The sequence below is a fragment of the Cellulophaga sp. L1A9 genome, from assembly GCF_009797025.1.
Lineage (GTDB): Bacteria > Bacteroidota > Bacteroidia > Flavobacteriales > Flavobacteriaceae > Cellulophaga.
This window is the reverse complement of record NZ_CP047027.1, coordinates 2076173-2133843: the sequence shown is the minus strand read 5'-3', so window position 1 is coordinate 2133843 and position 57671 is coordinate 2076173. Positions and strand designations below refer to the sequence as shown.

Sequence of the window (57671 nt, the reverse complement as noted above, 5' to 3'; positions counted from 1 at the left end):
CTTAAAATTCTAATGGTCTCCAATCGTTTTTTTATGGTTGCTGTTCTGGGTTCTAAAAGTCTTCGCGTTTCTTCAGACAAAGACGTTATAGAAATATTTACGCGAATTAAATTATCTTCCGCTAATGCTTTTAACACCTCCAAATCACGAAGGATCAGCGCATTTTTAGTAATAATTGCAACAGGATGTTTGTATTTCAAAAACAGTGCTAAACATGCTTTTGTTAGTTTAAACCGCTTTTCGGCAGGTTGGTAACAATCTGTATTTCCAGAAAGAACAATAGTTTGAGCTTTCCAACTTTTACTTTTGAGTTTTGCTTCCAAAAGTTTTGGCGCATCTTTTTTGATTAAAATAGTACGTTCAAAATCAAGACCTGGACTATAGCCCCAAAATTCATGCGTATTACGCGCATAGCAATAGATACAGCCATGCTCACACCCTTGATAGGGATTCATACTATATTCCATCCCAATATCAGGACTGGTCACCTTATTTACAATAGTTTTTGGAAAGATAGGAAGGTACTGCGTTTTATTCGAGTCGGCATCCTCCCCTTCAATGCGACAAAATTCCAAAAAATCATCACGTGTTTCGTAGCTGAATTCTGAAAATTTGTTCGTGTTGTTCTTTTGCGCACCTCGCCCTTTAATGTAGTTTTCGGAATTCAATGTATTGGATTTAATCCAAAAATATGGAATAAATCCAATACACAATCCCGTTTCATGTTAAAGTTAGTTTCTAATCAATTCTTAGAAATTAACCTTTACTAATTGTTTCTTTGTGCCTCGTTTTGCGTAGAAAATTAAATTTTCTTGGGCCGCATTAATCAATGGCATAGACACCATTAAAGGCAAACGGACTTCTTGGTTATCAATTACTTTTTCATAACTCATTTTACCTTGTGTATCTAATTTGATCAGAAAAATGTTTCTGTTTCTCCCCAGACCTTGCTTAAACATAATTCGTTCATCACTCAATAATTGAGGATTTTCACTGGCGGTACTGATAAAGAAAAAAGTATCACCCTCTTTGGTATAGGAGCAATATGAAGTATACGCTGGATCTCCTTGTGTAACTTCTGTTTTATTAATATTTCTAGCCCATAACATCTCGCCATCTGCTGCAAGTTTTACGCTTACGATATCATTATAATGGTACCGACTTATTTTTACACTAGACCCTGTAGGATCTCTCTGTATGCTAGAGGTTACAAAATACTCTTCTGCATTAAATAAAATATCATTCTCTTTGGTTACCTCTACCCCTTTAAAAACTAAGTTCTTAATATCTTTATCTTCATCTCTACCAAATTTATCTAGCATAAACTGTTCAGAAAATGCATGGTATTTATTCGTATTAATTTCCATGGTTTCCGGATCAATATCAAAATATACAATCCCATTATAGCGGTTGTCTCTCCTATTGGAATAAAAACCTACACAAACCACCTTATCTGCAACAAGTAATGGCGTTAATGCTTCAGGAAATTTTCCAGGATCTGCAAAATTCTGAATCTTACCCCCTTCATTGGTCACCTGTAATAATTCATATTGGAACTTACGTTCATTTGCTGCAAAACGTTTCTTTTTAAAATACGCCTTGGCAGTTAAGTACACTTCTTGCTTGTCTTTTGAAATCACCAAATTTTCAAAAGCATAATTTTTCTCTTCTATCTCACTAGAAAAATCATAATGCATAAGCTCTTTTAGGTTCGTATCAAACACATAGATATTATGCTTGTTATCTTTTCCTTTTTTGTGATGTGCACTGATTGCAAAAGCCGATTTATCTTTATCAAAAAGTACTGTTGTCGTAAAACCAGAACCAAAATTTCTATTATAATAATTACGATCTAAAGGTTCTTCTACAGGGTCAGATTCAATCTCTAATATTTTTTGCGTCTTAAAGTCAAAATTTTCATAGGAACTTTGATGCACTACATACTCGTAAGATTTCTTTCCGTAGTTATAATCTAAAAATAAGAGATAAACCTGTCCATTTTTTACAAATGCATCTACATAACTTGCATCTTTAAGCTTATAATTATACTCAGAAACCAGTTCTAGATTGGCATTGTAATGCGCTATAAAATACCCTCTTGGTTTTAAGATAATTCCTGTATAATAAGAACGCACCAAAATACTACCACCATTACCATCGGGGGCAATAGTCAGTAAGTTAGAATACTTGTAGCGATCATGATACTTTTCCCCGAAGGTGTATTTCACAGGCATTTCCTGAGCATTCATAACACTAAAGAAAGCGAAAAAAAGCAATAAAAATATATTTCTAGTAGGCATACTATATATAATTAAGTTATTTGATACACAGCTATTTACTCGAAATTTGCTTTTCGTTTTTCTAAGAATGCAGTCGTTCCCTCTTTAAAATCATCGGTTCCAAAACATTCTCCAAAAGCTTTTATTTCTTTATCAAAGCCATCGGTATCACTACTAAAACCAGCATTTACTGCTTTTATTGCATAAGCAATCGCAACAGACGAGTTATTCGTTATCTTACCTGCTAACTTCTCACAAAGTGGTATTAATTCTTCCTGTGTTACCACATAATTTACCAAACCATAAGAGAGCGCCTTTTGAGCATCTATCATTCCTGCTGTCATGATCATTTCATTCGCACGGCCTTTACCCACTAATTGCGGCAAACGTTGTGTGCCACCATATCCCGGAATAACCCCAAGAGACACTTCTGGAAGCCCCATTTTAGCATTATCACTAGCCACTCTAAAATGACAAGCCATTGCTAATTCCAATCCACCACCCAAAGCAAAACCATTCACCGCAGCAATTACAGGTGTTGCCAAATTCTCGATATAATCAAATAGTGATTTTTGCCCTTTTGCTGAAAGCTTAGCACCTTCCTTTTCTGAAAAATCTGAAAACTCTGCAATATCTGCACCCGCCACAAATGCTTTTTCTCCGCTTCCAGTTAGTATAATAACTTTAACCTTCTTGTCTTTATTTAAGGCTTTAAATGCATCATGCAATTCCTGAATGGTATCTCGATTTAAGGCGTTTAATTTATTCGGGCGGTTAATAGTCACCGTCGCTATATTTTCTTGATGATTTACCAGTATAGTATCAAATTTCATAGGTCATTATTTTAAAAACTATTTAAAGATAGTTGCTATAGCGCATATGATGCAAATTTAAAGCAACAATTCTGTAATAGATGTGAGTCATGGTTGAAAGCCTACTAACAACACTAATTTATATGGCATACCTACGTATTGAAGCCCCACTAAAGCGGCTAAGAAACTCCGCTTCACCGCTACAAATACACTAACAAAATCTTAACGTTCTATTTTAGGAATTCGTTTGCTTTATGTTATACTAGAAGCCTAATCATTATAATTTTATGAAGTTAATACACATTAAAAGAGAAACAAAAACGGAACAACGACACACTATAAAAATGGGAAGCTTACAAACTAAAGTCACCTATATAAAGAAATACTTTTTAGGTGTTCCCATCAAGACATTACATAAATATAGAGAAACCTATTATGGTGAGGTAAAAAGTTGTGAAGACTGCATGCTTTTTATTTAATAGCCTAAAGGATCAATCAATTTACATAAAAAAATAAAAAATGAAAGTACTCGTAATAGGAGCCGGAAACATGGGCCTTACCTACGCAAAAGGCATGTCAAAATCTAAGCTCTTAAAAAAAGAGAATATCATGGTTCTTGATACTTCTGAAGAAAAACTAGATGAGGTAGATCAAATGACTGATTTTGATGCCTATCGAAATTTAGAAGATTGTGTGCCAGAAGCAGATATTATTTTTATAGCTGTAAAACCCTATCATGCAGAAGATTTATTTAGAAAAATAAATAAGTTAGTTACAGCAGATCAATTACTTATTTCTATTATGGCTGGTGTTACCATTGATACAATCAAGGAAACAACAGGCTTAAATAAGATTATACGTGCAATGCCTAATTTACCTGCACAAGTTGGCAAAGGACTTACTTCGTATGTTGCTTCTCCCGAAGTTTCTAGAATAGAATTACTAGCCATAGAAAGTCTACTAGACACCACCGGCAAGTCTATTTTAGTGAAAGACGAGAATTTTATAGATGCTTCTACCGGAATTTCAGGTAGTGGTCCTGCATATGTATTTTATTTTATGCAGAGTATGATGGAAGCCGCATTGCAAATGGGGTTTTCGCCAAATGTTTCAAAGGTATTGGTTGCTCAAACATTCACAGGAGCTATAGAACTGTTCAATCAAAATACTTTATCTCCAAATTCATGGATGGAAAAAGTAGCAAGTAAAGGAGGTACAACACGCGCCGCATTAAATTCTATGGAAGACAACAATGTGGGAGAATTAATTAAAGAGGCCGCTTTTGCTGCTTTTGATCGCGCCGTTGAACTAGGAAAAGAAAAACAACATGTATAAACAAAAGATTGTCATAAAAGTCGGAACTAATGTGATGACGAATAAAGATAACCGAATTGTAAGGCCTGTACTCAAGAAATTGGTGAAACAAATTGCGCAATTATATGAAAGGGGCATCATTACTATTTTGGTTTCTTCTGGTTCTGTAATTGCAGGAATGGAGGTTTTAGGAAAATCTAACATTAAAGATAAAACACAAAAAAGACAAGTATACTCCGCTATTGGACAGCCTAGAATGATGCGTTTGTATTATAATATATTTCGTGATTACGGTATGAAATGCGCACAAGTACTCCCTACGAAAAGAGATTTTAGTCCCGGTGTACACCGTCAAAACATGATAAATTGTTATGAAGGTTTACTAGCGGAAGGTGTTATCCCTATTGCTAATGAAGATGATGCAGTATCGCTAACCATGTCTATGTTTTCTGATAATGATGAACTTGCTAGTCTTATCGCACAATTGGTTAAGGCAGACAAACTCATCATACTAACAGATATTGATGGTCTTTATAGTGGTCATCCAGACGAAGAAAATAGTTCGCTTGTTGATCATGTTAGCCCAGACGAAAATTTAAATAAATATATTCAAGATAATATTAAAGGAGAAGCAGAGGGGCGTGGTGGCATGGGCTCTAAATTAGAATACGCACAACAATCTGCCGCAAATAATATCCCAACATTTATTGCCAACGGAAAAAAAGACCATACCATAATAGATATTATCGACGGAAAAAAAGTGGGTACTAGAGTTGCCCTTGAAAAAGAAATAGAAGTTTAGTATGAAATTGATACCAACAGAAATTAAAAATAACGTGTTAAGCTCCATGATTCAAATTTTAAATGAGAATCGAAAGGAGTTACTTAATGCTAACGAAAAAGATCTTGAATTATTTACTAAAGAAGATCAAGCCATGTATGATCGATTGGTGTTGAATGATAAAAAGATTGATGAAATGATTCTGGCGGTCACCAAGGTTAAATCTCAAAATGATCCCGTTCACAAAGAAATATCAAAAAAGGAATTGGATAATGGTTTAACAATTATCAATAAAACAGCTCCTTTCGGTACCATCATGATTATTTATGAATCACGACCTGATGTTACTATAGAAGCTGCAGTTCTTGCCTTTAAGGCGAATAATAAAATTTTATTAAAAGGAGGAAAAGAAGCCATCTATAGCAATAAGATTCTTGTTGATTTTTGGCATCAAGCTTTAATAGAAAATGATTTACCAACACACTATATCCAGTTATTGGTAATGAATAGAGAAGAAACTCAAGCATTCCTGAAAAACCCTACTGAGAAACTTGATTTAATTGTTCCAAGAGGCGGAGAAAAGTTAATTGCCTTTGTAAAAGAGCATGCAAAATGTGCGGTATTGGTAAGCGGAAGAGGAAATAACTTTTTATTTGTTGATGAAAATGCAAATTGGGAACAAAGTATACAAGTTATTTTAAATGCTAAAACCGATAAAATATCTGCTTGTAATGCCCTTGATAAAATTCTGATCAGCACCTCGATTGATAATTATCAAGAAAAGCTAAATAATTTAGAAACTATTTTAGAAAATAATGGTGTTTCTATTCTTGCAGATACCGATATAAGAAAGGTTTTAAAGGATGCCACACCAATACCCAATGAAGAAGTCTGGAAAGAAGAATTTTTAGCTTTGAAGTGTTGCATTGGCGCTGTCGATTCTGTGGACCAGGCGATTATTAAAATAAATAAGAATTCTGGTGGTCATTCTGCTACCATTATGACAACGGACCCTAGCAAAGCTCAAGTTTTTATGGAGCAAGTAGATTGTGCTGCTGTATATCAAAATGCTTCTACACGGTTTACGGACGGCGGACAAATGGGTGTTGGTGCAGAGTTAGCAATAAGTACCGATAAATTACATCATAGAGGCCCCTTAGGGCTAAATGAACTGGTTACCAACAAGTATTATTTCTTTGGGGACGGTCAAATTCGAAATTAACAGCATCATTAAAACTATATAAACCAAAATGTTCGATACCATTGAAAAAATAGAAGGAGCCGTATTACGTCATGGAAAAACGCATAGTCGTTTGTACTTAACGCAGTCCACCGAAAATAATTGGGACGCACTCATCCCAAAAATGAAAGACCTAGCGCATAAAAAAAAGTATGATAAAATTATTGGCAAAGTTCCAGAACAAGCCATTGGGGTGTTTGAATCTAATGGCTTTCATATTGAAGCAAAAATACCAGGTTTATATAATGGCAATACAACGGGGTACTTTTTATCGGAATACCTAAACGATAAACGCCGCCAGAATGATGAACAAGCTTTAAAAACAATTGCTTCTGTAAAAGCTATAGCGCAGGCTGCTAAAAGTTCTTCTGAAGAGGGTTACATGAGTTTGCCTACTAATTTTACGGTCCGGAAGCTTACTGTAAATGACTATGCTACCTTAGCTAATTTACATAAAGAAGTGTTTAAAGCACACTCACTTCCTATCCATGAGGAAGCCTATCTTCTAGAATTAGCAGAACAAAGTCATGAATTTTATGGCCTTTTTAAGGAAGAGGAACTCATTGTTTCTACTATCCTTCATATTCATGAAAAAGAATTGAATATTGAGATTGTAGATTTTGCTACGCATCCTGATTATAACGGACAAAACTTATCGTATTATCTTCTCCAAGAAATTAAAAAGAAGAGTGATAAAGGAGCCTATAAAACTATTTATGCTTTGGTTAGAGCAACTTCCTACGGGCTAAACATTACTTTTAGTAAGCACGGCTTTCATTTTGGAGGTACGCTGTACAACAATACGGTAATAAGAAATAGTTTAGAGAGTATGAATGTATGGTACTCCAATTAAATTGGGTTACTGTACTGTTTTCTAAACACTTCCTAGTCTGGACCCCTTCCACTAAGTTTTATTACAAGTGTGCGTTTAATCGACGTTCTATTTTGTTTACTTTCGGCAAAAATGCCACCAGTTCATATCGCGAGTTAACTGATATCCTATTTTTCATACAAGGGTATCGCCGCATTTCCTTTTGTAGTGTGTAGGATGGAAAGCTTACAAACGAAAATTATCCTTATACAACCAAGAACATTTTAGGCGTTCCCGTTAAGACTTTACACCAATAAAGAGAGACCTATTATGGGAAATAAAAAACTGTGAAGCCTGTTTTTTATTCGTCTAAAGGTTTCGCAATAAAACCAAAAAAAGCCAAGACACTTTAGTTTAAAGTATCTTGGCTCTTTTATATAAATTAATGATCAATTATTTACGGATATAGATGCTTCTTTCTGTTTCCGTCTCTCCATTCGACTCATACTCATTGATAATTGTAAGTGTATTCCCATCAATGCTGTACATTCCCTGTTCTACATCTCCTTCGCTATATGTAATAGCTAACAAACCTTCAGAGAGAATAGCCCAAGTTCCAGTATCGCTATCACTATCCTTTTCACATTCATCGGGATCTCCTGTAATACTTCCGTAAGCTTCAAACTCAAAAGACATATCTTCTCTAAAAATCAATGTGAATTTTTTAGAACAATCATCCACTTCTTCTAATTCTCCATTATCATTTTCATCTTGAAAAAAGCCCCAGGAGCCTATTAATGGGTTTCCAGAATCATCATCATCGCTACTACAAGATGTAAAGAAAATACCAAGTAATGCGGCTGATAGTACTAATAATTTTTTCATGTGTAAGTTGTTTAGGTTTGTTATAAATGCCTACTTCTCTTTAAGGTCTTTTTCAGCTTATTCAGACCTTAAAATTCTTTATTTCGCAACAATAATTCGTCTAAAATCATAAGAACTTTAAGTCTATCTAACGCAAGTACCCTGAAAATATTCTATTATAAAGTAGCCTAAAGTTTCAAAAAATGGTTCCGAAAATTACATCCGAAACATTTTGCCACAACAAGGTTCTCAGAATCACATTATTACGCAGTATCTGAGATAAATTGAAATATGTATTTGCTATTTTTTTTATTTACGGGAAAAATGCCACCAATTCATATCCCGAGTTAACTGATAACCTAATCTTTCATATAAGGGTATTGCCGCATTTCCTTTTGTAGTGTGTAGGATGGGTTTCTTATTATTTTTTAAAATTTGCTGAGTTACATGGTATACCAATTGCTTAGCCAACCCTCTTCGTCCGTAGTCTGGATGCGTTACTACTGCGCTTACCTCTACGAAATCATCAGTTTGCATGCGCTGCCCTGTGACCGATACTAATTTACCTTCTTTAAATATCCCGTAGTATTCCCCCATTTCAAAGGTTCTTTTGCGGTAATACCCAGGCATTACAAGCCATACTAGATTGTAAATATCCTCCATATCATCGTCTGTAAGGCGCACTATCGTCTCAGTTATTGGCGTTTCAATCAAAGAATTGAGTACCATCTGGCAGCCTTCTATTTTTCGATTTAAGATAATACGATTGCTATCATAGGAAGGAACACCAAACTCAGAAACCAGAAAAAAACTATCACACGATTTCGCATAGGCATTTAAGGCTTCGGCTGTGTTGGCAGCACCTGTAAAAGCCCCAAACGGACAAACTTCTGGATTATAAAACTTAACTCCGTTATACGTAACCAAAAACTTTTCATGTGTTTCGCTAAGCGCAAACCATACCGGATTCTTCAACGTTTCTTTAAAATGACTCATGATAATAACAAATAAGAAACAAATATAGGTATAGCAGAAAACACTTTAGTCTCACTATACCTATACTTCGCTTAAAAAACGCCAACATCTTACCAAAATTTCACTGCCGCAACTACACCACTAGATTCACTCAAGAGGTGGAATTACTTCTTCGTATTCCAATCCCTAATTTCGGTATGGATTTCTTTGGGCGTACGCTGTCTTCTTTTTGCTAGGTTTTCTATAATCGTATTAAAACTGCCTTTTTCATATTCGGTATCTTCATCTAGTACATTTGGATAATGTGCTAAATACTCATCACGAACGGCTAACCACTGTTCTTCTAGATCAAAATCAAGAGCAGAAGCTTCTACTCCGCCATTATTAACAGGGTGCTCTATCTCTTCATTCGCATTTTTTGTAGCTTCTAGATCTCGAGGCTCTTGATCTAAACTGTGATTTTGCTGGACCGTATTGTCCAAACCTCCGTACTTTCTATCCTTATGTTGATTTTTATTATCTGTAATCATATCTTTTTATTTTAGTTCTGAAAGAATAAAATTACAAAACGACAACCCCGCTACTTGCTCTATCGGGTTTATAACTACCCTAAAAGAGTACGGATTGAGAACTAGCAGCTCTCCTTGTGCTAAAACATAAGGATTTACTCATGCATGTGCTACGCTACCACCCACCAATTTTCTTGCGTACTGCTTGTTGTTCTTTTGTAGCTTCAGGAGTAGAAATATAACTTGGATATAAGGGTTTAGGAAAACCTTCTGCTTTTCTGCGTTCAAAATCTTGCTCGCGGTATTCATCAAAAGCTTTTGCAGGTGGTAAGGGTCTATTTTTATCCATATACCACACATAAAAACTCCACCATTCTTCTGGGTCACCATCTGCTAAATCGTAATTACCTCTGCCAACTCCTGAATCATATGGGTTACGAGCTGTTAGTTTTGCTCCTGCTAATGTAGCGTCAGCACCACTCATAATAACCCTGTAAACCGTAGCTCTGGTAAAGGTAGTTGTAAAATGCGGATAAAAACCATAACTAGGGTAGGTCATTATACCCGTAAAACGGTTTAACGTAAGTATCTTATTAGGTATTGCAAAGCTATACAACCAAAATAAAGCGCTAATAATAAAAAAAGTAGCACATCCCCAAAAAAAATTTATATCAAATACTGCCACATCTGAAAATAAAGTAGTTACAGTAAAAATTATAGTAACAAAAACACCTAAAACAAAAAAACAAAGTGCACCTATACTTACTCCTTTTGAAGCTAATAAAAGTTGAAATTGTTCCTGATTAAATGTTTCCTTTTTATTATCGCTTTCTTGCTCAAACCATTTCGTCACCTTATCCTCTGTTGGATAGGTAAGTATTTTAAAGGGTAATGGAGCTTCCCTCCACCAACTCTTTTTTGTCATTTTATTGTAGTATTTACGCTATATATTTAAAAGTAATACAATATTACCAACCACCAATCTCTTTACGTTGTCTATGCTGTGATGGAGTGCGTTCTGGTGTGTGAAATGTACCTGGAATTAAAGGTTTAGGAAAACCCTCAGTTTTTCTGCGTTCAAAATCTTGCAACCTGTATTCATCAAAAGCAGTACCTGGAGGTAAAGGTCTGTTTTTATCCATATACCAATTCATAAAACACCAATCTTCCAAAATATCTGCACCCATGACATCTGTACTTGTAAAACCATTAGGGTGCATTAATGACAATCTTGGCGGAGTAGGAGATACACCTGAATTTTTAACGGACCATGCTACTAAGCAATCTTCAAAAGGCATGGTGAATGGTTTGAAATAAAAATAATTTGGGAACGTGATCATCCCATTCATTCTATCTAAAATTAATTCTTTTTTTGGGTGATTATGATAATAAAAAATTGATAAACTGCCGGCTAAAACAAGTAAGAATGAAAATCCAAAACTTATCTCTTTATTAATGCTGAATCTTCCTATAATGTAAAGTAATGAAATACCATATATGAAAAAGCCGATATATTTATAGCTATCAGTTATGAGTGCCTCATTTAATATGAAAAACTTATCATCTACTCGAATATAATATTCAGGATTATTTGCCTCTTCTTTTTTAATACGTCTAATAATATCTCTGTCCACACAATGGGGTAAATACCCACCATATTTACCATATCTTTTTTTTATTTTCATTTAATGACGATTTAAAATGCCCTTAGCCCGCTTAGCGCTGCTGATCTCAATTACTAATTTTAAGCTTACTGTTGTTGTTCCACTTTAACATCCCCCACCCTGCGGGCACCCCCTTCAAAGAGGGAATTGTAGGTGTTGAAAATGTATTCTTTTTTGTTCTCAGTTGTGTATGGTTCCTTATGTTATTTGTTATAATTAATAATTACCACCCACCAATCTTTTTGCGTTCTGCTTGTTGTTCTTTTGTAGCTTCTGGCGTAGGTATATTACTTGGGTATAAGGGTTTAGGAAAACCTTCTGCTTTTCTTCGTTCAAAATCTTGCAACCTGTATTCATCAAAAGCTTTTGCGGGTGGTAAGGGTCTATTTTTATCCATATACCATACATAAAAACTCCACCATTCTTCTGGGTCACTATCTGCTAAATCGTAATTACCTTTGCCAACTCCTGAATCATATGGGTTACGAGCTGTTAGTTTTGCTCCTGCTAATGTAGCATCAGCACCGCTCATAATAACCCTGTAAACTGTAGCCCTGGTAAAGGTGGTTGTAAAATGAGGATAAAAACCATAACTAGGGTAGGTCATTATACCCGTAAAACGGTTTAACGTAAGTATCTTATTAGGTATTGCAAAGCTATACAACCAAAATAAAGCACTTAAAATAAAAAAAGTAGCACAGCTCCAAAAATAATTTATATCAAATTTTACATTTTCGGAAAATAAGGCTAGAAGTGTGAAAATTATAGTTACAAAAATACCTAAAACAAAAAAGCAAAATGCACCAATACTTATTCCTTTTGTTGCTAATGCAGTTTTAAATTGTTTATCATTTAAAGCTTCATCTTTACGTTCACTTTGTATTGCAAACCATTTCGTTACATTTTCATCTGTAGGGTAAGTAAGTATTTTAAAGGGTAATGGAGCTTCTTTCCACCAACTTTTCTTTGTCATTCTAATATTGTTTTTAGTCTTTAACCAATATAACTTGGTAAATAATTACTTATTTCAGAGATGTTATTTAATTTCTATATCAACTCATCGCATTGACATTTTTATTCTTTATTTGTCTATCCCGCTAGAGGTAAAATGCCTCATTAAAACGCCATCTTTCTCTATAAATTCTTCTTTCCAGAATCTTTCTCTTTCTTTTTGTTGTTCCGGAGTAGCTTCGGGTGTTGGTACATTGCTCATATAGAGTGGTCTCGGAAAACCTTCTGCTTTTCTACGTTCAAAGTCTTTTTCTCTAAAAGGATCAAAAGCACTGCCAGGTGGTAAGGGTCTATTTTTGTCCATATACCACGTAAAAAAAGAAACATCATGATAACAATCTTTATCTCCTGCATTAAGCATAGCAAAAGTATAATTATTGGGGCGTATGACTTCTAATCGAAAAGCTCCTAAACCATTTTCACCACCAGTACTGTAACAACAAATAACATCCTTAAACCGCATAGTAATATTGGGTTGGTATAATGCTCCTTCTATGGTAATTAAACCATCTCTGCGGTTTAGAATGCTTTCTTTTGGAGGCTTTGTAAAATAGTAAATAATAGAGAAAATTAATGCTGTAACAGCAATACAAACATATACCGTTCCAGGAGTACCCAATTCTTCTTTTAGTAAAAAAAACAATGCTAATAAACTGGAAAGAGAACCTCCCCCTACAATAAAAGGTAGGCCATTAGAAGTATCAGGTGAAGTAATAAATTCATCCGATGAAAAAGTAAAGATTCCACCTTTTTCCACTTCTTCTTTCGTTAGTTTCATTGGTGTATGGTAAATTATCTTTTCTACCTTATGATAATATTTTTGCAAGCCACTTTCTGCCTTTCCATAATTTTCATGTGTAATAGCTCTTGTTAAATCTTTTGCCAATGTATTTAGATAATTGTTTGTTTGTCTATTTTAGTACTATAGTAATTGAAGATACTATTATTTTCTATTTTTAAACTAACTAATTACCAACCACCAATTTTCCTGCGTACTGCTTGTTGTTCTTTTGTAGCTTCAGGAGTAGGAATATTGCTTGGATATAAAGGTTTAGGAAAACCCTCAGCTTTACGTCTTTCAAAATCTTGGTCGCGGTATTCATCAAAAGCTTTTGCAGGTGGTAAGGGTCTATTTTTATCCATATACCACACATAAAAACTCCACCATTCTTCTGGGTCACCATCTGCTAAATCGTAATTTCCTCTGCCAATTCCTGAATCATATGGGTTACGGGCTGTTAGTTTTGCTCCTGCTAATGTAGCATCAGCACCACTCATAATAACCCTGTAAACTGTAGCTCTAGTAAATGTAGTTGTAAAATGAGGATAAAAACCATAGCTAGGGTAGGTCATTATACCCGTAAAACGGTTTAACGTAAGTATCTTATTAGGTATTGCAAAGCTATACAACCAAAATAAAGCACTTAAAATAAAAAAACCTGAACATCCCCAGAAATAACTTTCATCAAAGTTGAGAACTTCATTTGTAAGTTCCAGAAGAGTTAAAATTATAGTCATAAAAATACCTAACACAAAAAAATAGAGGGCACCAATACTTATGCCCCTTGTTGCTAATGCAGTTTTAAATTGTTTATCATTTAAAGCCTCATCTTTACGGTCACTTTGTGTTGCAAACCATTTCGTTACATTTATATCTGTAGGGTAAGTAAGTATTGTAAATGGTAATGGAGCTTCCCTCCACCAACTCTTTTTTGTCATTCTATTATTGTTTTAGGTTCACACACTTTTAGAACGTTTAGCGATAAACTACATTATATTTTTATAATTTTTATTTATAATGATGTTTTATAAGTGTTTAAAAATAACCTAATCTTACCATCCACCAATTTTCTTACGTTCTGCTTGTTGCTCTTTTGTAGCTTCAGGTGTAGGTATATTGCTTGGATATAAAGGTTTAGGAAAACCTTCTGCTTTTCTGCGTTCAAAATCTTGCTCGCGGTATTCATCAAAAGCTTTTGCGGGTGGTAAGGGTCTATTTTTATCCATATACCACACATAAAAACTCCACCACTCTTCTGGGTCACCATCTGCTAAATCGTAATTACCTCTGCCAACTCCGGAATCATATGGGTTACGGGCTGTTAGTTTTGCTCCTGCTAATGTAGCATCCGCACCACTCATAATAACCCTGTAAACTGTAGCTCTAGTAAATGTAGTTGTAAAATGCGGATAAAAACCATAGCTAGGGTACGTCATTATACCCGTAAAACGGTTTAACGTAAGTATCTTATTAGGTATTGCAAAGCTATACAACCAAAATAAAGCACTTAAAATAAAAAAACCTGAACATCCCCAGAAATAACTTTCATCAAAGTTGAGAACTTCATTTGTAAGTTCCAGAAGAGTTAAAATTATAGTCATAAAAATACCTAAAACAAAAAAACAAAGTGCTCCAATACTTACTCCTTTTGAAGCTAATAAAAGTTGAAATTGTTCCTGATTAAATGTTTCCTTTTTATTATCGCTTTCTTGCTCAAACCATTTCGTTACCTTATCCTCTGTTGGATAGGTAAGTATTTTAAAGGGTAATGGAGCTTCCCTCCACCAACTCTGTTTTGTCATTTTATTGTAGTATTTACGCTATATATTTAAAAGTAATACAATTTTACCAACCACCAATTTCTTTACGTTGTCTATGCTGAGATGGAGTGCGTTCTGGTGTGTGAAATGTACCTGGAATTAAAGGTTTAGGAAAACCCTCAGCTTTTCTGCGTTCAAAATCTTGCAACCTGTATTCATCAAAAGCAGTACCTGGAGGTAAGGGCCTATTTTTATCCATATACCAATTCATAAAACACCAATCTTCCAAAATATCTGCTCCCATAACGTCTGTACTTGTAAAACCATTAGGATGTAATAATGATAATCTTGGTGCTGTAGGAGATACCCCTGAATTTTTAACGGACCATGCTACTAAGCAATCTTCAAAAGGCATGGTGAAAGGTTTGAAATAAAAATAATTTGGGAACGTGATCATCCCATTCATTCTATCTAAAATTAATTCTTTTTTTGGGTGATTATGATAATAAAAAATTGATAAACTGCCTATTAAAAAGAAAATAAAAGATAAAAAGAAATTTATTTCTTTACCAGCACCTAGCCTTAAAATAGTAATAAATAACAATAATCCATATATAAAAAATCCTATATGTTTATAGCTATCAGTTATGAGTGCCTCATTTAATATGAAAAACTTATCATCTACTCGAATATAATATTCAGGATTATTTGCCTCTTCTTTTTTAATACGTCTAATAATATCTCTGTCCACACAATGGGGTAAATACCCACCATATTTACCATATCTTTTTTTTATTTTCATTTAATGACGATTTAAAATGCCCTTAGCCCGCTTAGCGCTGCTGATCTCAATTACTAATTTTAAGCTTACTGTTGTTGTTCCACTTTAACATCCCCCACCCTGCGGGCACCCCCTTCAAAGGGGGAATTGTAGGTGTTGAAAATGTATTCTTTTTTGTTCTCAGTTGTGTATGGTTCCTTATGTTATTTGTTATAATTAATAATTACCACCCACCAATTTTCTTACGTTCTTTTTGCCAAGCAGGTTTAGCTTCAGGAGTGTTAACACCACTAGGGTATAAGGGCTTAGGAAAACCTTCTTCTTTACGCCTTAAGTAATCATTTTCACGGTATGGATCAAAAGCGCTACCTGGTGGTAATGGTCTGTTTTTATCCATATACCACACCATAAAACTCCAATATTCTAAACATTCATTAGATTCTAAAGTCCAAGTATAGTTGTATTTACGGTCTTTAATAAATATTTTTTCACCTGTTATAGCAAAATCACCAGAGGTAGTTAAGGTTCTATATACATGTAAAGAATCAAACTCAATAGTTCTATGTTCTTTATCAATAAAAGTTTTTGGATAGGTGATTTTACCATTTAAACGATCTAACACTATTTCTTTAACTGGTGCCATTATATGAATCATTAGAAAAATAAGTGCAATCAAAAAGGGGAAAATTGGTAAAATAAATACCTCTAATTCTACATTATCTTGCGTAAAAAGAATAATTAAAAAAAAAACTAATAATAATGACGCCAAAAATATGCTTGTCCAAAAATAGGTTAAGCTTATGGATTCATTTGTAACAAAAAATAAGTCATTAGCTTCTTGTATATTTAATCTTTTTCCTGGTCTTACCTTTTCTGCCTTTACTTGATGATACTCTATCTTATGCCTTATAACTTTTTCTAAAGGGGCTGCTTTCCAAAAACTGCTCATAAATCTATATTTTGTAGCGGATAAAAGAAGTTATATATAAATTACACTATCCTAGGAAACTTCACTGTAAAAACAGTTCCTTTTCCCGGTTGCGAGGTAAGATCAATAGACCCATTATAGGTTTCAACAATTGTTTTAACCATCCCTAAACCAAGACCCATTCCGCTAGATTTAGTCGTGAATTTTGGTTCAAATATTTTTTCTTTAAACTCATCTTTTATCCCAATTCCATTATCTGCAACTGAAATTTTTACAAAATTATCTTCCGATGAAACGGTTACCAATATTCTTGGAGATTCCACTTCCGGTACGGCCTGAATGGCATTTTTTACCAAGTTGGTAAGCACTCTAATTAGCTGTGTACGATCTAATTTGGCAATAATTTCTTCTTCATCGGCAATAAAATGAATGTAGCTTTCATTGAAAATATCTAATCCTAATTTTACAATTTTAACCACATTAAGGGTTTCATTTTGCTGTGCAGGCATTTCGGCAAAATTAGAAAATGCACCCGCAATATTACTCATGGTATCTATTTGCTGAATTAATGTTTTTGAATATTCTTTTAATTTATTTTTAACCTCAGGATCTGCAGGATCAAACTTTCGTTCAAAACTCTGTACGGTTAATCGCATGGGCGTAAGCGGATTTTTAATTTCATGCGCTACCTGTTTTGCCATTTCTCGCCATGCTTGTTCCCGTTCACTCTTTGCCAATTTTACAGCGCTTATTTCCAGTTCATCAATCATGGCATTATAGGCATTAATCAACTTTCCTACTTCTTCAGAAGGATTACCCACACTAATTTTTTCATTCCGTTTGGTTAAAAAAGTGGTATTCATTTTATCAGAAACTGTTTGCAATGACCTCGTAATATATTTTGAAATAATATAGGATAAGAGAATAGCAATGAGCAACATAAAAAGATAAACACCACCTAAGCGCAGTAAAAACTCTTTTAGCTCATGATCGTTAAATGAATTGTCTTCAAAATAAGGTAAATTTAGAATTCCGATAGGTTTAAACCTACCATCGGTAATGTAGGTGTATGAGGCTTGGTATTTATCTCCAGCGGCAGATTTCTCTTCTAAATACCTAGAATTGGCACTATTTTTTAGGTTATTTAAAACCTCTGGTGTCAAACACATCGAAATAGAATCGTTCTGAAATTTCGATTTTGGTCTAGAACTTTTTACTAACCCGCCTTCTAAATCATAAATATTAAAATTTACATTAAGCACATCGGCTATTTGATAAATTTCATCTTTAAAAATAAGGTCTAAATTTTCTGTTGTCGCTACGTAAGTAGTCCGTTGCAACGTATACCGTATATTTTCCTTTATCTGCTCCTCTTTACGCTCTAAACGGTCCTCATGATAATCTTTAGATTGTTCTCCATATTGATAGATGGTAACCCCAGCAATTAATACCGATGCTAAAAGCACCAAGACAATCATTGAAATAAATATGCGGGACCTGAGGGAAACTTTATTGAACACGCTTTATTGTTTGAATTTTCTGAATTCTAAAGGTAGCAATAATCACACCAAAAGATACTGAAACACACTTACTACTAAGCATTGGGGTTTTTATCGCGGATACGTTTGTAAAGTTTAATGCCTAACATAAGTAATACCCCTAAAGCTATGATCCCTACAACGCCATAAACCCAGCTAATAGTACTTTTTAATACCACTAAAAAAACTATGGCAAATAAAATAATAGTAGCACCTTCATTCCAAATACGCATAAATTTAGACGTATACTTTATTTCATCGCGCTGCAATTGCTTAAATATCTGGTGGTTTTTAAGGTGATAAAAAATTAGCAGCACAACAAATCCTAATTTTACATGCATCCATGGTTGTTGCAACCAAGCAGGAAATAGTATTAGCAACCAAACCGCGAATAATATGGCTAAAATGGCCGAAGGCCAGGTAATGATATACCATAGCCTTTTGGTCATTAATTTAAATTCTTTTGTTAAGATCTCTTTTTCTGGAGACGGTCTTAATGCCGCTTCTATATGGTTTATAAATAGTCGTGGAACATAGAAAAGGCCCGCAAACCAAGTGATTACAAAAATTAAATGCAATGCTTTTATATACCCGTATAGTTCTGTCATTATTCCTCTACAAATAAGTAATTAAGTTTTAGCTGATTGAATTCTTCATTAAAACCTTTAATCTCCTTACTAATCAGCGCATCAAAAGTACTTAATTGTGCATTTATTTCAGCTGTCAATTCATTTTTAACTACAATATCTTGTGCGGTAGGCGGAAAATCATCAATAGCCACCAAACTATTTAAATGCCCGAGCTTATTTGTTAATTTAATCGGGAAATTTAAAGGATCTTGTCCGCTTCTATTTTGTGTTTGATACAAAGCCTTCTCTACGGCGCCAAACTTCTCTTTCATTGCTTTTGCTTTCTCCAATAAAACCTTCGTTTGTTCATTGCCTTTATATTGCTTTGAAAAAGCATCTAGTTGCTTGGTAATATTTCTGATTTTCTCAATAGAGGTATGCGCTTTATCAATGGTCGTATTAATATCGGTGATATAATCAAATTGCTTTTGCATAGCTACCACGGAAGCCTCTGCTCTAGGATCTGGTAAAATTTTAAATGCTTCAGTGCTACTTTTTCCATTCACCGACAAACTCACTTGGTACGCTCCAGGAACTGCTTTTGCTCCTTCTAAATTTGCCCACCATAAAATCATCCCATCTAACTTTTTAGCACCTTTACCACGGGTATCCCAAACATGGGTATTGCCCCCTTTTTTAAGTTCTAATTTCTTGTCTTTATCCTTCGCTGTATTTGAAAAAGAAGCTAGTGTATCTCCTTTCATACTTAAATACGTTAAGGCGATACTGTCTTTTTCATTTACTGTATTCAAATAGAAATGGGTAACCACTCCGTTAGGATGGTTTTGACCAGCTGTTTTAGACGGTTTTTTACTTGCCCGTCCTTTAGTTCTGTAACTGTCTTTAGGCTGAAATAAAATAGTCGCTTTATCTTTATCAGAAGTATTGAGTTGATGCAACACTGTTAGATCATCAATCATCCATAAACTTCTACCCTGTGTGGCCACAATTAAATTATCATCCTTGATCGCTAAATCTGTAATAGGTACAATAGGCAAGTTCATTTGAAACGGATTCCAGTTTGCTCCGTCATCAAAAGAAATATACATTCCTGTTTCAGTACCAGCATAGAGTAACCCTTTTCTTTTAGGATCTTCACGCACTACTCTAGTAAAGTGTTCCTTAGAAATACCATTGGTAATTTTACTCCACGTTTTACCATAATCTGTCGTTTTATATAAGTAAGGCTCAAAATCTCCTAATTTATAACGTGTTGCAGCAACATAGCATGTTCCTGCATCAAAAGCCGAAGGCTCAATACTATTGATCATAGCCCATTCTGGCATATTCGTAGGCGTTACATTGCTCCAAGAGGCACCACCATCTTTGGTGACATGAACCAAGCCATCATCACTACCTACCCAAAGCAAGCCTTCTTTTAGCGGACTCTCATTCGCTGCAAAAATGGTACAGTAATATTCTACACTTGTATTATCTTGTGTTATGGGTCCACCACTAGAACCTAGTTTTGTAGGATCATTTCTAGTTAAATCTTCACTTAAAAGTGTCCAGCTTTGCCCTTCATTTTCTGATACATGCACATGGTTAGAAAATGTATATAATTTCTTCGGATTATGTTTACTGAAAATAATTGGAAAATTCCATTGAAAACGATATTTCATGGCTTCTGCACCAGCTCCCATAGGATTATCTGGCCATACGTTAATTCCGCGAACCGTTTTTGTTTTATGGTTTACGCGTGTTAGAAAACCATCATAACTACCGCCATATACGATATCATCATTTTTAGGATCTACAGCAATCCATGCAGATTCTCCCCCAGCTGTTTCTTCCCAATCATTTTCATCAATACTGCGTCCGTCACTTCTGTGATTGATGCGAATGGTAGAATTATCTTGCTGCGCTGCATAAATACGATACGGAAATGAATTATCTGTAGTCACCCTGTAAAATTGTGCGGTGGGTTGGTTGTAATACGTACTCCATGTTTCGCCACCATCATATGATATTTGTGCACCACCATCATCGCCAATAATCATTCGGTTAGCATTTTCTGGAGCAATCCAAAGATCATGATGATCTCCGTGAGGAGCATTAAAGGTTGAAAATGTTTTACCACCATCACTAGACTTATGATAGTTTACATTCAGTACATACACCACATCTTCATCTTCGGTATCGGCATAAATACGCGTATAGTACCAAGCACGCTGACGCAATTTACGCTCATCGTTTACTTGCGTCCATTTTTTACCTCCGTCATCACTGCGGTACAAGCCTCCTTTTTCTTTGTTTTCTACAATTACCCAAACGCGATCAGAATTTTTTGGAGAAACAGTTACCCCAATAATCCCTACAGTATCTTTTGGGAAACCTTCGTTTTTAGAAATTTCCGACCATGTATCACCACTATCTGTACTTTTCCACAAGGCAGAACCATCACCTCCACTACTTAAACTATAGGGCGTACGTTCTGCGCGCCACGTAGATGCATATAAAATTCTAGGATTATTAGGATCAAAAACCAAATCTACAGCACCAGCCTGATCATTTACGAAAAGTGTCTTTTTCCAATTTTTACCCCCATCTGTACTTTTATAAATACCACGTTCTTGTGTAGGTTTATAAATATTTCCTAATACGGCAGCATAAACAATATCAGAATTTGTTGGATGCACCCGAAGTCTAGGCACGTGTCTACTTTTATCAAGTCCTACGGACGTCCATGTTTTACCTGCATTTTCAGTTTTCCAAACGCCATAACCAGAAGATACATTCCCACGCAGCGTTTTTTCGCCACCACCCACATAAATTACATTTGGGTCGCTTTTAGAAACTTCAATAGCGCCAATGCTACCGCCAAAAAAGCCATCAGAAATATTTTCCCATGCTCTACCACCATTTGTAGTTTTCCAAACACCACCACCCGTTGCGCCAAAATAAAATAAGTTTGGCTGATTGGGCACTCCCGTTACGGCCGCAGAACGACCCCCGCGAAAAGGACCTATTAGCCTATAATCCAAACTAGAATATAAAGCTTCAGGAATTTGAGTCGTTGTTTGTTTAGATTTTTTTCTTTTTTGCGCAATTGCTGTTAGCGGCAACACACAAAGCAATAGCATAATCATGCCATTTTTGAGGTAGTTGGTGGTCATAGTAAGTTATTAAAATTAGTCGTTTGTAAATTAAGGAGTTTTGAACGTTTATGAAAATATAATTTCCTTTATAGCATGAACTTTCTAAAAAAGATGTAACAATTGAGTACTTTTCACTACTCATACTATAGATTAAACAAATTCCTGAATTCATGTCTAAACTCACCTCAAGTACTAAATTAGCCGAAAGCGATTTAAAAATTCTAACCCATGCGAAACAGCAAATGGAAGAAATTGGCTGGGCGATGAAAGGTTTAAACAGTGTTGGGAATATCATTCAGAATAAAGTAGAGCTACTCCCACAAAAGCAACAAAAATGGTTGCAAGAAGCTAGCTACAGTGCATTACAAAAAGTGGTGAAAACCAATTTGCTTTCCATGAAAACAAACAAGGTAATTTCTTCTCCATTAAACAATACCTATAAGGCCGTTGTAACTTCTTCTGGTATTTTAGGCGGAACTTTTGGGGTCATTGCTTTTTCTGCAGATTTAGCCGTTGCCACAAAATTTATGATGCGTTCCATAATGGATATCGCTCGAAGCGAAGGGGAAGACCTAATGGAGTTAGATACCCAGTTGGCCTGTTTACAAGTTTTTGCCTTAGGAGGAAAAAGCAAACATGATGACCATCTTGAAACTGGATATTATGCCACCCGCATTACACTAAGTACTACGGTTAAAGGAGCTACAAATGGCGCCGGAAAATTAGTAGGCAGTATGCTAAAAGGAAGTTCTAACCCATTTCTGCAAATATTAGGTGCTATTGCATCTCGATTTAGTATTCAGGTTTCTGAAAAATTTGTTGCACAAGCCATTCCTATCTTGGGTGCTGCTGGCGGAGGTGCTATCAACTTAGCATTTATACACCATTTTCAACGCATGGCACATGCCCATTTTGCTATTAGAAAATTAGAACGCAAGTATGGAGAGGAATTAATAAAACAGTCTTATGAAGGCATTATATTAAGCTAGAAATCAGCTTAATTCTTTCTTCATTTCCTTTCTTAAATAATATCCAGTAACAATCGTCGCTAGCACATCTGCAATAGGAAATGACAACCAAACGCCTAATTCGCCCATATAGTTTGGTAAAATTATAATCAACGGTATAAAAAAGAAACCTTGTCTCGTTAATGTCAATAATAATGCTGGTGTTGCTTTTCCGATTGCTTGAAAATACGCCGCACCTATTAACTGCAATGCAATAATTGGAGTAGCCGCAAACACTAAACGCATAGCCATTGGGGTGTGTTCTAAAACATAGGCATTCATCGCCAGTTCACTTGCAGAAATACCTTCCTTAGAACTCAAAAATAAAGATGCTATTTCCGCAGGAAAAATCATTAACCCAACAAATACAACGCTTGCCATGATTGCTGCATATTTTATTGCCGTAGAAATACTTTCTCGTACCCTTTGGTATTTTCCTGCACCATAATTAAAACCCGCAATAGGCAAAAACCCTTGAGTAACTCCAAATACAGGAAAAAGTGCAAACATCAACATCCTGCCTACAATAGCGTAAACGGCGACCATTGCTTCGCCTCCTAAACCAAACAGTATATTATTCATCAATAAATAAACAATACTCGTCGTTGCCTGCCTTGCCAAGGTTACAAACCCTAAAGAACCTATTTCCTTTAAAATAGGAAGATGAAATTTTAGGTGCGACCATCCGATTTTAAGTTCTGAGTTTTTCGAGATGAAGAAATAGAGCACATATGAAAAACATAACACGTACCCAATAGTAGTTGCCCATGCGGCTCCAGCCATTCCCCAATCAAAAATATAGATGAAGATATAATCCATCACAAGATTTCCAATAGAAGGAATAATCATCGCAATCATCGCAAATTTTGGCTTCCCTTCTGCCCTAATAACGGTATTGCCCATCATACAAAGGGCTAGAAAAGGCACTCCGTATAAAACAATGGTGTAGTAGACTTTTGCGGGATCAAATATTCTACCCTTTCCCCCAAATGCCGGGATAATAGAATCAACATACGTTAACCCTAAAATAACCATAATGATGGTTATTAAAAGGGTCAGCGCTATTTGATTTCCGAATGTTTTTAATGCTTTTTCTCTGTTATTTGCCCCTAAGGCACGGGAGATAATACTAGACCCGCCAATCCCGACGGACATCCCCAATGCTGCAATAAAAAAAGAAACAGGTAATACTACATTTATTGCCGCAATAGCAATAGAACCAATCCAATTCCCAACAAAGATGGAATCTACCAATACATTAAGAGACATCACTAAGATACCAATGGATGCAGGTACAGCTTGTTTTACAAGTAATTTACCTATAGATTCAGATCCGAGTTGATCAGCGGAGACTTTTGCCATTATACAGGCAGTTTTTCAGTTTTTTCCCAGTTGTTTAACCATTCTGCCATCACAGAAACCCATGAATCATCATCATTTAAACAAGGAATATGCTTATAGGTATCTCCTCCTGCTTCTTGGAATTGCTCTTTACCTTCCATAGCGATTTCCTCAAGCGTTTCTAAGCAATCTGAAACAAACGCAGGTGTAATCACAGCCAAACGCTTCTTTCCTTCTTTCGGGAAACGCTCAAATTCAAAATCAGTATACGGTTTCAACCAGGGATCATTTGGTAGTCTTGACTGAAAAGACACACTTACTTTATCTTCTGGCAAGCCTAAATATTTCTTTACACTCTCCGTAGTGTCATAACATTGATGACGGTAACACGTGTTATGTGCTACAGAATTTGTCTGGCAACAGCTTCCGTCTATTTTACAATGAAATTTTGTTGGGTCTGATTTTCGGATATGACGTTCAGGAATTCCATGATATGAAAACAAGATATGATCATACTCAAAGCCTTCTAAATGTTTTGCAATGCTTTCGGAAAGGACTTTTATATAGTCTTCATTTTTATAAAAAGCAGGCAAGGTGGTTATTTTCATCTCTGGAAAAAACTCATCTTTTACTTCCATGGTTTTCACCACAACAGTTTCAAAGGAAGACATGGCATAATGCGGATACAGAGGCACTAAAATAACATCATCGACACCCTTGTCTTTCAACTCTTGCATTGCCTTTTTAATGCTCATTTTACCATAACGCATTCCTAAGGCCACGGGCATTTGAATTTGGGTGCTCACTTTTTTAGCAAATCTTTCAGAAATAACGACCAATGGAGAACCTTCATCCCACCATATTTTAGCATAGGCTTCAGCAGATTTCTTAGGTCTTGTTTGAAGAATAATACCTCTTACAATGATATTTCTAAGAATATTTGGAACGTCAATTACTCTTTCATCCATCAAAAATTCGTCTAAATACGGCTTAACATCTTTAGCCGTAGGACTTTCTGGCGAACCCAAATTAACCATTAATACTCCTTTCATAATCTTTAAATTTTCTTTTTCAGACTACAAAAATACTACATGCTAATTTTAAATCCTTTAAAACCACCAATTAGTTTATTTATGATATTATAGTTAAATTCAATTTTCACAGCGATTTAACATAGAAAAAGTATTGTTTTCTTATGTTGCAACTACAGTAATTTAAACCTAAAAAAATATGTTTAAAAATCTATTACAAAAACCAAATGTCTTGGTCTATATTGTTGCCGCACTTTTAGCCTTAGCTATTTTACAATACATTACTGTAAAAATTTTACGGCATTTTGGGAAAAACCCTAAATATTTAATAGATAAAAAAAGTATTTCAAGACTAACAAAGCCCATATTTATCCTTTTTATCGCTATTCTAATTAGAATTAGAGTCATCCATGATACTTTAGGAATTAGTGAAGTTACCTATGCGCTTCAAAAAATTAGTACTCTTTTAATCATTTGTGCTATTACCTGGTTACTAATTGCAATTATTAGAATTATTAAGCAAAAGGTGATAGAAAATTACGATGTTAATGCCTCCAACAATTTAAGAGCTCGAAAAATATATACCCAGTTTAATATTTTAGAGCGTATTGTAATCTTTATACTCATCATTTTTGCTATTGGTATTGCGTTGATGAGTTTTGATAGTATTCGTGAAATTGGTGTAAGTATTTTTGCATCTGCCGGGGTCGCAGGAATTATACTTGGTTTTTCTGCCCAAAAAATGCTGGGTAGTATTTTAGCTGGAATTCAAATTGCCATTGCCCAACCCATTAAAATTGATGATGTTGTTATTGTTGAAGGAGAATGGGGACGAATAGAAGAAATTACACTCACCTATGTGGTCGTAAATATTTGGGACAAAAGACGCCTGATTGTACCCACGACCTACTTCATTGAAAAACCTTTTGAAAACTGGACCAAAACTTCATCAGACATTTTAGGGACCGTATTTTTATACACGGATTACACGGTACCATTTGATGAAATTAGAACTGAATTGACCAAAATATTAGAAAGTACAGATTTGTGGGATGGTGATGTAAATGTTTTACAAGTAACAGACTCCAAAGAACAGAGTGTAGAAATTAGAGCCTTGATGAGCGCAAAAGATTCTCCCACCGCTTGGGATTTACGTGTTTTAGTACGTGAAAAATTGATTTCATTTTTACAGAAAAATTACCCCGAAAGCCTACCACATACTAGAGTATTCGTGAAAAATTTAGATGATTTAAAAATACAATCAAAATAGTACCGTTATACATAGTAACCATAACGCCTACAAACCTATTTATACCAAGATTGCCAATGCGTTTATCATTTAGTTTCGTTTTTTTCTTATGCTATTTTTTGAGTAGTGCTCAAGAAAAAAATAGTCTCCTTTGGGAAATATCTGGAAATGGACTAAAACAAAGTTCCTACCTCTACGGTACCATGCACGTAAGCAAAAAAATTGCGTTTCGTTTAGATGATGTTTTTTATGAAGCCCTTAATAACAGTGATGTTATTGCATTAGAATCAGACCCAAATACATGGTTAGATAATGAGGACAGTATGGGCTTTGCTTTTGGAGAAAGCTTTATGACCAAAGGGTTCTACACGAGTGCATTTAAAATTGAAAACCCCAAAAAAGAAGAGATCTCTAGTTACTTAGGTTTTGAAGATCAAATGATTAACAGTATTTTATACCGATCGGATGAAAATTCACAAAACTTTGAAGAGGATACGTATTTAGACATGTTCATTTATCAGGCTGGTAAGAAATTTAACAAACCCGTTATTGCATTAGAAGACATAGAAGAGTCTACCGCCCTAGTTGGTCGTGCTAGCTTTAATAGCATCAAAGATAAACCAGCAGAATGGCTCCAAAAGAAAATGCAACAACAAGAACCTTTGCAATTGTTGCAAGATGCCTACCGAGAACGAAACATTAATCTTCTAGATTCTATTGATAAGGGCATGTATACTGAGTACTATTTGCAAAATATGCTTTACACCCGGAACATTAATATGGCTACGAAGCTAGACTCTACAATTAAACACTCAAAGGTATTCGCCGGAATCGGCGCTGCTCATTTACCCGGAGAACACGGAGTTATAGCGTTGTTACGTAAGCAAGGATATACCGTAAAAGCACTCACCTCTAAATCAAGTAAGAAAGGCGTGCACTTAAAAGAAGTATTTGAGGAAAAAATTAAAGAAAACAAGTATTTATACCAATCGGTAGACGACTCGCTTTTTACAGTCTCTCTCCCAAACAAGCTATATCCCATAGCAGAATTCTCTAATACCTTTTATGTATCACCAGATTTGGCAAATGGTAGTTTCTTTACGGTAAATAGAATTCCGACCTATTCTTTTCTAAAAGAAGATGCAGTATACTCTATAGAGGATATAGACAAATTGTTATTTGAAAATATCCCAGGAAAAATTATTGAGAAGACGAATATCTCAAGAAATGGATTTAAAGGAATTGACATTAAAAATCTGTTAAAAAATGGAGAGCACCAGCGCTACCAAATCTTTGTAACCCCATTAGAAATTATTATTTTTAAAATGGGCGGGCATGGTACCTATGTAAAACAATTTTCCGATACTATTTTTAATAGCATACTCTTTAAAGATCTTAAAAACACGCTAAAAATAGTATCTTCTAGCTATGATGATTTTGAGGTAGAAATGCCCGCTAATTATACATTTACCAATACGCGTAGAACGGGAAATAGATTTATTCAAGGCGTAAATAGCAATTATAATACCTATCGGTTTTTAAAAAAAGTTACACTGCATGATTATAATTACATTGAAGAAGATAGTTTTGAGCTAAAACAAATACAACACCGTTTCTATCAAGACTTAAAACTTAAACCCACCTACAAAGAGTTTAAAAATAATAGTTTAGAGTCCGTTGCTGTAACCGATAGTTTAAGTGATAAACAGCTTCATTTAATGACAAAGATTAAAGGAGAGGACTATTATTTGCTAGGTATCTTAACTCCAAATACAGAAGAAGCCACTGCGTACTTCAATTCATTTAAAATAAAAGCGGCAAAATATCCTGAACCATATTCCATGGTAAAAGACACCGCGTTATTTTTTACTACTATATCTCCTGTAAAACCACCAAAGTTTGTAGTGAATAGCAACGGATACAATAAAAAAGAAATAAAACCTTATAATGCTTACACGAAGAGAAGCGTTTATCAAAATAAAAATAATGAAGCTATTACCGTACAATTAAACAAATCTCATGATTTTTTAATGTTTACGTCTCTTGACTCCGTTTGGGCTCTTAGAAAGAAATTATATGCTTACAAAAGGTTTAACACTACTCATGAAAAAATTATTCATCACCCAAAGGGATATAGCGAATTACAATTAACCCTTACAGACACTGCTAGTACACGAGGGATCATGATTAAAAACATTCTCAAAGGCGGAGCTTTATATGAACTACAAGCAGTCATCGATACGATTCGCAAACCCAGCAAATTTGTTCAAGAATTTTTTGACAACTTTCAACCCTTAGACACCGTTATTGGAAAAAATGTTCTAACAGATAAAACCAATCAGTTTTTTAAAGCACTCCGAAATAATGACAGCATTGTTTTAAATGGCTATCCTTTTATTCAATTTGAGAAAAAAGACATTGATTCCCTGAAACATATTATAACTGAATTTGATTTTAAAGAAAACCAGAAAAACATACAGAGCTATTTAATTGAGCGTTTAGCAGCTATTGACGATTCTGAAACTATTGCCTTTTATAGTGATTTCTACCAAGATTCTTACAATAACTCATCATCACAAACTAAAATTCTGCAAGCGATTGCTAAAAAAAGTACCTCAGAATCTGCAGAACAACTTTTAAATTTAATGTCCGTAGACCTTCCATTGGTATCTAGTTCCTATGAAATTTTTCAAATATTTAAACCGTATATGGATAGCTTGCCACTAGCCAAAAAACTATACCCTGAAATTCTGGACTATAGCGCAATTGAGGAGTATAAATCTTCTATCTTTTCGCTTTTAGCAAAACTAAAAGCAGAAGGCCTCATAAAGAAAAATAGCTATAAGAAATATAGAAAGCAGATGCTAAATGATGCTAAAATTCAATTAAAAAGAGAACTAGGAAAAACTAATAATAAAAATACCAATCAGTATTATAATAATTTAAATGTAAATAAAAAAAGTTCTGTTCTAGAAGATTATATTCAGCTTTTACAGCCTTTTGCTAAAGATAAAGAAGTACAATTGTTTTTTAAAAAATTAGATTTACTTAAAGATCCAGACATTCAAACTACTAAAGCAGCATTATTAGCGTCTACTCCGAATGCCCTAAACAAAGAAGAACTCAACGAATTGGCTAAGGAAATTAATAGTCGAAATTTACTGTTCTTAAAATTAAAAGAAGTTAATAAGTTACCCTTATTCCCTGCCAAGTACAAGACACAAAAACTATTAGCCGAGGCACAATTATTTGAACGAAAGAATTTCAAGGAAGAAAATGACTCCATATTGTTTTTAGTACAAAAAGAGATCACCTACCGTAATAAAAAATACATAGGATACGTTTTTAAACATAGAGATGGCGATGACTATGATAAGAATTTTAAAATGTACCTAGCGGTATATGAAGCGACCGGTGAATTAAAAACAAAACCTTTTTATAAAAATAGCGGATATAGAATTGAAGATACAGATACAGATGATGAAATGGTAACTGTCGTCATTGAGGAATTTTTATTAAGAGAAAGACCAAGAGCCGAAGTATACAGACCCAACCAAGTAAATAACTTTGGATACCATGATTATTAAAAACACTTATCTTTAAGCCCTCAAAAGCAATGTATTGCTCATGACCAACAAAATGAACCAAGACCACGATACTATTACGCCTGAATTTATTGATGTACTAAGAAAAGAAGGGAATAAAGCCTGGAGCATCTGTCTTTCTTTAAATTCAGATCACAAATATAAGAGCGCTTTAAAATCGATCACCGATGAGAGTTTTTCAGGAACACAATACAAAGCGGAACATTTGTTATTGCGAGATGTAGTTACATTGTACAATACCTTTGCTTTAACGTACAACGCAAAATCAAGAATACCCAACAAAATAAAATTTACCCTTATTTTTCTCTATGAAAAACTTCAAGGTAAAGATCTTGCACAATCTTTTGATATACAAAAATTAGCAAAATTACCTTTAGCAAAACATTTTGATGCCAATGTTCAACTCATTCAAGACACTTCTTTTTATCAACCCAAAGAAGAACTAAAGTCAGAATACATTTCCACTTTAGTCTTAAATAAGATAAAGAGTAACGAATTTGATGCTATTGCTTCTTTCTTGAATAGAATTGCTTTATTAATGGCACAAGCGGACGGTGTGGTTGCAGAAAAAGAAGAACAATTACTGAAATCTATTTCTAAAAAAATAAACAATCCCAAAAGGAGTACAGAAAACTCAACCTATATTGAAGTTCCTGAAGATGACACCATGGAAAAGGTGTTAGAAGAATTAAATGAACTTGTAGGTTTAGAAGAGATTAAGAAGAATGTAAATGACCTTATTAATTTTTTGAAGGTTCAGAAAATTCGAGAAGAGAAAGGATTAAAAGCAAACAAAACCTCACTTCACTTTGTTTTTATGGGACCTCCTGGAACTGGTAAAACTACCGTAGCCAGAATGCTAGGGCGTATATTTAAACATTTAGGCTATTTAAAAAGAGGCCATTTAGTTGAAACAGATAGATCTGGAATGGTTGCTGGTTATGTGGGGCAGACAGCACTTAAGGCCGATGAAATTATTAGTGCAGCCTCAGACGGAGTACTATTTATTGATGAGGCTTACTCACTTACTTCTGGTGGTTTTAATGATTTTGGATCTGAAGCCATAGAAGTACTTTTAAAGCGAATGGAAGATTTAAGAGATAGTCTTGTAGTCGTTGTAGCAGGTTATCCTGACGAAATGGAAATTTTCATACAATCTAACCCTGGATTACAATCGCGTTTTAATCGCTATTTAAATTTTGATCATTACAAGCCAGGCCCTTTATTAGAAATATTTAAATTGATTTCTAAAAAATCTGACTTTACACTTACTGCAGATGCAGAAGACAAACTTTCTGAAATCATTATAAGTGTTTATGATAAAAGGCACAAAAGTTTTGGTAACGCTAGAACCATGCGAAACCTTTTTGAAAAAATAATTCAAAGGCAGGCAAATAGAATTGTCAACATAACCCCGATAAGCGAAGAAATATTAATTACCATAACGGAAGAGGATATTCCGGAAATAGCTGCAGCAGTAAAAGAAATTAGTGTTTTTGATACCTCTGAAAATATTTAAACAACCTATGAGCATACAAGATATTATTTCATGGTTTAACAACAATCAATCTGGAGTATTGTACTATTTCATTGCGGCCTTAGTGCTAGCCATTCTCAGTACGCTTATTGTAAATGCAAAAAACATTGGCGCTATAAAATACATCATGTCTTTTTTAGTATACTCGGTCTGTATTCCTGGCGTTTTGGCATTATTCTTATTGCTATACAATATATTATTTCTAGGATCAAGCATCCTACAACTCGGTTTAGTGACCTATTTTGTACCCATTGTGGCTATGATTTTAATCCTTCTAATATTAAATAGAAAAATTAAAATGTCTAAATTACCGGGCTTTACACGATTATCTAGCTTAATTGTCATGATCGGAATATCATTTATTCTATTGTTTGTACTCCAAAGATCCTATTTTGGCGTTGTATTCTTAGGAGGGTTTACACAACTTTTACTCGTGTTTGCAGTTATAATGGTAGTATTAAGAGTGGCATGGAATAAATTTGTTAAATAATTTGTAACAAAATTGAAGTATACAATACCTATAAATAAAGAAGAAATTAGCATTTAAAAAGTAGTAAATAAGCTATAATTGGTAAAATTACCTAATTTTATAGCCTGTTAACAGAAACAGAACATATTTTAATAGTAAAGACAACCAACTTGCCATGGCAAAAGAAAAATTTAATTGGAAATCACTTTTTGTAAACGATGGAGCGCAAAAGGCTACTACATCAAAACCGGAAGAAAAAATTGATTTTCCTAGTGAACCAGTAGCTTCTACCACTAAGTTTCCAGAAACTACCAGAGCTACCCCTACTCCACAACGTCAAGTTGATTCTTCATCTATAGATAATTCTGTTTTAAACAGTGTTATTGACATGTATGAATCAGGGTTTGAATCTTTGAATTTACCTGGTTATGACTTTTATGAGTTCTTTAAAGCGATAAAGGCCGTAGGATCAAATGATCCTAATGTGTACAAAATGGCTTATACGATGGCACAAAGTGTTGATCCGAAAGTAACCAAAGACTCCCTTTTAGATGGTGCAAATTTTTACATCAAAGAAATTAATGATGTGCATGAAAAATACCACTCTAAAGGAAATGCTAAAAAAGAAGAGTTTCAATCTAATTTATCACATCAGAGAACAACCTTATCCAAAGAAGTGTCTGAATTAGAAAAACAAATTCTTCAATTACAGACGCAAGCTAGCGATAAAAAAAATCAGTTAGATGCCCTTGATAATGGTACCTCCTCTGAAATGGCGGAAATAGAGCAAAAAATAGTAGCGAACGATATCGCAAAAACCAAAATTCTAGAGATTATTACAACAGTAGCCGACGGAATAAAAATCAACCTATAAAAAACCCTAAATGAATACTGAAGAATCAAAAAGTCATATCCTAGACTTACCTATTTTAAAGCATTTTGATGATGAAAAGGGTGAAATTTCTTTAAACCCTAACAACTGGAGAAATGGTGAAAAAGGTTTAAATACTGCCATTAAACTTGCGCTGTTTGCTGCTGTTGGTTACGGAGCATGGGTTTATATTTTACCACCACTTTTCACAGCATTAGGGCAAATCATTGCTTTAGCGGGTGTTGCTATCTTTGTTGTGTTCTTTATCCTTATGCTTCCTGTGATATTTAAAGGCTTGCGTAGGCTTACAAGGGCGCTTCATAAATCGTTAATAAAATACGATCCTTTTGGAGAGCTACAAGAGCAGAAACAAAAAATGCTTAGCAACCGAAAGGTGTTTAAAGAATCTAAGGCGAAAATAAAAGCTTTAAAAAGTAATATGGAAGCTGAATCTTATAAGGCTGAAAAAGAAGCCAAAGATTATCAAGACCGGGTAGTAGCTCTTCAAAAACAGGCGCAAAAGATAAAATCTGAAATGGAGCGTTTAGTAGGCGAAAAAGGTTCTGCAGGAAAAGATACCGATGAGTATGTTGAATTACACAGTGCGTTGGCCAAAAAATTATCAGAGTCGCAGCGCGTAACACATCAATTGGAGCAGAGTAAAAGTTTTATCCAGAAATATGGCAGTCGTGCTAATGTAATGGGCAAACTAGACCGTAAACTTACTTTGGCAGGAACAGCCATAGACATCAAAATATCAGATTTTGAAGTTACTATTCAGATGTTAGAAAAAGAATACGCGTTTGCTAAAACAGCAAGAGAAGCTACAGAAGGTGCTAAATCTGCTATGCATTTCACCAAAGATTGGGAGTTAGAATATGCGCTAGATGTTATTACAGAAACTATTGCTATGGATATTGCCAGAACGCAGGAAAACTTATCAGATATAGATATGCTTACCAGCAAATATGATATTGACAGTGATGAGTTATATGCGCAACTAGATACCTTGGCTGATAAAATTAAGACCGGGAAAGATTATGTTCCTGATTCTAAAAAATACAAAAATCCAAACTATAAACTAACACAAGAAGACAAGCAAGAAAGTGGTGGTTTTGGAAATATGTTTGATTAACTTTTTAAATACTAAATAACTAAACACAATAACAATGGGTAAGATTTTACGAACAAAGAAACTCACTACCTTATCAGAATTATTAATAGTAGTCGTATTACTAGGTGGTATTCTAGGTGCTGTATATTACTTTGCACCAGGATTACGAGTTGGTGAAGCAAAAACACTAGACGAACTTAATGTGGATAAGAATGAAGTAAACAATGTAATTACTTCTGCGAAATTACCATTACCATCTACCAGTACCTCTAGCGATGTGAAAAACAAACCTTTGGTACGTATTGCTGCGTATGCATGGAATGCACAATCAGGAATTATTGTAGCGAACGGGGGGCCTAAAACAACTAAAGGTTCTTTGATGGAGCAAAACGGTGTTAATCTTGAAATTATTCGTCAAGATTGGTTATCAGAATTGCGTAACATGCAAATGAAATTCGTTGAAGAATTTGACCGTGGTGAAGAATACCCTGATGCAGACAAAAGTGCTTTTGCCATTATTATGATGGGAGATGGTGCTCCTTTTTACATCAGCACCATGCAACAAGCTTTAGACGATAAATTTGGGAAAGATAAATATCACGTACAGGTAGTTGGTGCTGTAGGTATCAGTTACGGTGAAGATAAATTAATTGGCCCACCAAGCTGGAAAGTAGATCCAAAAAGCATGAAAGGGGCTTTAATTTCTACGGTTTTAGGTGATGGTGACTGGGTGACTGCACTGAACTATGCTTTTGCAAACGGACTTAAAGTAAATCCAGATTCTAATACTTACGATCCTGAAGCTGTAAACTTCTACCCTTCTCAGGATGATGATTACATCAAATCTGCAGAAGAACTTATTAAATCTCAAAAATCTGGCTGGACGGTTCCTTTAAAGGAAGTTAAAAACGGAAAACTTACAGGAAAAACAATCAACAAAAAAATTGATGGTTGTGCTACATGGACACCTGGAGATAAGATGGTATTTGATGCCTTAAGTGGATTTACAGATGTTGCCTCTACCAAAGAATTTAACAACCAAATGGCAACTACGGTTATTGCTGTTAAAGAATGGTCTACACAACACCCTCAAATTGTAAGTAATATATTGAAGTCGGCTTTAACGGCTTCAAACCAAATGAAACAGTATGATGAATGGCAAGTAAGAGCTTCTGAAGCTGTTGCAGACACTTATGACTTAGAGAGTGCTAAATACTGGTATGACATGTTTAAAGGTCAGAAAGGAAGTAAAAACGGTATTGATTACAACATGGGTGGGTCAAGAGTTTTTAACTATTCTGATGTGATGCAATATTACGGTATTACCGATGGAACAAACCGTTATAAAGCAGTTTACAACCAAGTATCTACCTATTTAAAAGAATTGAATCCGTTTGGTTTCAATGAATCTGTAAAACGTATTGTTCCTTATGATGAAGCGGTAAACCTTTATTTCATTAAAAACATTAATGACATTGAGTCTGGTACGGCGTACAAAGCAGATTATACGAAAGAAGCTAGTGAAGTAATGGCCTCTGGAGAATGGAATATTAGTTTTGATACGGGTAGCGCAAATATTTCTGCGTCTTCTCAAAGTACTTTAGAAACTATTTACAACCTTTTGATACAAGCAGAAGACACGAAGTTAAGCTTAGAAGGCCATACAGATAATACAGGTTCTAGCGAAGCAAATTACGATCTATCGCAACGCAGAGCACAGGCTGTTGTCAACTTTTTAAGAACTAAAGGTATTCCTCAATCTCGTTTCCAAAACGTAATTGGTAAGGGAGAAGATGAACCTGTTGAAAATAATTCAACAAATTCTGGAAGAGCTAAAAACCGTAGGGTAGTTATTGTTCTATTAAAATAAAATAAATCTTAAAACTCAAAAAACCGCTCCAATTTTGTAATACTATTTTGGTGCGGTTTTAGGTTTATACTAATTTGTAATCATCATGAAAAACATATTTACACCTTTTGAAAATGTAAGCAAGAATACAAAACTTGTTATTGTCCTGGTATGGATTGTAGCGCTTTTCGGAATCTGGTTTGCTTCAAGTATGGGCGATAGACATTTATTCCCTTCACCTCAACAAGTTCTGCAAGGTTTTTCAGAACTTTACAATGAGGGTTTGGTTGTACATATTGGAAATTCACTTTTATTGTGTTTTTCTGCCATTATTATTGCCATCTTCATTTCATTAACATTTAGCTACTTGTCTACGGTTCCTGTAATACAACCGGTAGCCAAAACATTAAGTAAATTAAGGTATTTACCGCTTACAGGAATCACCTTCTATTTGGCTATTTTGATAAGTGATGCTAGAACCATGCAAATTTGGGTTTTGGTAGTTTTTATGAGCACCTATTTAACCACGTCATTATTGAGTATGGTAAATAGCATTCCGCAAGAAGAATTTGACCATGCTAGATCGCTTGGCTGTAATAGATGGGAAGTATTATGGGAAGTGGTGGTTAAAGGAAGAATAGATTATGTTATTGATGTTATACGTCAAAACCTTGCCATTGTTTGGATGATGTTAGTTACGGTGGAATCTATTTTGGTTGCCGCTGGAGGTTTAGGTTTTTTAATCAAAAACTCAGATAAGTTTATGAATCATGGTAGAATTATTGCCTTGCAAATTGTGATCTTAGCACTAGGCCTTTCTATTGATTTTGTATTAAACTATTTAAGAAAAAGCTTTTTCAGATATTCAAAAATATAATTAGAGATGAATTACAGCAGTGAAAATACATTACTCTACGTTGAAAACCTAAGTGTTGCTTATGGTGATAAGACAATCATAAAGGATATTAATCTTGTAGAAAAGGACACCATTAGAACCGGTGAAGTTACCGGCCAAGTAATTGCCGTAGTTGGACGATCTGGAACAGGAAAATCTACCTTCTTTAAAGCCTTAACAGGCTTAGTAAAGCCTACATCAGGGAAAGTATTAATAGCCGATACAGCAACTGAAAATGCTGAAAACGATGCTAAAGAGGTTCACGAAGGAGATATAGGATTTGTAGACCAAAAGTATACCCTATTTAGAAACAAAACGGTTTATGAAGCACTGTTATTTGCGCTTCGGAAGAAGGAAATGCCCAAGGAAGCTAAAAACGAGAAAATTCTAACGTATTTAAAAGAATGGGGCCTTGAAAAAGCAAAGGATCAATACCCTTGTGAACTTTCTGGTGGACAACGCCAAAGGACCGCGATTATAGAACAGATCTTTTCATCAGGACATTACATGGTTTTAGACGAGCCTTTTTCTGGTTTGGATGTAGGCAATATTGAAGATGTAAAAAAAGCATTTAAATTAATTACAGAAAGCCATGAATACAATACCATCATTTACTCTACACACGACATAGAACTGGCTGTAGAATTGGCTGATAGCATCTATATTATCGGGTATCCTGAAGTGGACGGTAAGAAAATGACTTACGGTAGTATTGTAAAGCATTTTGACATGAAAGAGATCGGGTTGGCATGGAAAGAATTTGGTCTTGGCCATTTAGATATTGTAAAACAAATAAAAGCCATCATGTTATCTTAACTTACAGGAATGAGACCTGTTTCAAGACAAATTAAGGACATCCTTGCTCAAGCAGAAATAATTATTCAGGACAAACCGAATATCGTAGCCATTGAAAATTTTGCGAAATATTCTACAGCACTAAAGACATACCTAATTACGAATATAGATGATACTTTTATCTTAGATCAAGTTAAGTAAAATGATAAATTTGAAACTAGAAGCAGTTAAAGAGAGTGGAGATATTTTCACACTATTAGGAGTTTTAACAGGTGGATTGTTTTTAATGTATGAAACAAGAAGGAAAACAAAAGCAATTGAGGTTGTTAAGGACAATAAGAAACAAATACGCTTCTGCATCGGTAATGTTGAACAATTATTTTGAATAAATCAGCACAAACTATGAAGTTAATATACCTTGTAACACTACTATTTGCAAACCTGAGTTTTGCACAACAAATAACCTGTTCCCCTCAGAACAGGAAAGCATTTGAAGCCAAAATTAAGGAAATAAAAACGCTAGAGAAATCAGAAATAGGCAATACCCTTGTGGCCATTGGGAAAACATTTCTAGGAACTCCGTATGTTTCAAAAACATTGGAAATTGGAACCACAGAATCCTTAGTGGTGAATTTAGAAGGCTTAGATTGTACCACCTTTGTTGAAAATGTTTTAACCTTTTCGCTCTTAAAGAGAAGTGATAGCACAAGTTTTGACGCCTTCACCAAAGCCCTTGAGACCATTCGGTATAAAAATGGATCACTAAACGGTTACTCCTCACGTTTACATTACTTTACAGAATGGATAGCAAACAATCAGTTTAAGGGATTGGTAACGGATATAACTGCTGAAATTGGCGGAACTCCTATACAAAAGGAGATTAATTTCATGAGCACACATCGAGATTTGTATCCTTATTTAAAAGATAACGATGCAAACCTAAAAGAGATACAAGCTTCTGAACAGTATTTAAACAATCAGGAGTTTTGCATTTTAGAAAAGAACACTATTGCGGCTAATGAGCATTTAATACAATCCGGAGATATTATAGCGCTTACTACTTCCATCAAAGGATTAGATATAACACATACGGGTATTGCCACCAGAGAAAAAGATGGTCGCATTCACTTATTACACGCTTCTACTTCTGGAGCGGTTAAAGTATCTGAAAAGCCTTTAGCAGATTATTTAAAAGGGATTAAAAACAATACTGGGATTATGGTTGTTCGGGTCAATTAAAATAAAGCAACCTGGCACATTATTAATCTCATTTAAACGAATAACTGTTTGCTCTTTTTAATTATTTAACCCAAAACACAATTATAAATCTTCCTGAAAAATAAAATTCGGCATACCAATTAAAAAACCAGTATACCGAATTTATACATTGTAGTAAATACTTAAAGCCTTATCGCTTTAAGCACCATTCTATTCCACCCAATACGTGTTGTCTAAAATTAGCATCATCAAAAGCAGCATCGGCGTGACCTAAACCGGTATAAAAAGCTCTACCGCCATCAAATTCATGAAACCAGGCAATAGGATGATTATCTCCATTTTTACCACCTTCATAACTCGTTTCATCTAGCTTAAGCAATACATTCATATCGGGATTAATATTTTTGAAATTGTACCACTCATCAAAATGGCTCCAAGTGCTCTCTAAATGTTTTGTAGCTGCGTGATTTCCATTGATAATATCTAAAGTTGCTTGTTGCTGTTTTGGATGGTTTAAAAAATAGGCTCCTACTAATTCTCCATACCAAGGCCATTCATATTCCGTATCGGTAGCGGCATGGATACCCAAGTAACTTCCGCCACTCTTAATATAATTCTCAAAAGCGACCTGTTGTTCATCTCCTAAAACATCGCCAGTAGTACTTAAAAATATAACCAATTGGTATTTTTTAAGATTTGCAGCATTAAATTGTAATGAATCACTCGTTTCAACAACTTCAAAATTATTCTCTGAACCAAGTTCTCTAATTGTTTCCACTCCTTTTTCAATAGAACCATGCCTATACCCTGCTGTTTTAGTAAAAACCAAAACTTTAGGATTCAAAATCACTAATTTAGATGTTGAAATTTTTAAGGGCTCTGGATGATTTAGCACCACTTGCTGATCGACAGCTTTTGTCGTGACACAAGAATTTAATAGTACTAATGCAAACAAAGATAAGATTCCTGAAAAAACGGATTTCATAATATGTGTATTTAATGAGATCTAAATATCGGTATTTATACCTGATAAGACTATAACTAATGTCCCAAAAACGAGCAAAATTGTGTTTATCCTGCTAATGACATTAAATATTTTTTGGGGGTAGTGCCGTATTTCTTCTTAAAAGCAGCTATAAAGTGACTAGAGGTACTGTACCCCACTTTAAGACCTACTTCATTTACGTTATGTTGGCCGCTTTCTAACATTTTACGTGCATATTCCATTTTGTAATCAAAAAGAAAACTAAAAACAGAATCGCCATAAATTTGCTTAAATCCCTCTTTTAATTTTTTCAGCGGTAAACCTATTTCATCAGAAAGTTCATTTAAAGTAGGTGGCTCTGCCATTCTAGCAATAATAATTTCCTTTGCCTTACGAATTCTTCGCACATTATCTTCATCAACCAAAAAAGGACACTGCTCTAAATCTGCATCTGTACTCTTATTAAAATACAAAGAGATAAGCTCGTAAACTTTCCCTTTTATATAAAGTTCTTTTATAGAAGGATGCAAGTTATAATTCATCATCTGACTTAAGATAACAGCAATTGCAGGACTAAAACCTTCTTGACTATAATACTTCTTATCCTTATTGTCTTTATTCAAAAAAGGGATGTAATCCGCTTCTTTGGAAAATAAGGAATGAAATTTACGAATAGTCATCACAACAGAAACCATCCATGAATTAGGACTCAGTTCAAGATTAAGCGGAAGGTCTACTTGAGTGTTATACAACAGCAATGAATTCTCCTCTGGCACTTCTAAGGCATACCGACCATCATTAAAAATAAACTTAGCACTGCCCTTTAAACAAAAATGAAATTGAATGAACGAACTGTCTATTTCCTTGCTAACTTTTTGAGTATCAACACCATCATTCTGAATTTTTAGTGCAAAAAAACCTTCATCAATCAACACCTCTTCAAATGAACCTTGAGCGTCATTTATTTCATCCATACCTGTATAAATTATCTTTATCATCAATTTAGAATACTTCTAAATTAATACTGTTGTAGTCTTATATTCCCTATAAAAATAAGCTAAATAGTAGAATAAATATCGAAAAAGGTTCTAAAAATCTTGAAACGACACTATTTGTTCCGCTAGCGTTACTTTTATCAAAACCATGGGAGTACTTTTGCTCACGATTGCAAAGAATTCATGAAAGATTATCATATTTCGAAACACAACTCGTTTTACACCATAGGTCTAAATTACAAAAAGGCAGATGCTGAAATTCGCGGTAAGTTCAGTTTAAACGAATCATCTATAGATAGTTTGTTGGTTGAAGCTAAGAGCCAAGGTATTGATGGCTTATTGGTCACGTCAACTTGTAATAGAACCGAATTATATGGTTTTGCACAACATCCCTTTCAACTTATAAAATTACTTTGCGACAACACTTTAGGTACTGTTGAAGAATTTCAAGAAGTAGCTTATGTCTATAAAAACAATGACGCTATTAGTCATTTATTTAAAGTAGGCACAGGATTAGATAGTCAGATTCTTGGCGATTTTGAAATCATTAGTCAATTACGTCAAAGTTTTAATCGCTCTAAAAAACGAGAAATTGCCAATCCATTTATAGAACGCTTGTGCAATTCTGTCATTCAAGCAAGTAAAAAAATAAAGAACGAAACAGAGATTTCTTCTGGCGCAACTTCGGTTTCTTTTGCTTCTGTTCAGTACATTATGAAAAATGTACCTGAAATTTCGAACAAGAATATTTTATTATTCGGAACAGGAAAAATTGGAAGAAACACTTGTGAAAATTTAATTAAGCATACGGCTAATTCTCATATAACACTTATCAATAGAACTAAAGATAAGGCAGAGAAGGTAGCTGGAAAATTTAACTTAATTGTAAAAGATTACGGAGATTTACAAACAGAAATCAGAAATACTGATGTATTGATTGTAGCTACAGGTGCACAAACACCCACAATTTCTAAGGAATTAATATACACTAAAAAACCTTTATTAATTTTAGATTTATCCATCCCGAAAAATGTTGCCGATGATGTTACAGAGTTGCCGAACGTAACCTTAATTCATCTAGATCATCTTTCACAAATGACGGATGAAACTTTAGAAAAAAGAAAGCAATTTATTCCTGAAGCTGAAGCCATTATTGAGCAAATAAAAGATGAATTTATTCAATGGCTAGAAACCAGAAAATTTGCACCCGTAATAAAAGCATTAAAAAAGAAGCTTAAAATAATGAAAGATGAAGAACTCAACTTTCAAAGTAAAAAGCTATCAGATTTTAATTCCGTTCAAGCAGATATTGTCTCTGAACGCATCATTCAAAAAATAACCAAACAATTCGCAAATCACTTAAAAGGCGATGATATTGATGCTGATAATAGTTTAGCATTAATTCAAAAAGTGTTTCAATTAGAAGTAGAAAGTAAATGAGTAAGATAATCCGCATTGGAACACGTGATAGTGAACTGGCACTATGGCAAGCAAAAACTGTACAAAAACAATTAAAGGAACAAGGATACCAATCGGTATTAGTACCTGTTAAGTCTATGGGTGATTTGGTTTTAGACAAACCTCTTCATGAGTTAGGCATTACCGGTGTATTTACCAAAACCCTTGATATCGCCATGCTTAAAGGCGAAATTGATATTGCCGTACATTCCATGAAAGATGTACCAACGGTTTTACCCAAAGGTATTGTACAAGCTGCCGTGTTAAAACGTGGCAATTACATGGATATTCTTGCTTTTAAGAATAATGAAGAATTTCTTAGCCAAAAAGAAGCTGTTATTGCAACAGGTAGTTTGCGAAGAAAAGCGCAATGGCTTAATAGATACCCAACCCATGAGGTTGTAGATTTACGTGGAAACGTTCATACAAGAGCAGAAAAACTAGAAAATAACGATTGGAATGCTGCTATTTTTGCCGCCGCAGGTTTAGAGCGCGTTGGTTTAGAATTTGAAAACACCATTGGGTTAACATGGATGGTACCTGCTCCTGCTCAAGGCGCAGTAGTTGTCGTTGCGCTAGAAGATGACGAATTTTCAAGAAATGCTTGTGCTGAACTGAACCATAAAGAAACTGAAATTTGCACCACTCTTGAACGCAAATTTTTAAACCTTTTAGAAGGTGGCTGTACTGCTCCCATCGGAGCCTTAGCGATAATTAAAGACACCAATATAAGTTTAAAAGGAGTTTTACTTAGCGTAGATGGTAAGAAAAGAATTGAAGTTGAATTCACTTCGAAGCTCGGCAAACATGAGAATCTAGCAGAAGCCTGCGTAGAACGTGTTTTTAGTCGCGGCGGAAAGCTACTCATGAGTCAAATTGCAGGGGTAACAAAAAACCCAGAAGTATTTTCTACCAAAAAACTAACTACAGAACAAGTAGAACGTTTTACTACTGATATCACGGTAGCCTCAGAAGACTTTATTCAAATAAGCCTAAATAGAATTCCAAGGTTAAAGCTTAAAGCAAGCCACAAAAATGTTATTATTACTAGCAAAAATGCCGTTGAAGCACTTATAGCTAGCATTAATCCTGACGAACTTAAATTTGAAAATATCTATTGCGTAGGTCGCAAAACCAAACGTTTAATAGAAAAACGTATCGGGAAGGTAACTCATTTTGAAAATAGCGCTAAAGAATTGGCAGATTACCTTGTAGACAACATAGAAGGAACCACAGCAACTTATTTCTGTAGCAACTTACGTCTAGACGATTTACCAACTATTTTAGCAGATCATAAAATTGAACTTACAGAAATTGAAGCGTATAGCACCAAAAAATCGCCAATGAAAGTAGATGCATCTATAAAAGGCGTACTGTTCTACAGTCCTTCTACTATAGAAAGCTACCTTCAAGAAAATACAACAGATGTTGTTGCGTATTGTATTGGTGATACTACGGCGGCCGAAGCTAAAAAACATTTTTCAAAAGTTCATATTTCAAAAATGCCTACCTTAGAGTCTGTTATTGACCTAGTCAATAAAGACTACCAGTAATTTTATACTGTTTAACATGTGGAATAAAGTTAGATTATCTAGCCTTGCCGTTCTATTTTTAGATCTTGGCTTGGTAATCTTTTTAATTTACGACTTTGGTTTTAAAGACTATCAAGATTTAAGACAGTATAAACTAATTGTACTGCCCACACTAGTATTAGCCTTAATTCTATTTAACCTCTACAAATACAGACTCTTCAAAAGGCAACGTGTATCTAGCATTAGCCCCAAAATAAATCTATATTACCTTTCTATCTTAGTTATTGTAGAGATTATTACGATCATAAGCGATTTTGAATATTCCTTATTTGATAGTTTCTTTAATGTTAGGTACGTTATAGAATATGGGCTTTTAATCTACTTTTTTATTCGCGTTTCTTTCTTAGTTCGAAAAATATATGCCATTTACTTTAACCCTGCTATTCTATTTGTAGGAAGTTTTGCTATTATAGCTCTAGGCGGTACCTTTTTGCTGATGTTACCCGCCTCTACTACTCATGGAATTTCATTTATAAACGCACTATTTACTGCAACGAGCGCAACATCGGTCACCGGTTTAATCGTAGTTGACACAGCGAAAGATTTTACCTCGTTCGGCCAAACCATACTGATGTTTCTTTTTCAGCTAGGCGGATTGGGAATGCTCACATTTACCTCATTTTTTGCTTATTTTTTTAAAACAGGATCATCTTTTAGAGAAAGCCTCTATATGAAAGATATTATGGGGAATAACGATGAACTTGGGGGTATCATGAAAAGGGTAATGCAGGTTGTTGCATTTTCTTTATTTATTGAATTCTTAGGTGCTGTATTAATTTACACCTCATTACCAGAAGTAGAAAAAATACCAAACCAGATATTCTTTTCTGTATTTCATGCCATATCTGCCTATTGTAACGCAGGCTTCTCATTAGAATCTATGGGGTTGAACGATATCAATCTTAGATTTAACTATTATTTGCAATGGGTGGTTATGGGACTTATTATTTTTGGAGGATTAGGTTATCATATCGCATATAACATCATACAATACCTAAAACGTTTTATTACGAACCTATTTCGGTCGAAAAATAAAATATTTATTTCAAGAATTATTCTATTGAATACTAAAATTGTCCTGTACACGTCACTAATTTTAATAGTTGCAGGAACCGGGTTTTTCTTAATATCTGAACAACACACAAACTTAATAGAACATACCACTTGGTTTGGAAAAATTACAACCTCATTATTTTCATCTGTAACTGCAAGAACTGCAGGTTTTAATACTGTAGACTATGCCCATTTTAGCATTCCTGGTATTTTATTTATGATTTTTCTAATGTGGATTGGTGCATCGCCAGCCTCTACAGGTGGTGGTATAAAAACAACCACTTTTGCCATCGCAACGCTCAACGTATTTTTTGTCGCCAAAGATCAAACTTATATTGAAATAGGTACTCGAAGAATTGCAGCACAATCGGTGCGAAGAGCATTTGCAATTATGGCTATTTCATTAGCCAGTATTGGATCAGGAATATTATTTTTGCTCATATTTAATCCAGAATTTTCTCTAATTCAGATTGCATTCGAAGTTTTTTCTGCCTTTAGCACAGTTGGGGTTTCCATGGGGATCACATCGTCATTATCAGGCGCCAGCAAAATTATCCTTATTATGCTCATGTTTTTGGGCAGAATAGGACTTTTAAACTTAATGATTGGGCTCTTGAAAAATGTGAACCAGGCTGATTATAGTTATCCTGAAGAAAATATATTAATAAATTAACCAAAATAGCTCGCATGAAAATAATAGTAATTGGACTTGGGAATTTTGGAATGGCAGCTGCCATCAATCTATCAAATACAAATAATGAAGTGATTGCGGTAGATATTGATCCCGAAAAAATTACTCAAATAAAAGATCAAGTTGCTCATGCGGTAGCTTTTGATGCTAAAAAGGAATTGGTTTATAATTCGCTACCCCTTAAAAATACAGATCTAGTAATTATAGCCATTGGAGATAGAAACGGTACAGCTATTATAAGTACCGCTATTATAAAAAAATTAACCAAAGCAAAAATAATTGCGCGGGCCTCATCCCCTATTGAAGACACCATTCTTCAAGCAATGGGTGTAGACCAAATTATACATCCAGAACGAGAGTTTGCTGAAAAATTTACAAAAACTATTAATTTAGATGGGAGTATTGATAATTTTGAGGTGGATGAAGATCATTTGGTTTCAGAAATTGAACTTCCAAAAGATCTAATCGGTGTCTCTATTTTGGAATCTAAATTTAGAGAAAACTATGAATTAAATATTATCACCATCATTAGAAAACAAAAAAAGAAAAATATCTTAGGAAGTATCTATATTAAGAAAGACGTATTAGGAACACCAGACCCGAGTACCATATTACAGGAAGGCGATATCCTAGTAGTTTTTGGTAAAGACAAAAACATAAAGCGCCTATTAAAATAAAACATACCAATGGTTATACTATTAAAACCACTGGAAAAAATTTAACAAAAAATAGCTTACAAAATGATAAAAAACGATTTATTCTTACGTGCATTAAAAGGAGAAACAGTAGAACGCCCACCCGTATGGATGATGCGCCAAGCTGGTAGGTATTTACCAGAATTTATGGAAATTAAAAAAGAGTATGATTTCTTTACAAGATGCCAAACTCCAGAATTAGCTTCTGAAATTACTGTACAACCAATTCGCAGATACGGAATGGATGCTGCTATATTGTTTTCTGATATTTTAGTGATACCACAAGCAATGAATATAGAAGTCCAAATGAAACCAGATTTTGGACCTTATCTTCCAAACCCTATTCGCACCCAGAAAGATGTAGATGCCGTTATAGTTCCTAATGTAGATGTAGCGCTAGACTATGTAATGAAGGCAATTAAAGCCACGAAAGAGAAATTGAATGATGAAGTGCCTCTAATTGGGTTTGCAGGCTCTCCGTGGACTATTTTATGCTATTGCGTACAAGGGCAAGGAAGTAAGAATTTTGATAAAGCAAAAGAGTTCTGTTTTATGCAACCTTTAGCCGCCCATCAGTTATTGCAAAAAATTACAGACACAACAATTGCTTATTTAAAAGCTAAAGTTAAAGCTGGCGTAAATGCAGTACAAATATTTGATTCCTGGGGAGGAATGCTTTCACCTACAGATTATACGGAGTTCTCTTGGAATTATATTCAGCAAATTATAGATGCCTTAAAAGAGGAAACACCGGTGATTGTTTTTGGTAAAGGATGCTGGTTTGCTTTAGGTGATATGGCAAAATCTGGTGCAGCAGCTTTAGGTGTTGATTGGACTTGCTCTGCTAGAAACGCACGTTACTTAACTGGTGGAAACATTACATTACAAGGGAATTTTGATCCTGCGCGTTTATTATCTCCGCCTGCAGACATAAAAAGAATGGTCACACAGATGATCAATGAATTTGGAAAAGATAAATACATTGTAAATCTTGGTCATGGTATTTTGCCTAACGTACCTGTAGAAAATGCAAAAGCATTTATAGATGCCGTAAAAGAATACAAAAGCTAATATACTATTTCAAGCTTCTAAGTGTTTTATTTATAACCTTGACCCATAAAGACCAAGCATATGTTTAAAAATATACTACTAGGTATAAAATCGTATTCAGGAACGTTTAAGCTAATGAAAGAGCTTAAGCTTTGGAAATTCTTTTTTATTCCCATGATTATTAGTCTCATCACAGCCGCCCTCATTGGAGTTGCAGCATGGAGTCTGTCTAGCAGTTTTGGTGAATTTATTGCAACATTATGGGTTTGGGATTTTGGTAAAGAAACATTTACTTCTTTATCTACATTATTTAGCGGACTTATTATTCTGGTTATTGGGTTCATTCTGTACAAGCATATCGTAATGGCACTATCTGCACCTTTTATGAGTCCTGTTTCAGAAAAAATTGAAGCGCACTTAACAGGTATTGAAAGTCACGATCACAAGAAAACCTCCTTTAACGAACAATTATGGCGTGGAATTAGACTCAATGTCCGGAATCTTGGAAAGGAGCTTTTATACACCCTTCCGCTACTGTTATTGAAACTGATTCCAGTAGTAAACATATTCTCGGCCATCGCATTGTTTCTATTACAAGCCTACTATGCCGGCTTTGGAAGTATGGATTACACCTTAGAACGACATTTTAATTATAAAGACAGTATTAATTTTGTTCGGAAAAATAGAGGAGCAGCAATTGGCAATGGTATAATTTTCATGCTATTCTTATTTATTCCCGTTATCGGAATCATTTTAGTACTGCCTCTTTCCGTAACAGCAGCCTCAATTAAAACAGTCGGTATAATTAAAAGCGAGGAAGTGGACCTAAAAATAAAAAAAGACATAATATCCTAAATTACAACAAGATAATATACTTTATTTAAATTTTTAATTAAACATGTTTGAAAGCGATATTTGCACCATAGAACCAATTACCCTCAAAGATTCTTGGCGGCTTTGCAATTTTTCTATAGCAAATGCAGAACGATTAAAAAGATATTTTCCAAAAACACTTGAGCTAAATTTAACGCCAAATCTTTCAGAACTATTTGTTAATCAAAAAGTAAAGCAGTGGAATGCTAAAACAGAATTTCTTTTTACGTTAAAGGAAAAAGAAAATAGAACTATTATTGGTTTGGTCTATGTTAAAAAAATTGATAAAGCCCTAAAGCTAGCAGAATTGGCCTACTGTATTGATTATAACTTTGAAGGCAAAGGGATAACTTCTAAAACCGTACGGTATATTTCTGATTGGGCACATCGCGAATTAGGATTAAATACCTTGCAAATTATAGCACACAGAACGAACATTGGCAGTGTAACCGTTGCGACCAACAGTAACTATAAATGGATTAAAACACTTCCCAAAGAACATACTCCGCCTAACGAAACTCCGTTAGATATGGAGCTCTATGAATTACATTATGAAAGATAAGTTTTACGCATATATCCAAGAATTACAAGACACTATCACCTCACAGTTAGAGGAAGTAGATGGTTCGGTAAAGTTTCAAGAAGATGTTTGGGAACGACCAGAAGGTGGCGGTGGCAGAACCCGTGTTATCGAAAATGGCGCTGTTTTTGAAAAAGGCGGAGTAAATATCTCTGGAGTACATGGGGCCTTACCAGAAAGCATGCAAAAATATTTTGGAGTTAAAGATGCTGATTTTTTCGCATGTGGCTTAAGTCTAGTGCTCCACCCCAAAAACCCGATGGTTCCAACAGTTCATGCAAATTGGCGGTATTTTGAAATGTACGACAAAGAAGGGAACATCGTAGACCAATGGTTTGGTGGCGGTCAAGATTTAACGCCCTACTATCTTTTTGAAGAAGACGCCATTCATTTTCATTCTGTTTGCAAAAAAGCTTGCGATGCACATGATCCAACCTTCTACACAAAATATAAAAAAAGATGTGATGAATATTTTTGGAATACACACAGAGATGAAGGTCGTGGTTTAGGCGGACTCTTTTTTGATTATTGTAAAGCTACTAACGAAATGCAAATGCAAGATTGGTTTAATTTTGTAAGCGAAGTAGGAAACAGTTTTCTAGAAGCTTATGTACCTATCGTTTTAAAACATAAAGATGCCCACTATACCTCAGAACAACGTACTTGGCAAGAGATTCGTCGTGGTCGTTATGTAGAGTTTAACTTAGTACACGACAAAGGCACTTTGTTTGGTTTAAAAACGAATGGACGCATTGAAAGTATTCTTATGAGCTTACCACCACACGTTCAATGGGTTTACGATCATCATCCAGAAGCGGGTAGTGAAGAAGAAAAATTGATAAATGTGCTTAAAAATCCAAAGGATTGGGTTTGAAAATGATATTTTTATACGTCAAAATTAAAATACATGCTTGAAAGTTTACTAGAAGCCTTAAATTTTTCTCCAAATAATATTCCCTTAAAATTACAAATTGCCAAATTGTATATGCAAAATGGCGATTTTGATAATGCCGAGAAACAACTTTATGGGTGTATTGATTTAGATAGCACACATAAAGATGCCAAATACGAATTGGCCAATTGCTTTTATAAGCAAGGAAAAACACCAGCAGCAGAAGTGCTTTTAGAGGAAATTACCAAAAACTCTAATAACATTACTTACCTAGAATTACTGTGTTATTGCCAATTAAATCAGTATAATTATAATGATGCACAAGACACTTATAAAGATATCCTAACAATAGATCCTTCCTATTTAAATGAAGATTTTGATCGGAAACTAAAAATCACAACAACATCATCGTTTGATGATATCGATGATGAATTTGCAGATAACGATGCTATTTCCTTTATGAAAAAGCCAGATGTTAGCTTCAAGGACATTGGAGGTATGCAAAATGTGAAAAAAGAAATTTCGCTGAAAATCATAAAACCTCTTGAACATAAAGATTTATACAAAGCGTACGGGAAAAAAATAGGAGGCGGAATTTTACTTTACGGGCCTCCAGGATGTGGTAAAACACATTTAGCCCGAGCTACAGCTGGAGAGATTAACGCTAACTTTATCAATGTAGGGATCAACGATATTCTTGATATGTGGATAGGAAGCTCTGAACGCAACCTACATGAAATATTTGAGACGGCACGAGAAAACACACCCTGTGTTATATTTATTGATGAAATTGACGCCTTAGGTGCCAATAGGAACGATATGAATAAAAATTCTGGACGAACGGTAATCAACCAGTTTTTAGCAGAGTTAGATGGCATAGATGCCGATAATGACGGTATTTTGGTCATTGGCGCCACCAATGCACCATGGTACTTAGATCCTGCGTTTAGAAGGCCTGGTCGTTTTGATCGTATCATTTTTGTTTCTCCACCAGATGTTGAAGCAAGGGAAGAGATTTTTACAATTCAATTAAAAGATAAACCGATAGAAACCATCGATTACTCTTCTTTAGCAAAAGTTACCAAAGAATTTTCTGGTGCAGATATTAAAGCTACTATAGATGTTGCTATTGAGAGCAAATTAGAAGAAGCCTTCAAAGACGGTATCCCAAAACCCTTGTCTACAAAAGATATTTTAAAGGCAGCTAAAAAAATGAAATCAAGCACCAAAGAATGGTTCAGCTCTGCAAAAAACTATGCTTTATACTCCAATGATGGAGGGCTATATGATGAAATATTGACTTATTTAAACATCAAAAAATAATGGAGTCCGTACATAGAGATAGAGCGATTCAGTTATTTGAATTAGGGCGTATAAAAGATGCCATTGATTATTTTAAAAAAGCTATTACCGAAGATCACGAGGATTTAACTAGTAAGTTTTATTTGGCTATTTGTTATTTGAACGAAAAACAATTAGACGAAGCAGAGTCAATTGCAGAAAGTCTTTTGCACGACAGCCCAAACGATGCGAATGTTTTTTATTTAAAAGCAAAAATCAAGTTACAACAAGATAATTTTTCGGAATCTCGTAAGTTTATAGATATGGCTATTGCCATAAACCCCTATGATGCAGATCTCTTTGGCCTTAAAGCCGGCTTATTACTTCAAAAGAAAAAATTTGAAGAGGGTTTAGAATCTGTAAATGAAGGCTTAAAGATTGATGCTAAAAATGCCTACTGCCTAAATCTCAGAGCACAGATACTCACCAAACTCAATAGAATCCCTGAAGCAGACCAGACGGTTGAAGATATTTTATATGACAACCCAGAAGACAGCTACTCACACGCCAATGTAGGTTGGGTAGAATTGGAAAACGGAAATCATAAAAAAGCACTAGAACATTTTAGACAAGCGTTACAGTTTGATCCTAATTTTGAATACGCTAGAGAAGGCATGACAACCGCCTTGAAAAGCAAAAATCCAATTTACAGATGGTATTTAAAATATTCTTTTTGGATGGCAAAACAGTCATCAAAAAACCAATGGGTATTTATTATAGGATTATATATTGCTTATAGAGTAGCTGTTAGCCTGTTGGATAGCGCAGGTTTATCTTATGTAGCCATACCGTTAATTGTAGCCTACCTGCTATTTGCCCTTGGCGGATGGATCATGGAACCACTTTCTAATACCATTCTTAATTTTGATAAATATGGTAAGTTCTTACTCAATAAAAATGAAAAAATAAGCGGTTTTGTTTTCGGAGGATTAGCGTTATTAGGCCTAATCTCTATCACTTTATTCTATGCCTTTGGTATTCAATATGGGCTAACATTAGGCATCGCATTTATTTGCGCTTTAATTCCGCTACCAGGAGCCTTATTAATTCAAAAAAAGAAACCAAGAGTCTTAGGAATTGCTTACGGATGTACCATGATCCTTGTAGCTTTTATCGGTCCTTTATTTACCACATTACTATTCACGCAATTAATCATCTTTATGATGATGGTTGCCTATACTTGGATTGGAAATATTGGCAAGTAAACAATAGCCCCATTAAAAGTATGGAAGACAAAAAACAACATTACACCCTCTTCTTAGGTTTTACATTAATAAAAACTACTGATATTAGAATAATAAGAATCCCAAGCCATTGCAAACGACTGATCTCTTCGTGTAAGATTAAATAAGCACTTAGTACGGAAATAGGGATTTCTAACGCGGATATGATACTTCCTAAACCAGTACCGATTATAGGAATTCCCTTATTGAATAATATGGGAGGTAAAATGGTGCCAAAAAAACCTAGAAAAGCACCCCATTTTAAAAACACCCACCAATCAAAATCAGAAATAATCTGAACATTCCAAAATAGTATAGTGACTATTAAACCCCCAAAAATTAAATACTTACTCCTTGTAAATAGTGGAAGCTCTAATGCTACACTACTCGTTGCATATAATGTTCCCGTATAACATACTGCAGCAAGTAAACCAAAAACCAATCCTTTAAGATTTAAAGCAGCATCTACTTCAAATATTTTAGCGGCTAACAATGTTCCAATAATTACTGCACCGGCACCAATTATTTTCTTTTGAGTTACTAGTTTTCTATTCATAAAAAACTCGAGCACAACACCCATCCAAATGGTTTGCATTAAAAGAATGATTCCTACAGAAACTGGAATATACTGAATGGATAAATAATAAAAACTGCTAGTAAGCCCCAAGAAAGAACCAAAAGCTACCAGTTTAAGCTTATCGTTTTTTAATGCCTTCCTATCTACTAATTCTGTATTTTTTTTTGAAAATATAAAGGATAATAATGACAGTACTAATACTCCGAAGAAATATTGCGCAAAAGCAAGACCAGCGGTTCCCGAACCATTGTTATTGGCAAACTTTACAAAAGTGGCGAGTATTCCATAACTTGCAGCACCAATACCAACATAAAACACCCCTTTTAAATGGTTATTCATTCTTATTTTTTTTGAGGATGCAAATCTCTGAATAATTACACGAATTAAACCAAACAAAGCAAACATTATGATAAAATGTCCATGTGGCTCTAACAAATCATACAACACCTGCTGCGAGCGCGCACATAACAAGCTTTCTACGGTAGAGACAGCTGAGCAATTAATGCGATCAAGGTATACCGCCTTTACCATGGCAAACGGGGATTATTTAATGAATAGTCACCATAGTACTACTCGACCTACTAAAGAGAAAAAGGCTATTGAAAAGTGGGCAAAATCTGTGAATTGGATTCGGCTTGAAGTATGCGCTACCAAAAAAGGAAAAGCAACCGATACAGAAGGGACTGTAACTTTTAATGCGTATTATTTTGATCAAGGAAAAGTTGAAGTAATCCATGAAAAATCTGCATTTGTAAAAGAAAATGGGAATTGGATGTATTTGGGCTTAGCTGAAGACTAAAAAAGCAAGGAACCTGTCCTTGCTTTTACTAAACTATAACATTAAAATTCTTATTATTCTTCTACCGTTAATAGGTTGTCGTCTGAATTACGATCTATTAGTTTATTGTAAGGGTCAATACCTGCTTTTAGTGGCTTTTCATCTGTGATAACTGTAAATGTATTGTCGCCCGCTTTTAACCAATCTAATTTGAAGTAAAATGGGTTCTTAATCGTTACACCGTCTTCATTAGTGATGTCTTCACCAAATAAACCAATATCTACTAAGTTCTTTTTATCATCTATTTTTTTCTCTTTACCATTATCATCATAATAGATTTTTTTAGAATTTACAATAAAGGTAGTTTCCCACTTACCAGTATCTAACTTCTTCGTTTTAGCTTCCATCACCCTATTTTCATATAAAACAATCTCTTTAAACCCATCATCAACTTTATATTTTAAAGAATCTGGTGTAACTGCATATAAAGCTTTATACAAATCTTCTGAGCTAGCATAATATCCTTTTTGATTATACTTAAATTCTTCAAGAAAAGATTTTAGCCCTTTATTCACAACGTTTTCGCCTAAAACATCTTGTAAATCATACATAATCATAGAGCCTTTTTCGTACCAAATATACTGACCGGTTTCTACGTTAATTAAAGAGCGTTCTGGCTTGAAACTAAACTGACGATCCCGCAAATATTTATCTAAGGAATTTTTTAGAAATGATTTAATTCCGTTTTCCCCATACTCTTGTTTCATGGTCATTAATGAAGCATACTCTGCTAGCGTTTCTGAAATTATATTTGCTCCAGAAGTTTTACTAGGTGTTACAATATGACCCCACCATTGGTGTGCTACTTCATGGGAAGTAACTCTAAATGCATAATTATAGTCTTCTGCCTTTGAAAAATCTGCCACGAATCCAAAATCTTCAGAATAGGGTATTGTCGTAGCAAATGATTGCGCATAATTAGAATGTGCCGGAAACTCAATCACCCGAATTACAGAATATGGATATTCATAGAAATTCTTTGAATTGTAGTCTAAGGCTATTTTCACTCCTTTTATAAAATACTCTAAATTCTTTTTATGCTTTGGAGAATGATAAATTTCAATAGTCACTTTCTTTCCACTTGGCGCTGTCCATGTATCCTTTTCTACTTCATAGGCAGCAGAAACAAAACTGAAGAAATAATCTGTTTTTTCTTCCAATTTATAATTGAAATAGCTACGCTCATTTTCTTTCCATTGTTTAATCAAAGTTCCAGGAGCTACTGCAATTTGATTACTACTGGTACTTACCGTAGCCTCAAAAGTCATATAATCACTGTCTTCGTTAAATAAATTTTTTCTTAAAGCGATGCTATCTGTTCGCGGAGCATATAAATAGTCTAATTCTTCTAGTCCATACTTTTTTCTAACTCCATTGTCACTTAATACACGATCATAATGAAATGATGGGAAAATAGCATCTGTAAAGAAAGAACCATTGTTTAATAGAGCCGTTTCTCTATCATTTGAAAAGCCATGCGTATTTGCTGATGTTTTCACCGTTAAATATGCTGTATCTTTAGGTTGCAAGGTCGTTGGTAATTTATAGATGAACATGCGGTACTCTTCATCCTTTAAAAAAGGTTTTAATTCCTGCCCGTTATACAACACTTGATCAATTTTTGTATCAGCAATTGGGAATTTCAATTCCATCAATAATGTATCAATAGGAACGTTAAACTTATTCGTAACAGTAAACTCTCCTTTAGCTTTTACACTCCGTTCTTCAGGATAGATATCTACAAATGCTTTTAAAGCAATGACTTGTAAATGCGGCTTATCAATATATTTACCGTATTTTTTTTCTGCTTCTGCATTTAGATGCTCACTATAGTTCCCGTCTTCTAATTGGTTTAATACCTTAAGGTTATAGTACGCATATGCCCCCACAGAAACAAAAGATAGTACAAAGAAAAAAGTTAACCCAATGACTTTACCAGAGAAACGTGATTTAGCAATACGCAATCGCTCTTTAGCGGAAGAATAGAACCCTCTGTTCCAGAACACGATTCCTATGGTCGCTAAAATACACGTAAATAAAACCCAATATAGGTTGATCCAGAATTCTCCCACCATATAATGGCCAAAGCCATTTAAATCACTTAAAAAACTACCTGGCGTATTTCCAAATATTAATAACGGATTAGACGTTTTAAAGGCTAAACCAAATAATAAAGGCAGACCAACATAAATTACAATCACTAAAAAGTGACCCAAAAATTTATTATTAACCAAAACATGGATGAAGAAAGCCAACAATACCGTCATTAAATATGTTGGAAAAATTTTTGTAAAATTATACGTCAAATACATCCCTAACTCATAGTTAAAATACCCATTAAATGTCTGGTACAACATACCCACTACTACATTTAAAAGTGTCAGCACAATAGCCACTCCTATTAGTGCAACAATTTTTGAAACATATAAGGTTAAATTACTTACGGGTAAGGCATCATAAAATTCAAAGGTTTTGTTTTTACGAGTTCTGTGTACCGCTTCCCCCGCATAAAGCACCAAAATAATAACAGAGAACAAAGATATTCCACTAGATATCTGCGAAACCATGTAGCGTGTTAATGGCAATGATGGCGTTCCATAAATCTGATTGGACTGAAAGGTTATAAACCCTGCAACAATAACCCCCATTACAATTAAAATAATGAAAACTGTTTCTTTTACAATAGAAAGGAATTCTATTTTACTTAAGGATAAAAGGTTTTCCCAACGTGATTTTTTCGTAAAAACCTGAGTAATTTTTTCCGAAACAAATGTGGGCGCATATGCTTCGCCACTTTCAACAGATTTTTTCTTTTTAGACGAGTTTAAAAATCCTTTATATGAAAAGCGAAATAAGGTAGTAAGGAATATAACTAATGAAATACCCAACCAAAGCAACCTGTTTATCGCTAGTTTCCCTGTAAGTGATAATTGCGTTGTATTGAGCTCATCAATAGACCAATATTTGGTCAAATACCCATGCGCAGTTTCTCCAAACGGATCTACATAAACACTTAACCATTCTGTATCTAGACTAGATAATAACTGAGCAGAAGCAATGGTTAAAATAAGCAATACAATACCCCCTAAATATAAAATTGACATGCGCTTAAAGAAGGTCATCAAAGAGAAGAATAGGCTTCCGATGAAAAACGCATTAAACATCATAAAATATAAGAAAGGCCAAAAATAAGATGCAAAATTAAAAGCCGTATAAGTTCCATAGTCGGATCGGTCTAACAATGAACCAATCACAAAACCTACCATTGCACCTAGCATTGCCCCAATGTTCATAAAGGTTACAATAGTAAAACTACCAAAGAAACGACCTAAAATATAACTCTTCTCTGTAATAGGAAATGTAAAATAGGTTTGTGCCGTTTTATGATCTTCATCCCTGAACACTGCAACCCCCATTATGGCCGCATAAAAGAATAATCCTAAAACACTCATCCCTCCAAGAACTCCTATAATGGCATTAGGACTATTGGTAAATTGTGCTGTTGATGAATCTGCAAATACCGCCATGAGTAACGGGATAATGAACATCAAAAAAATATAAATGTAAGTAGCCGGTCTTCGTAACCGATATTTTAGTTCAAATAAGAATATCTCTTTCATAATTACACCGTTTGAGGTTGGTTAATACTGTAGAAATAGAAATCTTCTAAGTCATTATTCACAGGTTCAAATCCATCACCAAGAGGTACATCACTAAAAACATTTACATTCATATTACCACTGCGTAAATAGGTAGATAATACTGAATATTCTGATTGGTATTTTTCGACCTCGCTTTTATCAATACTCTTGCGAAAGACTTTTCCGTTTAATGAATCTGATAATTCTTGTGGATGTCCTTGCACCACTACAGCACCCTCATTAAACACCGCCATATTTGTACAAAGGTTGACTACATCATCTACAATATGTGTTGAAAGTATTACCACAGCTTCTTCACCTAATTCACTTAACAAATTATGAAAACGGTTGCGCTCTAAAGGATCCAAACCTGCAGTAGGTTCATCTACAATAATAAGTTTTGGACTCCCAATTAATGCTTGAGCAATTCC

General features: G+C 34.6%; 53 protein-coding genes (2 of these 53 running past the window's edge). 29 read left to right on the top strand and 24 right to left on the bottom strand.

All coding sequences use genetic code 11. The annotated features are described in order from the left end of the window. The 3 genes from GQR94_RS09205 to GQR94_RS09195 all read right to left on the bottom strand — a co-directional run. Window positions 1–668: the 5' portion of a PA0069 family radical SAM protein gene (locus GQR94_RS09205; RefSeq protein ID WP_158975217.1), read on the bottom strand. Its footprint begins 406 nt before the window's first position; 668 of the gene's 1074 nt are visible here — the first part of the coding sequence; the start codon lies at window positions 666–668; its stop codon lies beyond the left edge, outside the window. Between the two features lie 81 nt (window positions 669–749). Beyond that, a complete protein-coding gene (locus GQR94_RS09200) occupies window positions 750–2300 on the bottom strand; it encodes a hypothetical protein (protein WP_158975216.1) in 1551 nt (516 codons plus the stop codon). 35 nt (window positions 2301–2335) lie between these two features. Continuing rightward, window positions 2336–3112: an enoyl-CoA hydratase/isomerase family protein gene (locus GQR94_RS09195; protein ID WP_158975215.1), complete on the bottom strand. Its 777-nt coding sequence runs from the start codon at window positions 3110–3112 to the stop codon at window positions 2336–2338. Window positions 3113–3378: 266 nt separating this feature from the next. Here GQR94_RS09195 and GQR94_RS09190 point away from each other — a divergent pair, with 266 nt between their 5' ends. The 5 genes from GQR94_RS09190 to ablB are packed head-to-tail and all read left to right on the top strand — an operon-like array spanning window position 3379 to window position 7279. Then, a complete protein-coding gene (locus GQR94_RS09190) occupies window positions 3379–3570 on the top strand; it encodes a hypothetical protein (RefSeq protein ID WP_158975214.1) in 192 nt (63 codons plus the stop codon). A 40-nt stretch (window positions 3571–3610) separates the two neighbouring features. Further along, the gene (gene proC, locus GQR94_RS09185) at window positions 3611–4426 is read left to right on the top strand and encodes a pyrroline-5-carboxylate reductase (protein WP_158975213.1); all 816 of its coding nucleotides are present in this window, start codon (window positions 3611–3613) and stop codon (window positions 4424–4426) included. Beyond that, on the top strand, window positions 4419–5207 hold the full coding sequence (gene proB / locus GQR94_RS09180) for a glutamate 5-kinase (protein WP_158975212.1): 789 nt from the start codon (window positions 4419–4421) through the stop codon (window positions 5205–5207). The genes proC and proB overlap by 8 nt, the downstream gene beginning before the upstream one ends. A 1-nt stretch (window position 5208) precedes the next feature. Then, entirely contained in the window at window positions 5209–6408 is a 1200-nt protein-coding gene (locus GQR94_RS09175) for a glutamate-5-semialdehyde dehydrogenase (RefSeq protein WP_158975211.1), read from the top strand. 28 nt (window positions 6409–6436) lie between these two features. After that, window positions 6437–7279: a putative beta-lysine N-acetyltransferase gene (ablB, locus tag GQR94_RS09170; RefSeq protein WP_158975210.1), complete on the top strand. Its 843-nt coding sequence runs from the start codon at window positions 6437–6439 to the stop codon at window positions 7277–7279. A 411-nt stretch (window positions 7280–7690) separates the two neighbouring features. On the opposite strand, the gene GQR94_RS09160 is transcribed toward ablB, so the two are convergent. From GQR94_RS09160 to GQR94_RS09095, 14 genes are all read right to left on the bottom strand, one after another. Continuing rightward, window positions 7691–8122 (bottom strand): lipocalin family protein, encoded by a 432-nt coding sequence (locus GQR94_RS09160; protein WP_158975209.1) that lies wholly within the window; start codon window positions 8120–8122, stop codon window positions 7691–7693. 288 nt (window positions 8123–8410) lie between these two features. Then, a complete protein-coding gene (locus GQR94_RS09155; protein ID WP_158975208.1) occupies window positions 8411–9097 on the bottom strand; it encodes a GNAT family N-acetyltransferase in 687 nt (228 codons plus the stop codon). 143 nt (window positions 9098–9240) lie between these two features. Then, window positions 9241–9606, bottom strand: a complete 366-nt coding sequence (locus tag GQR94_RS09150) for a hypothetical protein (protein ID WP_158975207.1) — start codon at window positions 9604–9606, stop codon at window positions 9241–9243. Between the two features lie 154 nt (window positions 9607–9760). Continuing rightward, the gene (locus tag GQR94_RS22465; protein ID WP_199271555.1) at window positions 9761–10510 is read right to left on the bottom strand and encodes a hypothetical protein; all 750 of its coding nucleotides are present in this window, start codon (window positions 10508–10510) and stop codon (window positions 9761–9763) included. A gap of 43 nt (window positions 10511–10553) precedes the next feature. Further along, a complete protein-coding gene (locus tag GQR94_RS09140; RefSeq protein WP_158975206.1) occupies window positions 10554–11270 on the bottom strand; it encodes a hypothetical protein in 717 nt (238 codons plus the stop codon). Window positions 11271–11472: 202 nt separating this feature from the next. Then, the gene (locus GQR94_RS22460) at window positions 11473–12222 is read right to left on the bottom strand and encodes a hypothetical protein (protein ID WP_199271554.1); all 750 of its coding nucleotides are present in this window, start codon (window positions 12220–12222) and stop codon (window positions 11473–11475) included. Window positions 12223–12330: 108 nt separating this feature from the next. Continuing rightward, on the bottom strand, window positions 12331–13146 hold the full coding sequence (locus GQR94_RS09130) for a hypothetical protein (protein WP_158975205.1): 816 nt from the start codon (window positions 13144–13146) through the stop codon (window positions 12331–12333). Window positions 13147–13229: 83 nt separating this feature from the next. After that, window positions 13230–13979, bottom strand: coding sequence for a hypothetical protein (locus GQR94_RS22455; protein WP_199271553.1), 750 nt, complete (start codon window positions 13977–13979; stop codon window positions 13230–13232). Window positions 13980–14093: 114 nt separating this feature from the next. Continuing rightward, a complete protein-coding gene (locus GQR94_RS22450) occupies window positions 14094–14843 on the bottom strand; it encodes a hypothetical protein (protein ID WP_199271552.1) in 750 nt (249 codons plus the stop codon). Between the two features lie 43 nt (window positions 14844–14886). Continuing rightward, window positions 14887–15603, bottom strand: a complete 717-nt coding sequence (locus GQR94_RS09115; protein WP_158975204.1) for a hypothetical protein — start codon at window positions 15601–15603, stop codon at window positions 14887–14889. 202 nt (window positions 15604–15805) lie between these two features. Then, window positions 15806–16531: a hypothetical protein gene (locus GQR94_RS09110; protein WP_158975203.1), complete on the bottom strand. Its 726-nt coding sequence runs from the start codon at window positions 16529–16531 to the stop codon at window positions 15806–15808. 41 nt (window positions 16532–16572) lie between these two features. After that, the gene (locus GQR94_RS09105) at window positions 16573–17988 is read right to left on the bottom strand and encodes a PAS domain-containing sensor histidine kinase (RefSeq protein ID WP_158975202.1); all 1416 of its coding nucleotides are present in this window, start codon (window positions 17986–17988) and stop codon (window positions 16573–16575) included. A gap of 116 nt (window positions 17989–18104) precedes the next feature. Continuing rightward, complete coding sequence (locus tag GQR94_RS09100) at window positions 18105–18656, bottom strand: CopD family protein (RefSeq protein ID WP_158975201.1); 552 nt, start codon at window positions 18654–18656, stop codon at window positions 18105–18107. Further along, window positions 18656–21793, bottom strand: coding sequence for a glycosyl hydrolase (locus GQR94_RS09095; protein WP_233268666.1), 3138 nt, complete (start codon window positions 21791–21793; stop codon window positions 18656–18658). The genes GQR94_RS09100 and GQR94_RS09095 overlap by 1 nt, the downstream gene beginning before the upstream one ends. 152 nt (window positions 21794–21945) lie before the next feature. On the opposite strand from GQR94_RS09095, the gene GQR94_RS09090 reads away from it, so the two are divergent. Further along, a complete protein-coding gene (locus GQR94_RS09090; RefSeq protein WP_158975200.1) occupies window positions 21946–22764 on the top strand; it encodes an EcsC family protein in 819 nt (272 codons plus the stop codon). Window positions 22765–22767: 3 nt separating this feature from the next. On the opposite strand, the gene GQR94_RS09085 is transcribed toward GQR94_RS09090, so the two are convergent. Then, window positions 22768–24144, bottom strand: coding sequence for an MATE family efflux transporter (locus GQR94_RS09085; RefSeq protein ID WP_158975199.1), 1377 nt, complete (start codon window positions 24142–24144; stop codon window positions 22768–22770). Continuing rightward, complete coding sequence (gene hemH, locus GQR94_RS09080) at window positions 24144–25175, bottom strand: ferrochelatase (protein WP_158975198.1); 1032 nt, start codon at window positions 25173–25175, stop codon at window positions 24144–24146. The genes GQR94_RS09085 and hemH overlap by 1 nt, the downstream gene beginning before the upstream one ends. Window positions 25176–25353: 178 nt before the next feature. Here hemH and GQR94_RS09075 point away from each other — a divergent pair, with 178 nt between their 5' ends. The 12 genes from GQR94_RS09075 (at window position 25354) to GQR94_RS09020 (ending at window position 38777) form a co-directional block, all read left to right on the top strand. Continuing rightward, entirely contained in the window at window positions 25354–26424 is a 1071-nt protein-coding gene (locus GQR94_RS09075) for a mechanosensitive ion channel family protein (RefSeq protein WP_158975197.1), read from the top strand. A 98-nt stretch (window positions 26425–26522) separates the two neighbouring features. Next, a complete protein-coding gene (locus tag GQR94_RS09070; RefSeq protein WP_233268665.1) occupies window positions 26523–29990 on the top strand; it encodes a TraB/GumN family protein in 3468 nt (1155 codons plus the stop codon). A gap of 40 nt (window positions 29991–30030) precedes the next feature. After that, window positions 30031–31527 (top strand): AAA family ATPase, encoded by a 1497-nt coding sequence (locus tag GQR94_RS09065; protein WP_158975195.1) that lies wholly within the window; start codon window positions 30031–30033, stop codon window positions 31525–31527. 7 nt (window positions 31528–31534) lie between these two features. Beyond that, a complete protein-coding gene (locus GQR94_RS09060) occupies window positions 31535–32035 on the top strand; it encodes a hypothetical protein (RefSeq protein WP_158975194.1) in 501 nt (166 codons plus the stop codon). A gap of 154 nt (window positions 32036–32189) precedes the next feature. Beyond that, complete coding sequence (locus GQR94_RS09055; protein WP_158975193.1) at window positions 32190–32888, top strand: hypothetical protein; 699 nt, start codon at window positions 32190–32192, stop codon at window positions 32886–32888. A 10-nt stretch (window positions 32889–32898) separates the two neighbouring features. Then, complete coding sequence (locus GQR94_RS09050; protein WP_158975192.1) at window positions 32899–34020, top strand: hypothetical protein; 1122 nt, start codon at window positions 32899–32901, stop codon at window positions 34018–34020. Window positions 34021–34054: 34 nt separating this feature from the next. Then, window positions 34055–35869, top strand: a complete 1815-nt coding sequence (locus GQR94_RS09045) for an OmpA family protein (protein ID WP_158975191.1) — start codon at window positions 34055–34057, stop codon at window positions 35867–35869. A gap of 85 nt (window positions 35870–35954) precedes the next feature. Continuing rightward, window positions 35955–36725: an ABC transporter permease gene (locus GQR94_RS09040; protein WP_158975190.1), complete on the top strand. Its 771-nt coding sequence runs from the start codon at window positions 35955–35957 to the stop codon at window positions 36723–36725. A gap of 6 nt (window positions 36726–36731) precedes the next feature. Beyond that, on the top strand, window positions 36732–37559 hold the full coding sequence (locus GQR94_RS09035; RefSeq protein ID WP_158975189.1) for an ATP-binding cassette domain-containing protein: 828 nt from the start codon (window positions 36732–36734) through the stop codon (window positions 37557–37559). Window positions 37560–37568: 9 nt separating this feature from the next. Beyond that, entirely contained in the window at window positions 37569–37739 is a 171-nt protein-coding gene (locus tag GQR94_RS09030; protein WP_158975188.1) for a hypothetical protein, read from the top strand. Window positions 37740–37749: 10 nt separating this feature from the next. Continuing rightward, window positions 37750–37923, top strand: coding sequence for a hypothetical protein (locus GQR94_RS09025; protein ID WP_158975187.1), 174 nt, complete (start codon window positions 37750–37752; stop codon window positions 37921–37923). A 17-nt stretch (window positions 37924–37940) separates the two neighbouring features. Beyond that, window positions 37941–38777: an N-acetylmuramoyl-L-alanine amidase-like domain-containing protein gene (locus GQR94_RS09020; RefSeq protein ID WP_158975186.1), complete on the top strand. Its 837-nt coding sequence runs from the start codon at window positions 37941–37943 to the stop codon at window positions 38775–38777. Between the two features lie 169 nt (window positions 38778–38946). Here GQR94_RS09020 and GQR94_RS09015 read toward each other — a convergent pair whose 3' ends face one another. After that, window positions 38947–39741: a ThuA domain-containing protein gene (locus GQR94_RS09015; RefSeq protein ID WP_158975185.1), complete on the bottom strand. Its 795-nt coding sequence runs from the start codon at window positions 39739–39741 to the stop codon at window positions 38947–38949. A gap of 86 nt (window positions 39742–39827) precedes the next feature. Then, complete coding sequence (locus GQR94_RS09010) at window positions 39828–40739, bottom strand: helix-turn-helix transcriptional regulator (protein WP_370458287.1); 912 nt, start codon at window positions 40737–40739, stop codon at window positions 39828–39830. Between the two features lie 180 nt (window positions 40740–40919). On the opposite strand from GQR94_RS09010, the gene hemA reads away from it, so the two are divergent. From hemA to GQR94_RS08960, 10 genes are all read left to right on the top strand, one after another. Further along, on the top strand, window positions 40920–42176 hold the full coding sequence (hemA, locus tag GQR94_RS09005) for a glutamyl-tRNA reductase (protein WP_158975184.1): 1257 nt from the start codon (window positions 40920–40922) through the stop codon (window positions 42174–42176). After that, on the top strand, window positions 42173–43747 hold the full coding sequence (gene hemC, locus GQR94_RS09000) for a hydroxymethylbilane synthase (protein WP_158975183.1): 1575 nt from the start codon (window positions 42173–42175) through the stop codon (window positions 43745–43747). Before hemA ends, hemC begins: the two co-directional genes overlap by 4 nt. 16 nt (window positions 43748–43763) lie before the next feature. After that, complete coding sequence (locus tag GQR94_RS08995) at window positions 43764–45512, top strand: TrkH family potassium uptake protein (protein WP_158975182.1); 1749 nt, start codon at window positions 43764–43766, stop codon at window positions 45510–45512. Beyond that, entirely contained in the window at window positions 45500–46207 is a 708-nt protein-coding gene (locus GQR94_RS08990) for a TrkA family potassium uptake protein (RefSeq protein WP_370458295.1), read from the top strand. Before GQR94_RS08995 ends, GQR94_RS08990 begins: the two co-directional genes overlap by 13 nt. A 63-nt stretch (window positions 46208–46270) precedes the next feature. Continuing rightward, window positions 46271–47296, top strand: a complete 1026-nt coding sequence (gene hemE / locus GQR94_RS08985) for a uroporphyrinogen decarboxylase (RefSeq protein WP_158975180.1) — start codon at window positions 46271–46273, stop codon at window positions 47294–47296. 60 nt (window positions 47297–47356) lie between these two features. Continuing rightward, the gene (locus tag GQR94_RS08980) at window positions 47357–48130 is read left to right on the top strand and encodes an EI24 domain-containing protein (protein WP_158975179.1); all 774 of its coding nucleotides are present in this window, start codon (window positions 47357–47359) and stop codon (window positions 48128–48130) included. 43 nt (window positions 48131–48173) lie between these two features. Beyond that, a complete protein-coding gene (locus tag GQR94_RS08975; protein ID WP_158975178.1) occupies window positions 48174–48710 on the top strand; it encodes a GNAT family N-acetyltransferase in 537 nt (178 codons plus the stop codon). Then, a complete protein-coding gene (gene hemF / locus GQR94_RS08970; protein WP_158975177.1) occupies window positions 48700–49602 on the top strand; it encodes an oxygen-dependent coproporphyrinogen oxidase in 903 nt (300 codons plus the stop codon). The genes GQR94_RS08975 and hemF overlap by 11 nt, the downstream gene beginning before the upstream one ends. 33 nt (window positions 49603–49635) lie before the next feature. Beyond that, on the top strand, window positions 49636–50943 hold the full coding sequence (locus tag GQR94_RS08965; RefSeq protein ID WP_158975176.1) for an ATP-binding protein: 1308 nt from the start codon (window positions 49636–49638) through the stop codon (window positions 50941–50943). Beyond that, on the top strand, window positions 50943–52166 hold the full coding sequence (locus GQR94_RS08960; RefSeq protein WP_158975175.1) for a tetratricopeptide repeat protein: 1224 nt from the start codon (window positions 50943–50945) through the stop codon (window positions 52164–52166). The genes GQR94_RS08965 and GQR94_RS08960 overlap by 1 nt, the downstream gene beginning before the upstream one ends. A gap of 40 nt (window positions 52167–52206) precedes the next feature. Here GQR94_RS08960 and GQR94_RS08955 read toward each other — a convergent pair whose 3' ends face one another. Then, complete coding sequence (locus tag GQR94_RS08955) at window positions 52207–53100, bottom strand: DMT family transporter (RefSeq protein WP_158975174.1); 894 nt, start codon at window positions 53098–53100, stop codon at window positions 52207–52209. A 67-nt stretch (window positions 53101–53167) separates the two neighbouring features. On the opposite strand from GQR94_RS08955, the gene GQR94_RS08950 reads away from it, so the two are divergent. Next, window positions 53168–53560, top strand: a complete 393-nt coding sequence (locus GQR94_RS08950; protein ID WP_158975173.1) for a YchJ family protein — start codon at window positions 53168–53170, stop codon at window positions 53558–53560. A 53-nt stretch (window positions 53561–53613) separates the two neighbouring features. Here the strand turns inward: GQR94_RS08950 and GQR94_RS08945 are convergent, their stop codons facing one another. Both GQR94_RS08945 and GQR94_RS08940 read right to left on the bottom strand, forming a co-directional pair. After that, window positions 53614–57219: a M1 family aminopeptidase gene (locus GQR94_RS08945; protein ID WP_158975172.1), complete on the bottom strand. Its 3606-nt coding sequence runs from the start codon at window positions 57217–57219 to the stop codon at window positions 53614–53616. 2 nt (window positions 57220–57221) lie between these two features. After that, on the bottom strand, window positions 57222–57671 hold the 3' portion of the coding sequence (locus GQR94_RS08940) for an ABC transporter ATP-binding protein (RefSeq protein WP_158975171.1). 426 nt of this gene lie beyond the right edge of the window; 450 of the gene's 876 nt are visible here — the last part of the coding sequence; its start codon lies off the right edge, out of view; it ends in the stop codon at window positions 57222–57224.

What these genes read in the sequence shown, in the direction of transcription:
- GQR94_RS09060 (WP_158975194.1), top strand. Translation starts at nt 31,535, where the DNA reads ATGAGCATACAAGATATTATTTCATGGTTTAACAACAATCAATCTGGA.
- GQR94_RS09030 (WP_158975188.1), top strand. Translation starts at nt 37,569, where the DNA reads ATGAGACCTGTTTCAAGACAAATTAAGGACATCCTTGCTCAAGCAGAA.
- GQR94_RS09155 (WP_158975208.1), bottom strand. Translation starts at nt 9,097, where the DNA reads ATGAGTCATTTTAAAGAAACGTTGAAGAATCCGGTATGGTTTGCGCTT.
- GQR94_RS08955 (WP_158975174.1), bottom strand. Translation starts at nt 53,100, where the DNA reads ATGAATAACCATTTAAAAGGGGTGTTTTATGTTGGTATTGGTGCTGCA.
- GQR94_RS09105 (WP_158975202.1), bottom strand. Translation starts at nt 17,988, where the DNA reads ATGATTGTCTTGGTGCTTTTAGCATCGGTATTAATTGCTGGGGTTACC.
- GQR94_RS09115 (WP_158975204.1), bottom strand. Translation starts at nt 15,603, where the DNA reads ATGAAAATAAAAAAAAGATATGGTAAATATGGTGGGTATTTACCCCAT.
- GQR94_RS09075 (WP_158975197.1), top strand. Translation starts at nt 25,354, where the DNA reads ATGTTTAAAAATCTATTACAAAAACCAAATGTCTTGGTCTATATTGTT.
- hemH (WP_158975198.1), bottom strand. Translation starts at nt 25,175, where the DNA reads ATGAAAGGAGTATTAATGGTTAATTTGGGTTCGCCAGAAAGTCCTACG.
- hemE (WP_158975180.1), top strand. Translation starts at nt 46,271, where the DNA reads ATGATAAAAAACGATTTATTCTTACGTGCATTAAAAGGAGAAACAGTA.
- GQR94_RS08945 (WP_158975172.1), bottom strand. Translation starts at nt 57,219, where the DNA reads ATGAAAGAGATATTCTTATTTGAACTAAAATATCGGTTACGAAGACCG.
- GQR94_RS09095 (WP_233268666.1), bottom strand. Translation starts at nt 21,793, where the DNA reads ATGACCACCAACTACCTCAAAAATGGCATGATTATGCTATTGCTTTGT.
- proC (WP_158975213.1), top strand. Translation starts at nt 3,611, where the DNA reads ATGAAAGTACTCGTAATAGGAGCCGGAAACATGGGCCTTACCTACGCA.
- ablB (WP_158975210.1), top strand. Translation starts at nt 6,437, where the DNA reads ATGTTCGATACCATTGAAAAAATAGAAGGAGCCGTATTACGTCATGGA.
- GQR94_RS09055 (WP_158975193.1), top strand. Translation starts at nt 32,190, where the DNA reads ATGGCAAAAGAAAAATTTAATTGGAAATCACTTTTTGTAAACGATGGA.
- GQR94_RS08960 (WP_158975175.1), top strand. Translation starts at nt 50,943, where the DNA reads ATGGAGTCCGTACATAGAGATAGAGCGATTCAGTTATTTGAATTAGGG.
- GQR94_RS09175 (WP_158975211.1), top strand. Translation starts at nt 5,209, where the DNA reads ATGAAATTGATACCAACAGAAATTAAAAATAACGTGTTAAGCTCCATG.
- GQR94_RS09110 (WP_158975203.1), bottom strand. Translation starts at nt 16,531, where the DNA reads ATGAGCAGTTTTTGGAAAGCAGCCCCTTTAGAAAAAGTTATAAGGCAT.
- GQR94_RS09010 (WP_370458287.1), bottom strand. Translation starts at nt 40,739, where the DNA reads ATGATAAAGATAATTTATACAGGTATGGATGAAATAAATGACGCTCAA.
- GQR94_RS09195 (WP_158975215.1), bottom strand. Translation starts at nt 3,112, where the DNA reads ATGAAATTTGATACTATACTGGTAAATCATCAAGAAAATATAGCGACG.
- hemF (WP_158975177.1), top strand. Translation starts at nt 48,700, where the DNA reads ATGAAAGATAAGTTTTACGCATATATCCAAGAATTACAAGACACTATC.
- GQR94_RS09020 (WP_158975186.1), top strand. Translation starts at nt 37,941, where the DNA reads ATGAAGTTAATATACCTTGTAACACTACTATTTGCAAACCTGAGTTTT.
- GQR94_RS08980 (WP_158975179.1), top strand. Translation starts at nt 47,357, where the DNA reads ATGTTTAAAAATATACTACTAGGTATAAAATCGTATTCAGGAACGTTT.
- GQR94_RS09160 (WP_158975209.1), bottom strand. Translation starts at nt 8,122, where the DNA reads ATGAAAAAATTATTAGTACTATCAGCCGCATTACTTGGTATTTTCTTT.
- GQR94_RS09150 (WP_158975207.1), bottom strand. Translation starts at nt 9,606, where the DNA reads ATGATTACAGATAATAAAAATCAACATAAGGATAGAAAGTACGGAGGT.
- GQR94_RS09050 (WP_158975192.1), top strand. Translation starts at nt 32,899, where the DNA reads ATGAATACTGAAGAATCAAAAAGTCATATCCTAGACTTACCTATTTTA.
- GQR94_RS22460 (WP_199271554.1), bottom strand. Translation starts at nt 12,222, where the DNA reads ATGACAAAGAAAAGTTGGTGGAAAGAAGCTCCATTACCCTTTAAAATA.
- GQR94_RS08950 (WP_158975173.1), top strand. Translation starts at nt 53,168, where the DNA reads ATGATAAAATGTCCATGTGGCTCTAACAAATCATACAACACCTGCTGC.
- GQR94_RS09100 (WP_158975201.1), bottom strand. Translation starts at nt 18,656, where the DNA reads ATGACAGAACTATACGGGTATATAAAAGCATTGCATTTAATTTTTGTA.
- GQR94_RS22455 (WP_199271553.1), bottom strand. Translation starts at nt 13,979, where the DNA reads ATGACAAAAAAGAGTTGGTGGAGGGAAGCTCCATTACCATTTACAATA.
- GQR94_RS09045 (WP_158975191.1), top strand. Translation starts at nt 34,055, where the DNA reads ATGGGTAAGATTTTACGAACAAAGAAACTCACTACCTTATCAGAATTA.
- GQR94_RS08975 (WP_158975178.1), top strand. Translation starts at nt 48,174, where the DNA reads ATGTTTGAAAGCGATATTTGCACCATAGAACCAATTACCCTCAAAGAT.
- GQR94_RS09065 (WP_158975195.1), top strand. Translation starts at nt 30,031, where the DNA reads ATGACCAACAAAATGAACCAAGACCACGATACTATTACGCCTGAATTT.
- GQR94_RS08995 (WP_158975182.1), top strand. Translation starts at nt 43,764, where the DNA reads ATGTGGAATAAAGTTAGATTATCTAGCCTTGCCGTTCTATTTTTAGAT.
- GQR94_RS09035 (WP_158975189.1), top strand. Translation starts at nt 36,732, where the DNA reads ATGAATTACAGCAGTGAAAATACATTACTCTACGTTGAAAACCTAAGT.
- GQR94_RS22450 (WP_199271552.1), bottom strand. Translation starts at nt 14,843, where the DNA reads ATGACAAAACAGAGTTGGTGGAGGGAAGCTCCATTACCCTTTAAAATA.
- GQR94_RS09140 (WP_158975206.1), bottom strand. Translation starts at nt 11,270, where the DNA reads ATGAAAATAAAAAAAAGATATGGTAAATATGGTGGGTATTTACCCCAT.
- GQR94_RS09015 (WP_158975185.1), bottom strand. Translation starts at nt 39,741, where the DNA reads ATGAAATCCGTTTTTTCAGGAATCTTATCTTTGTTTGCATTAGTACTA.
- hemA (WP_158975184.1), top strand. Translation starts at nt 40,920, where the DNA reads ATGAAAGATTATCATATTTCGAAACACAACTCGTTTTACACCATAGGT.
- GQR94_RS22465 (WP_199271555.1), bottom strand. Translation starts at nt 10,510, where the DNA reads ATGACAAAAAAGAGTTGGTGGAGGGAAGCTCCATTACCCTTTAAAATA.
- GQR94_RS09040 (WP_158975190.1), top strand. Translation starts at nt 35,955, where the DNA reads ATGAAAAACATATTTACACCTTTTGAAAATGTAAGCAAGAATACAAAA.
- GQR94_RS09200 (WP_158975216.1), bottom strand. Translation starts at nt 2,300, where the DNA reads ATGCCTACTAGAAATATATTTTTATTGCTTTTTTTCGCTTTCTTTAGT.
- GQR94_RS09090 (WP_158975200.1), top strand. Translation starts at nt 21,946, where the DNA reads ATGTCTAAACTCACCTCAAGTACTAAATTAGCCGAAAGCGATTTAAAA.
- GQR94_RS09190 (WP_158975214.1), top strand. Translation starts at nt 3,379, where the DNA reads ATGAAGTTAATACACATTAAAAGAGAAACAAAAACGGAACAACGACAC.
- proB (WP_158975212.1), top strand. Translation starts at nt 4,419, where the DNA reads ATGTATAAACAAAAGATTGTCATAAAAGTCGGAACTAATGTGATGACG.
- GQR94_RS09085 (WP_158975199.1), bottom strand. Translation starts at nt 24,144, where the DNA reads ATGGCAAAAGTCTCCGCTGATCAACTCGGATCTGAATCTATAGGTAAA.
- GQR94_RS08965 (WP_158975176.1), top strand. Translation starts at nt 49,636, where the DNA reads ATGCTTGAAAGTTTACTAGAAGCCTTAAATTTTTCTCCAAATAATATT.
- hemC (WP_158975183.1), top strand. Translation starts at nt 42,173, where the DNA reads ATGAGTAAGATAATCCGCATTGGAACACGTGATAGTGAACTGGCACTA.